At 52.1% G+C, this 57,671-nt stretch carries 47 protein-coding genes; 24 read left to right on the top strand and 23 right to left on the bottom strand.

The window, feature by feature from the left end; genetic code table 11:
* Positions 1 to 305 precede the first annotated feature (305 nt).
* A complete protein-coding gene (gene malI / locus DRI82_RS18640) occupies positions 306 to 1,337 on the bottom strand; it encodes a Mal regulon transcriptional regulator MalI (protein WP_114195415.1) in 1,032 nt (343 codons plus the stop codon).
* 225 nt (positions 1,338 to 1,562) lie between these two features.
* On the opposite strand from malI, the gene malX reads away from it, so the two are divergent.
* The 3 genes from malX to add all read left to right on the top strand — a co-directional run bounded on the left by malX (position 1,563) and on the right by add (position 5,613).
* The gene (malX, locus tag DRI82_RS18645) at positions 1,563 to 3,170 is read left to right on the top strand and encodes a maltose/glucose-specific PTS transporter subunit IIBC (protein ID WP_114195416.1); all 1,608 of its coding nucleotides are present in this window, start codon (positions 1,563 to 1,565) and stop codon (positions 3,168 to 3,170) included.
* A gap of 86 nt (positions 3,171 to 3,256) precedes the next feature.
* Entirely contained in the window at positions 3,257 to 4,459 is a 1,203-nt protein-coding gene (locus DRI82_RS18650) for a MalY/PatB family protein (RefSeq protein ID WP_114195417.1), read from the top strand.
* A 155-nt stretch (positions 4,460 to 4,614) separates the two neighbouring features.
* Positions 4,615 to 5,613, top strand: a complete 999-nt coding sequence (gene add, locus DRI82_RS18655; RefSeq protein ID WP_114195418.1) for an adenosine deaminase — start codon at positions 4,615 to 4,617, stop codon at positions 5,611 to 5,613.
* 101 nt (positions 5,614 to 5,714) lie between these two features.
* On the opposite strand, the gene DRI82_RS18660 is transcribed toward add, so the two are convergent.
* The 6 genes from DRI82_RS18660 to DRI82_RS18685 all read right to left on the bottom strand — a co-directional run bounded on the left by DRI82_RS18660 (position 5,715) and on the right by DRI82_RS18685 (position 12,606).
* The gene (locus tag DRI82_RS18660) at positions 5,715 to 6,722 is read right to left on the bottom strand and encodes a bile acid:sodium symporter family protein (protein WP_114195419.1); all 1,008 of its coding nucleotides are present in this window, start codon (positions 6,720 to 6,722) and stop codon (positions 5,715 to 5,717) included.
* A 56-nt stretch (positions 6,723 to 6,778) separates the two neighbouring features.
* Positions 6,779 to 7,819, bottom strand: a complete 1,041-nt coding sequence (locus tag DRI82_RS18665) for an oxidoreductase (RefSeq protein WP_114195420.1) — start codon at positions 7,817 to 7,819, stop codon at positions 6,779 to 6,781.
* Between the two features lie 93 nt (positions 7,820 to 7,912).
* Positions 7,913 to 8,845, bottom strand: a complete 933-nt coding sequence (gene araC, locus DRI82_RS18670) for an arabinose operon transcriptional regulator AraC (RefSeq protein ID WP_114195421.1) — start codon at positions 8,843 to 8,845, stop codon at positions 7,913 to 7,915.
* Between the two features lie 147 nt (positions 8,846 to 8,992).
* Positions 8,993 to 9,997, bottom strand: coding sequence for an L-arabinose ABC transporter permease AraH (araH, locus tag DRI82_RS18675; RefSeq protein WP_114195422.1), 1,005 nt, complete (start codon positions 9,995 to 9,997; stop codon positions 8,993 to 8,995).
* A gap of 15 nt (positions 9,998 to 10,012) precedes the next feature.
* Positions 10,013 to 11,536 (bottom strand): L-arabinose ABC transporter ATP-binding protein AraG, encoded by a 1,524-nt coding sequence (araG, locus tag DRI82_RS18680; protein WP_114195423.1) that lies wholly within the window; start codon positions 11,534 to 11,536, stop codon positions 10,013 to 10,015.
* A gap of 86 nt (positions 11,537 to 11,622) precedes the next feature.
* Complete coding sequence (locus tag DRI82_RS18685; protein WP_114195424.1) at positions 11,623 to 12,606, bottom strand: arabinose ABC transporter substrate-binding protein; 984 nt, start codon at positions 12,604 to 12,606, stop codon at positions 11,623 to 11,625.
* Between the two features lie 375 nt (positions 12,607 to 12,981).
* Here DRI82_RS18685 and DRI82_RS18690 point away from each other — a divergent pair, with 375 nt between their 5' ends.
* The 10 genes from DRI82_RS18690 (at position 12,982) to nth (ending at position 23,358) form a co-directional block, all read left to right on the top strand.
* A complete protein-coding gene (locus DRI82_RS18690) occupies positions 12,982 to 14,694 on the top strand; it encodes a ribulokinase (protein ID WP_114195425.1) in 1,713 nt (570 codons plus the stop codon).
* A gap of 68 nt (positions 14,695 to 14,762) precedes the next feature.
* Positions 14,763 to 16,268, top strand: coding sequence for an L-arabinose isomerase (araA, locus tag DRI82_RS18695; protein WP_114195426.1), 1,506 nt, complete (start codon positions 14,763 to 14,765; stop codon positions 16,266 to 16,268).
* A 237-nt stretch (positions 16,269 to 16,505) separates the two neighbouring features.
* On the top strand, positions 16,506 to 16,946 hold the full coding sequence (locus tag DRI82_RS18700) for a DUF2569 domain-containing protein (protein WP_114195427.1): 441 nt from the start codon (positions 16,506 to 16,508) through the stop codon (positions 16,944 to 16,946).
* Positions 16,947 to 17,109: 163 nt separating this feature from the next.
* Positions 17,110 to 17,691, top strand: a complete 582-nt coding sequence (gene rsxA, locus DRI82_RS18705; protein WP_114195428.1) for an electron transport complex subunit RsxA — start codon at positions 17,110 to 17,112, stop codon at positions 17,689 to 17,691.
* Positions 17,691 to 18,266 carry an electron transport complex subunit RsxB gene (gene rsxB, locus DRI82_RS18710; RefSeq protein ID WP_114195429.1) on the top strand — a complete coding sequence of 192 codons (576 nt, stop codon included), beginning with the start codon at positions 17,691 to 17,693 and terminating at the stop codon, positions 18,264 to 18,266. The genes rsxA and rsxB overlap by 1 nt, the downstream gene beginning before the upstream one ends.
* On the top strand, positions 18,259 to 20,340 hold the full coding sequence (rsxC, locus tag DRI82_RS18715) for an electron transport complex subunit RsxC (RefSeq protein WP_114195430.1): 2,082 nt from the start codon (positions 18,259 to 18,261) through the stop codon (positions 20,338 to 20,340). The genes rsxB and rsxC overlap by 8 nt, the downstream gene beginning before the upstream one ends.
* Positions 20,341 to 21,393, top strand: coding sequence for an electron transport complex subunit RsxD (rsxD, locus tag DRI82_RS18720; protein WP_114195431.1), 1,053 nt, complete (start codon positions 20,341 to 20,343; stop codon positions 21,391 to 21,393).
* 9 nt (positions 21,394 to 21,402) lie between these two features.
* Complete coding sequence (gene rsxG, locus DRI82_RS18725; RefSeq protein ID WP_114195432.1) at positions 21,403 to 22,035, top strand: electron transport complex subunit RsxG; 633 nt, start codon at positions 21,403 to 21,405, stop codon at positions 22,033 to 22,035.
* Positions 22,028 to 22,729: an electron transport complex subunit E gene (locus DRI82_RS18730; protein ID WP_114195433.1), complete on the top strand. Its 702-nt coding sequence runs from the start codon at positions 22,028 to 22,030 to the stop codon at positions 22,727 to 22,729. Before rsxG ends, DRI82_RS18730 begins: the two co-directional genes overlap by 8 nt.
* Positions 22,726 to 23,358: an endonuclease III gene (gene nth, locus DRI82_RS18735; protein ID WP_114195434.1), complete on the top strand. Its 633-nt coding sequence runs from the start codon at positions 22,726 to 22,728 to the stop codon at positions 23,356 to 23,358. The genes DRI82_RS18730 and nth overlap by 4 nt, the downstream gene beginning before the upstream one ends.
* A gap of 47 nt (positions 23,359 to 23,405) precedes the next feature.
* Here nth and DRI82_RS18740 read toward each other — a convergent pair whose 3' ends face one another.
* The 3 genes from DRI82_RS18740 to DRI82_RS18750 all read right to left on the bottom strand — a co-directional run bounded on the left by DRI82_RS18740 (position 23,406) and on the right by DRI82_RS18750 (position 27,102).
* Positions 23,406 to 23,894, bottom strand: coding sequence for a YjjA family protein (locus tag DRI82_RS18740; RefSeq protein WP_114195435.1), 489 nt, complete (start codon positions 23,892 to 23,894; stop codon positions 23,406 to 23,408).
* 1,513 nt (positions 23,895 to 25,407) lie between these two features.
* Positions 25,408 to 26,511, bottom strand: coding sequence for an iron-containing alcohol dehydrogenase family protein (locus tag DRI82_RS18745; RefSeq protein WP_114195436.1), 1,104 nt, complete (start codon positions 26,509 to 26,511; stop codon positions 25,408 to 25,410).
* Positions 26,512 to 26,760: 249 nt separating this feature from the next.
* On the bottom strand, positions 26,761 to 27,102 hold the full coding sequence (locus DRI82_RS18750; RefSeq protein WP_157968098.1) for a winged helix-turn-helix domain-containing protein: 342 nt from the start codon (positions 27,100 to 27,102) through the stop codon (positions 26,761 to 26,763).
* Positions 27,103 to 27,675: 573 nt separating this feature from the next.
* Between DRI82_RS18750 and codA the strand changes: the two genes are divergently transcribed.
* The 4 genes from codA (at position 27,676) to DRI82_RS18770 (ending at position 31,150) form a co-directional block, all read left to right on the top strand.
* Positions 27,676 to 28,917: a cytosine deaminase gene (codA, locus tag DRI82_RS18755; RefSeq protein WP_114195438.1), complete on the top strand. Its 1,242-nt coding sequence runs from the start codon at positions 27,676 to 27,678 to the stop codon at positions 28,915 to 28,917.
* 144 nt (positions 28,918 to 29,061) lie between these two features.
* Positions 29,062 to 29,721, top strand: a complete 660-nt coding sequence (gene fetA / locus DRI82_RS18760) for an iron efflux ABC transporter ATP-binding subunit FetA (RefSeq protein ID WP_114195439.1) — start codon at positions 29,062 to 29,064, stop codon at positions 29,719 to 29,721.
* Positions 29,718 to 30,485 (top strand): iron efflux ABC transporter permease subunit FetB, encoded by a 768-nt coding sequence (gene fetB, locus DRI82_RS18765; RefSeq protein WP_114195440.1) that lies wholly within the window; start codon positions 29,718 to 29,720, stop codon positions 30,483 to 30,485. Before fetA ends, fetB begins: the two co-directional genes overlap by 4 nt.
* A 107-nt stretch (positions 30,486 to 30,592) precedes the next feature.
* Positions 30,593 to 31,150, top strand: coding sequence for a GNAT family N-acetyltransferase (locus DRI82_RS18770; protein WP_114195441.1), 558 nt, complete (start codon positions 30,593 to 30,595; stop codon positions 31,148 to 31,150).
* A gap of 115 nt (positions 31,151 to 31,265) precedes the next feature.
* On the opposite strand, the gene DRI82_RS18775 is transcribed toward DRI82_RS18770, so the two are convergent.
* Positions 31,266 to 31,730, bottom strand: coding sequence for a GyrI-like domain-containing protein (locus DRI82_RS18775; protein WP_114195442.1), 465 nt, complete (start codon positions 31,728 to 31,730; stop codon positions 31,266 to 31,268).
* A gap of 721 nt (positions 31,731 to 32,451) precedes the next feature.
* Here DRI82_RS18775 and DRI82_RS18780 point away from each other — a divergent pair.
* Positions 32,452 to 33,333, top strand: a complete 882-nt coding sequence (locus tag DRI82_RS18780; protein ID WP_114195443.1) for a helix-turn-helix domain-containing protein — start codon at positions 32,452 to 32,454, stop codon at positions 33,331 to 33,333.
* A 91-nt stretch (positions 33,334 to 33,424) separates the two neighbouring features.
* Here DRI82_RS18780 and DRI82_RS18785 read toward each other — a convergent pair whose 3' ends face one another.
* Together DRI82_RS18785 and DRI82_RS18790 are read right to left on the bottom strand one after the other, a co-directional pair.
* Positions 33,425 to 33,607, bottom strand: coding sequence for a DUF2158 domain-containing protein (locus DRI82_RS18785; protein WP_114195444.1), 183 nt, complete (start codon positions 33,605 to 33,607; stop codon positions 33,425 to 33,427).
* Between the two features lie 53 nt (positions 33,608 to 33,660).
* Positions 33,661 to 34,053, bottom strand: a complete 393-nt coding sequence (locus DRI82_RS18790) for a VOC family protein (RefSeq protein WP_114195445.1) — start codon at positions 34,051 to 34,053, stop codon at positions 33,661 to 33,663.
* A 181-nt stretch (positions 34,054 to 34,234) separates the two neighbouring features.
* On the opposite strand from DRI82_RS18790, the gene DRI82_RS18795 reads away from it, so the two are divergent.
* Positions 34,235 to 34,726, top strand: a complete 492-nt coding sequence (locus DRI82_RS18795) for a 2-thiouracil desulfurase family protein (RefSeq protein ID WP_114195446.1) — start codon at positions 34,235 to 34,237, stop codon at positions 34,724 to 34,726.
* A 55-nt stretch (positions 34,727 to 34,781) separates the two neighbouring features.
* Here the strand turns inward: DRI82_RS18795 and DRI82_RS18800 are convergent, their stop codons facing one another.
* The 5 genes from DRI82_RS18800 to DRI82_RS18820 all read right to left on the bottom strand — a co-directional run bounded on the left by DRI82_RS18800 (position 34,782) and on the right by DRI82_RS18820 (position 41,701).
* A complete protein-coding gene (locus DRI82_RS18800; protein ID WP_157968099.1) occupies positions 34,782 to 35,987 on the bottom strand; it encodes a hypothetical protein in 1,206 nt (401 codons plus the stop codon).
* Positions 35,988 to 36,179: 192 nt separating this feature from the next.
* Positions 36,180 to 37,874 (bottom strand): urocanate hydratase, encoded by a 1,695-nt coding sequence (gene hutU, locus DRI82_RS18805; RefSeq protein WP_114195448.1) that lies wholly within the window; start codon positions 37,872 to 37,874, stop codon positions 36,180 to 36,182.
* Between the two features lie 48 nt (positions 37,875 to 37,922).
* Entirely contained in the window at positions 37,923 to 39,473 is a 1,551-nt protein-coding gene (gene hutH / locus DRI82_RS18810; RefSeq protein ID WP_114195449.1) for a histidine ammonia-lyase, read from the bottom strand.
* A 282-nt stretch (positions 39,474 to 39,755) separates the two neighbouring features.
* A complete protein-coding gene (locus tag DRI82_RS18815) occupies positions 39,756 to 40,331 on the bottom strand; it encodes a HutD/Ves family protein (RefSeq protein WP_114195450.1) in 576 nt (191 codons plus the stop codon).
* Positions 40,331 to 41,701, bottom strand: coding sequence for a formimidoylglutamate deiminase (locus DRI82_RS18820; protein ID WP_114195451.1), 1,371 nt, complete (start codon positions 41,699 to 41,701; stop codon positions 40,331 to 40,333). The genes DRI82_RS18815 and DRI82_RS18820 overlap by 1 nt, the downstream gene beginning before the upstream one ends.
* 196 nt (positions 41,702 to 41,897) lie before the next feature.
* On the opposite strand from DRI82_RS18820, the gene hutC reads away from it, so the two are divergent.
* The 5 genes from hutC (at position 41,898) to DRI82_RS18845 (ending at position 50,940) form a co-directional block, all read left to right on the top strand.
* Complete coding sequence (hutC, locus tag DRI82_RS18825) at positions 41,898 to 42,668, top strand: histidine utilization transcriptional repressor HutC (protein WP_114195452.1); 771 nt, start codon at positions 41,898 to 41,900, stop codon at positions 42,666 to 42,668.
* A gap of 11 nt (positions 42,669 to 42,679) precedes the next feature.
* On the top strand, positions 42,680 to 43,900 hold the full coding sequence (gene hutI, locus DRI82_RS18830; protein ID WP_114195453.1) for an imidazolonepropionase: 1,221 nt from the start codon (positions 42,680 to 42,682) through the stop codon (positions 43,898 to 43,900).
* Complete coding sequence (gene hutG, locus DRI82_RS18835; protein ID WP_114195454.1) at positions 43,897 to 44,709, top strand: N-formylglutamate deformylase; 813 nt, start codon at positions 43,897 to 43,899, stop codon at positions 44,707 to 44,709. Before hutI ends, hutG begins: the two co-directional genes overlap by 4 nt.
* A gap of 244 nt (positions 44,710 to 44,953) precedes the next feature.
* Entirely contained in the window at positions 44,954 to 45,955 is a 1,002-nt protein-coding gene (locus tag DRI82_RS18840; RefSeq protein ID WP_114195455.1) for a hypothetical protein, read from the top strand.
* A gap of 23 nt (positions 45,956 to 45,978) precedes the next feature.
* A complete protein-coding gene (locus DRI82_RS18845) occupies positions 45,979 to 50,940 on the top strand; it encodes an RHS repeat-associated core domain-containing protein (RefSeq protein WP_114195456.1) in 4,962 nt (1,653 codons plus the stop codon).
* Between the two features lie 79 nt (positions 50,941 to 51,019).
* Here DRI82_RS18845 and astE read toward each other — a convergent pair whose 3' ends face one another.
* From astE to DRI82_RS18870, 5 genes are read right to left on the bottom strand one after another with little or no spacing between them, the layout of a single operon-like run.
* Positions 51,020 to 52,030 carry a succinylglutamate desuccinylase gene (gene astE / locus DRI82_RS18850; RefSeq protein WP_114195457.1) on the bottom strand — a complete coding sequence of 337 codons (1,011 nt, stop codon included), beginning with the start codon at positions 52,028 to 52,030 and terminating at the stop codon, positions 51,020 to 51,022.
* A gap of 23 nt (positions 52,031 to 52,053) precedes the next feature.
* Positions 52,054 to 53,394 carry an N-succinylarginine dihydrolase gene (astB, locus tag DRI82_RS18855; RefSeq protein ID WP_114195458.1) on the bottom strand — a complete coding sequence of 447 codons (1,341 nt, stop codon included), beginning with the start codon at positions 53,392 to 53,394 and terminating at the stop codon, positions 52,054 to 52,056.
* A 13-nt stretch (positions 53,395 to 53,407) separates the two neighbouring features.
* A complete protein-coding gene (gene astD / locus DRI82_RS18860; RefSeq protein WP_114195459.1) occupies positions 53,408 to 54,889 on the bottom strand; it encodes a succinylglutamate-semialdehyde dehydrogenase in 1,482 nt (493 codons plus the stop codon).
* Positions 54,886 to 55,917, bottom strand: coding sequence for an arginine N-succinyltransferase (astA, locus tag DRI82_RS18865; RefSeq protein ID WP_114195460.1), 1,032 nt, complete (start codon positions 55,915 to 55,917; stop codon positions 54,886 to 54,888). The genes astD and astA overlap by 4 nt, the downstream gene beginning before the upstream one ends.
* A gap of 46 nt (positions 55,918 to 55,963) precedes the next feature.
* Complete coding sequence (locus tag DRI82_RS18870; protein WP_114195461.1) at positions 55,964 to 57,172, bottom strand: aspartate aminotransferase family protein; 1,209 nt, start codon at positions 57,170 to 57,172, stop codon at positions 55,964 to 55,966.
* Between the last annotated feature and the right edge of the window lie 499 nt (positions 57,173 to 57,671).

Genomic DNA, 57,671 nt, shown 5'->3' on the forward strand with positions numbered 1-57,671 from the left:
GGTAAAATAGGGATTTGCGCGGCAATGAGGAAACTCTTGCAATTGGCCTATGGAGTATTGAAGTCAGGAATGAAATTCAATGCAGAAATCCGTCTTGCCAACTAAGGTGACAAGACGGTATCTTGAATGCCTGCTTCACAGCAGAAGAAAGAAAACCAAGCTGAAGCATTCAACCAGCAAAGCTATCTTTTGACCTTCACAAACATCAATCTAATATTCTGCTCCGAATTTGTTTTTAAAACGGGTGCAGGGCCGCGCTTACGGCCATATTACATTAACTCCCCCCACTCCGTGGGCAATCCCCCTCATGCTGATCCTCGCTCGATCAAACGCGGTGTCAGAATAATGTTCTGCTGTTGCAAACTCACCCCACCAATGCGTTGCAGCAATCTGCCCGCCGCACTGTGACCCACTTCCCGCGCCGAACTTGATATCAGCGTCAGCGGAGGCTCCGTAAGTTCCGCTCCGGGCGCATCCCCAAAACCAATCAGCGCGACCTGTTGCTCCAGAAAAGTATCGACACCTTTGCTGCCGATAGTCCTGCCCGAGCGCAAAACGCCAAAATAGGCCCCGATAGCCACCGAGGCGTTATGGCAAATAATGGCGCTGATATTGGGTTGATGGCTGAGTAACGTCTCCGTGGCATCCGCCACCACGCGTTGCTGATAATCGCACTCGATCACCCAGTCGCTGCGAAAAGGTAAGCCGTACTGCAGCAAGATGGCGCAAAAACCGCCCAACCTCTCGGCACGGGTCAGGGAACTGCTGTGTCCGCCAAGATAGGCAATTTGGCGGTGCCCGCGCTTGACCAGATATTCCGTCGCCATTTTCGCCGCCAGCATATTGTCGGGGCTGATCAAATCAACCCCCTCCAACCCAATAGAACGTGCGGCACACACCAGCGGAATCCCCTGCTCATCTGCCTTTTCTTTCAGACCGAGAAGCGAGTCTGCTCCACCAGCCAATACCACGCCCTCAACACCTTGCGCCAGCAACGAATCAAAGCAGCGCTGCATCCCTTTTCCATCGCGTCCGCTTTGGGTTAGAAATAGAATCTTGCCCTGCGCCTCAAACGCCTCGCTCAAGCCAGCGGTCATTTCTGCATAAAAAGGATCGCAAATATCATTGACGATCAAGCCGATGACACCCGAACTTCCCCCGCGGAGCGTCGCCGCCTGACGATTTGGCACGTACCCCAACTCATCAATCGTCTGATGTACCCGTTCGGCCGTTGCCGGGGAAATGCGCCCTTTGCCACTCAGAACCAGAGAGACCGTAGTGACGGAAACGCCAGCCTGCAAAGCGACATCGGTAATGGTGATTTTTTTCTGTGTCATTGCAGCAACATATTCATTAGGGACCCATGCGAGAAATTTGGCATCATTTATCAAAGGCTAGCAGTCGGTAGATAAATACAGTAAAACGTTTTACCTGACACGCAACCCTTACCGCATCTGTGTCGTCAGAAGTGTGATTCTGCGCGCATATTAATTTGGTAAAACGTTTTATCTTATTTTACCTAAAATTCTTATTACTATTTCATATCTTTGCCAGGAGATGTCATGCCCGCCAGCCATAAGCAAAAAATCACGCTTTGGGAATTTTTTCAAAGCCTGGGTAAAACCTTCATGTTACCTGTCGCCTTGCTCTCTTTCTGCGGCATTATGCTGGGCATCGGCAGTTCGCTGAGCAGTCGGGATGTGATCACCCTTTTGCCGGTACTTGATCATCCCGTTTTTCAATTGACCTTTACCTGGATGAGCAAAGTTGGCTCTTTCGCCTTCAGTTTTCTGCCGGTGATGTTCGCCATTGCCATCCCGCTGGGCATGGCGCGCGAAAATAAAGGCGTTGCGGCATTCTCGGGTTTTGTTGGTTTTGCCGTACTGAATCTGGCGACCAATTTTTACCTCACAACACACGGGATCCTGCCGACGACTGATCCACTGGTGTTGAAAGCCAACAATATCCAGAACATCCTGGGCATTCAATCCATCGATACGGGGATTTTGGGCGCGGTTATCGTCGGGATTATCGTTTACCTGCTGCATGAGCGTTTCAATACCATTCGCCTGCCGGATGCATTGGCATTCTTCGGCGGCACCCGCTTTGTTCCCATTATCACCACGGTGGTTCTGGGGATCGTTGGGTTGGTCATCCCGCTGATCTGGCCGTGGTTTGCGGCAGGAATCAACGGCCTTGGACGCATCATCAATGGCGCGGGTATCTTTGGCCCGATGATATTTGGTACCGGGGAACGTCTGCTGCTGCCGTTTGGCTTGCACCACATTCTGGTGGCGCTGATCCGATTTACCGAAGCAGGTGGCACCCTGGATGTCTGCGGCCAGCAGGTCAATGGCGCGCTGACTATTTTCCAGGCACAGCTCTCATGCCCAACCACCCACGGTTTTTCTGAAAGTGCCACCCGCTTCCTCTCGCAGGGTAAAATGCCGGCATTCCTGGGTGGTCTGCCCGGCGCGGCACTGGCGATGTACCATTGTGCCAAGCCAGAAAATCGCCATAAGATTAAGGGATTATTGATTTCCGGCGTGGTTGCTTGCGTGGTTGGTGGCACGACAGAACCGATCGAATTCCTGTTCCTGTTCGTCGCCCCCATCCTCTATTTTATCCACGCCATTCTTACCGGTCTGGGCTTCACCATTATGTCAGTACTTGGCGTTACCATCGGCAATACCGACGGTAACATCATCGATTTCGTGGTATTTGGTATTCTGCATGGCACCGCGACCAAGTGGTATCTGGTTCCTGTGGTCGCAGCGATTTGGTTTACCGCTTACTATGCTATCTTCCGTTTCTCGATTATGCGTTTCAATATCAAGACGCCCGGACGGGAATCAGACAGCGTGACCACCCAACCGATCAGCACCCAGCACGGTAAATCAGGCTACAGTGCCCCAGGCATTTTGCTTGCCCTCGGCGGCGCAGAGAATATCATTTCTCTCGACAACTGCATTACCCGCTTGCGTTTGTCCGTACGGGATATGAGTCTGGTTGACGATGCAGCCCTCAAAGCGCATCGGGCGATTGGTGTGGTTCACCTGAACGCCCACAACGTACAAGTTGTCATCGGCCCACAGGTGCAGTCGGTGAAAGACGAATTGGATGCACTGATTGCCCAGCGCCCTGACACTGCGGTGCAAGCCAATGCCTGATGAGGAATAAGACGACAGAACGCGTCTTAACCGGGAGTTACGGGCAGAGAAATCTGCCCACTTACCTTACATGAGTGAATAGGTTTATGTTCGATTTCTCTACGCCCGTTGATCGCCACGGAACCTGGTGTACCCAGTGGGATTATATCGCTGACCGTTTTGGTTCCGATGACCTGCTGCCCTTCACTATTTCCGACATGGATTTCCCTACCGCGCCCTGCGTTCTTGATGCATTGAGCCAACGCATTCAGCATGGCGTTTTGGGTTACAGTCGCTGGCAGCATCAGGATTTTCTCAGCGCTATTGAACATTGGTATGTGCAGCGTTTTTCGTGTCAGATCGACAGCCAGATGGCCGTGTATGGACCGTCGGTCATTTATATGGTCGCAGAACTGATTCGATTATGGTCTGAACCGGGCGATTATGTGGTTACCCATACACCGGCATACGACGCGTTTTATAAAACAATTGACGGCAATCAGCGGCAGTTGCTCGCTTGCCCTCTGCAAAAACGCGGTAATGACTGGTATTGCGATATGGTTCACTTGGAATCGCTACTGGCGCAGCCAAAATGCAAAGTCCTGCTATTGTGCAGCCCACAGAATCCAACGGGGAAAGTATGGCAGGCGGATGAATTGACTGAAATGGCCACGCTGTGCGCGCAATATGATGTGAAGGTTATCAGCGATGAAATTCATATGGATATGACCTGGGGTGAACGGCACACTCCCTGGAGCCAGGTTGCGCGGTCTCCTTGGGCGCTACTGACATCGGCGTCAAAATCTTTCAATATTCCTGCACTTACCGGAGCCTATGGCTTCATTAGTGACCCTGTCACGCGTGAGAGCTACACCCGACACCTGAAAGCGCGGGATGGCCTTTCCTCTCCGGCGGTGTTGGCCATTGTGGCGCATATTGCCGCATACCGTCAGGGTGAACCCTGGTTTGATGCGCTGCGGGAATACCTGCACGCCAATCTGCTCTACGTTGCTGACAGCCTGAATGCCGCATTTCCGCAATTGAATTGGCAACCCCCGCAAGCGACCTACCTCGCATGGATTGATTTGCGTCCGCTGGGCGTTGACGATCGTCAATTACAACAAGAACTGATTGAAACCCAGAAAGTCGCCATCATGCCAGGCTACACCTATGGCGAAGAAGGCCGCGGATTTTTGCGGCTCAACGTTGGCTGCCCGCGTAGTAAAATCGAAAGTGGCGTCGCGAAATTGATTGCTGGCTTGCGTAATATTGTTGATCCGCTTACACAAAATCCGGGCGAAAAGAGCTGAATTTGCGCAACTGTACGCAACGGAATGATTTTCGTTGCGTACACACATAATTAAATTGTGAGATTTCTCGCTTTTTTATGCAACAAGATGGATGTTTTCATCGTTTTGTTTTTATACTGTTCTGCACTTTACTTTAACAATAACGAGTGCACCCCATGATTGATAACAGCCTTCCCCTTACAGATATCCATCGTCACCTTGACGGCAATATTCGCGCTCAAACCATTTTGGATCTCGGACGCCAGTTCAACATGACGCTGCCTGCGCAAGAGTTGGAAGCGCTACGTCCACACGTACAAGTCACTCATACTGAAGCGGATTTGGTCAGTTTCCTGCAAAAACTTGATTGGGGCGTGGCCGTTTTAGGCTCACTGGATGCCTGCCGCCGCGTTGCCTATGAGAATATTCAGGATGCCGCCAATGCAGGGTTACATTATGTCGAACTGCGCTTCTCCCCTTATTACATGGCAATGAAACACCAATTACCGATAGCGGGTGTGGTTGAGGCCATTATCGAGGGTGTTCGCAACGGATGCCGTGACTTTGGCATTGAAGCGCGTCTGATAGGGATTCTTAGTCGTACCTTTGGTGAGGAAGCCTGCCTGCTGGAGCTTGAAGGTCTGCTTGCGCATCGTGACGGTATCACTGCCCTGGATCTGGCCGGTGATGAACTGGGCTTTCCTGGCAGTCAATTCCTCAGCCATTTCAATCGTGCGCGTGATGCCGGACTGCGCATCACTATCCATGCCGGTGAAGCGGCGGGTGCAGACAGTATCTGGCAGGCGATTCGGGAATTGGGCGCAGAACGTATTGGTCATGGGGTGAATGCCATTCAGGATCCTGAATTGATGGACTTTCTTGCCATACACCAGATTGGTATCGAGTCCTGCCTGACATCCAATATTCAAACCAGCACGGTGGCGTCGCTGGACGTACACCCACTGGCGACATTCTTGCGCCACGGTATTCTGGCGTCCATCAACACGGACGATCCTGCGGTACAGGGGATTGAAATCGGGCATGAATACCGTGTGGCCGCCCCACAGGCTGGTCTGACCCAGGAAGAGATCCGTCAGGCGCAGCGCAACGGGTTGACCATGGCTTTTATCAGCGATAACGAGAAACAGGCGTTGCGTGAAAAAGTGCGCGGTTAATTGCAGAATTGAAGCCTAAACAAATGGCCAGCATAAGTAGCGATACACTTAATACTGGCCATTTCACATTTCATTTTACTTGGACGCGTTACCGGATATTTTTACTGCGCTTCTGTCATCCCTTGTGCTTGTTCTGTTTCCCTCTTGATGCGTTTTGAATAACGCTGTGCCAGTACCGCACACACCATTAACTGAATCTGATGGAATATCATCAGCGGCAGCACCATGGCGCCGACGACGGCGGGAGGAAACAGTACGTTGGCCATTGGAATGCCGTTCGCCAGACTCTTCTTGGAACCACAGAAAACAATCGTGATCTCATCCGCCGTATTAAAACCTAACCAGCGCGCTGCGTAGGTATTAATAATCAGCACAATCGTTAAGAGAACGATCGAACAGACAATAATCGCCAAAAATGACCAACCATCAATCTGACTCCAGATCCCCTGCACAACCGCTTCGCTGAATGCGACGTAAACCACCAGCAAAATAGAAGAACGGTCAGTGATACTCACTAACTTCTTATGGCGTTCCACCCATTTGGCAATCAGCGGGCGGGAAAGATGTCCGACAATAAACGGCACCATCAATTGCAGAATAATAGAGCCGATGGCATGTAACACATCCGTATTACCCCCTTGCGTATGCATTAACGCGCCGACCAGGATCGGAGAGAGAAATACCCCCAGAATACTGGAGGCCGATGCGCTGCAAATAGCTGCCGCCACATTCCCGCCTGCCACGGACGTATACGCAATGGCCGATTGAACCGTTGCCGGGAGTGCGCAAAGATACAAAAAGCCCAAATAGACCGTGGGGGTCAGAACGCCCGGCACCAGCACATTCATTCCCAATCCCAGCAAGGGGAACAAGGCGAACGTACTGAGGAAAACCACCACATGCAATTTCCAGTGCCCCATCCCCGCGATTATCGCCTGACGCGACAACTTTGCACCGTGCATGAAGAACAGCAGCGCAATGGCGGCAGTCGTCAAATATTCAAAGAATACTTTCGTCTTGCCCTCGCATGGAAACAACGAGGCAATAATCACCACACACACCAGAATCAGTAAAAACTTATCAATGCGAAGACGTTGTAACCATGACATCTGACTTTTCCTTGCGACTTATCCCATCCGATCAATACGATCTTTTATTAGTGTGCTTAGACTACCGGCAACGCACGTTTCTGTTCGGCAGATGCCAATCCCAACTCAATCAATTCCATTACCACAATCGCCTCAGAGGCCGGTACCGGATTCTCACCCTGTCCACTGATGGCATCACGCACTGCCGCGTAATACGCCGGATAGTTACCGGGTATCGTCAACAGGGTTTTCTCGGCCATCACACCGTCATAATGTAGCGTCAGAATCCCGTCACGCATGTCGTAGCCCCAATCGGTCTGCGGCAAACGTTCCCCGGCCTTAAGGCGGTCTTCCTGCGGATCCACGCCAAATTTCACAAAACTGCCCTGGGTGCCATGAACAATATAGCGTGCCGTTTCCGCAGCGGCATACACGGTGCTATGCAGCACGACACGTTTGTTGCCATAACCCAACACCGCATGGAAATAATCCACCGATTTCGAACCGGGCCGCAGTTTTGCCAAATCCACATCCAGCGTTTCAGGCAAACCAAACAGCTGTAAGACCTGATCGATCAAATGCGGTCCGAGATCGTACCAAATCCCGCTACCTGGCGCGCCATCTTCACGCCAGCGGTCACGCACTTCAGGACGAAAGCGATCAAAATGCGATTCGAAATAGACAATATCCCCTAATGCGCCCTCTTTCAGCAGTGTTTTCAGCGTCAAAAAGTCACTGTCCCAGCGGCGGTTATGGAACACCGACAGCAGCAAGCCACTTTGTTCAGCCAGTTGCTGCAGTTCACGCGCCTCGTCGAGTGTGACGGTGAAAGGCTTGTCGACCACCACATGCTTACCCGCTTCCAGCGCCTGTTTCGCCAGGGGGAAGTGCGTTTCATTGGGGGTAGGAATGATAACTAAATCAATGGAGGGATCGTTGAACAGCGCTTGCGGATTATCAACTACGTTCACTGAGGGCCAATCGGCATGAACTTTTGCTGCATCGCTGCTGGAAACAGCAGCGAGTTCAAGACCCGATGTTCCAACCAGCAACGGAGCATGAAACGTTTTGCTGGCGTAACCGTAGCCCACCAGACCCACACGAATATTATCTGCCATTTGGTTTCCTCTTTTCGGATAAACTGCGTCGATTTGACACCAGGTCGCCGGTTGGAACAAGAGGTAAATTAATTGTTAATCGACTTTCTGGTGTTAGAACTGATACCCCACACCCTCGTTTTCCGGCCAGTTACGCTCGCGGTAGGGTTTCGCCGGATAGTTGATTTCAATGCTGCGACGACGGAAATCACTCGGGCTGACGCCGACGCGCTTACGGAAAACGCGTGAGAAATAGAGCTGATCGTCATAACCCACCACGCGGCCAATGGTTGCAATCGACTCTTGTGTCGTCTGTAACAGCAGTTTGGCGCGAATGACCCGCTGATCCTCACGCCAGCGCAAAATATTGATGCCCACCTGCTCACGGAACAGATGCGCCAGCCTTGATGGTGAGAGACAGACGTGACGCGCAACCTCATCGATACGCAATTCACCCGCCAAATTACCGGTGATAAATTGGCAGGCTTCAATCACCCGCGGATCCATGATTTTCTGTGGACTCTGCGGATCCTCTTCCATCGCGCGCAACAGTAACCGCTCCAGCAGATTCATCCCTAACTCTTCCGAAAACCGACGTCCCGATTTCTGTGTCTGTTCGATATTGGCAAAGAGGCGATCAAATTCGAGCAACAAGGGATTATCCGGCAGGGAAAGACGCCCGACTTCATGGGTTTTGCTGTGCCATTCCAGCCAGTCAGCCCAATAGGCGCGCGGACGGAAATAGACCCAGCGGTGATACCAGCAGTCGCTATTGGGTGAACGGCCATAATAATGTGATGCTTTGGGTGGAAACAGCAGCAGGTCACCGGGATTACAGTAAAAAGTTTTTTCGCCATCAAAGACTTTGCCCTGACCTTTGATGGTCAGATTAAGAATGTAGCCTTTCATGCCGTTGGGACGATCGATAAAAAAATCCAACGGGCCATCGGCCATAATCGGCGTCAGTCCGGCAACCAGATACGCATTGAAGGTATATCCTGGCAGCAGTGGGTTCGGCTGAGGTTCCTGAATCATGCGGTGATACATCATTCCTCCAAATCATCGCGCTAGCTAATAGCTTTTAGTCTATCGGGCAGCGAGAAAGCTGCCCGAACGGCTCGCAGAACTGTGAACAAGACGACCTTTTTGTCCATATATCCCCTTCGTCCCTGAAGTACTTTGGGTAAAGAAAGCTTAAACAGTCCGTTTTGCCGCCTGTTTGTAGCGGTCAAAAATAACCGCCGCCAGGAGGATCAAGCCACGCACGACGTATTGCGAGAACGGTGAGATATTCAGCAGGTTCATCGCGTTCTCAACCGTACCCAGAATCAGAATACCGGCAATCACATACGAGATTTTACCGATACCGCCTTTCAGTGAAACCCCGCCCAGTACGCAGGCAGAGATGACTATCAGCTCATAACCAATCGAGGTCATTGGCTGGCCGCTGGTCATTCGCGACGCCAGAATAATACCGGCAGCGGCAGAGACCAGCCCTGACAAAATGAAAATGATAATCTTGGTGCGAACCACCGGAACCCCTGCCAGACGCGCAGCCTCCTCATTGCCGCCAATCGCCAGCGTATTGCGGCCAAAGGTGGTTTTGTTGAGCAAAAAGCCAAACAGGATCAGGCAGATGACGGTAATCCAGATCGGTGCTGGCAGACCAAACCAGTTGGTGTAGCCCAGCGCAAAGAAACGCTCATCTTCGATACCGACCGCTTTACCGTCAGAAATAATGTACGCCAGCCCGCGGACGATCTGCATCGTCGCAAGCGTGGTGATCAACGCATTGATTTTCAGCCGGGCAATCACAAAACCGTTGACGAGACCAGACAACATGCCGAGCAACAGCCCGGCACCCACGCCCATCCACATGCTTTCGGTCATGTTGATGACCACCGCAGTCGTGACGCCCGCGCAGGCGATGACCGAAGCCACAGACAGATCGAAATCACCGGATGCCAGACAGAAGAGCATCCCGCAGGCCACCATCCCCGACATCGAAATAGCCAGCCCCAGCCCCTTCATATTGATAAAGCTGGCGAAGTTAGGCACAAAAATTGAGCAGCCGATGAAAAGCACCGCAAACACGACCAGCATGCCATAGCTGTCCCAGATGCGGGACAAACCATAACCGCGGCTTTTCTTCACCGGCGTATTTTCCGGCTTGGCTGAATTCGTGGAAACACTGGACATAATTAACTCCTCAACTCAAACACACTCAGGGGCAATATCAGGGGTACGCAGCATCGCCAGCGTCAGCGCTTTTTCTTCCGTGGCTTCGTCGTGGCTCAACTCACCCGAGACGGCCCCTTCGCGCATTACGATGATCCGGTCAGCCAGACCCAGCACTTCCGGCAGATCGCTGGAGGCAAACAGCACGGCAATGCCCTGCTTCGCCAACTCATAGATCACATGGTAAATTTCATGTTTGGCACCCACATCGATGCCGCGCGTTGGCTCATCAAGCAGGATCACTTTCATCTCTTCGGATAACCAACGGCCCAGAATCGCCTTCTGCTGATTGCCACCGGACAGATTCATAATCAATTGCTGGGGTGAAGGGGTTTTGATATTAAGCGAATTAATACGCTTGTCGGCGTTCTCCACTTCCCAGGCGTTATTAATCAAACATCCGGCTTTGATGCTTTTGCGTCGTGCGCTGATGTTGATATTTTCCCGCACCGAGTGAACCGGAATAATGCCATCGGCCTTTCGATCCTCTGGGCAAAGCATGATGCCCTGACGGATCGCCTCGATCGGCGAACGAATGTTCAATGCTTTCCCATCGAGTGAGACAGTGCCTGAGGTGATACGCGTGCCGCCAAACAGACCTTTCATCAGTTCGCTGCGCCCTGCACCCACCAGCCCAAACAGACCCACAATTTCGCCCTGCCGCACCGTGAGGGAGATCGTCGACTTCACGCCATCGGCTTTGACGTTATCAACGCGCAACCGCACCTCGCCATGGGGGCGCGGAGAATATCCATACACGTCGCCGAGGTGACGCCCGACCATCGCCTGCACCAATTTGTCGTGATTGACCTCCGCCATATCCTCAAAGGTGCGGACATAGCACCCATCCTTGAATACGGTAATGGCGTCACTGAGCGCGAAAATTTCTTCCATGCGATGGGAAACATAGATAATGACCCGGCCCTCGGCGCGTAATTCACGGATCACCCTGAACAGTTGCTCAATTTCACGGGCAGACAACGAACTGGTCGGCTCATCGAAGGCAATGACTTTTGCATTGCGTGCCAACGCCTTGGCAATTTCCACCATCTGCCATTGGCCGATAGACAGATATTTGAGCGGCGTATCGGGATCGATATCCAGACCCAAATGTTTGAGTTGCAGACTGGCCTCGTAGCGCAACAGTTTGCGGTTCACCATGCCCGCTTTATGCGGCAGTTGCCCCAGGTAGATATTTTCTGCCACGGTCATTTCAGGTACCAGATGCAGTTCCTGATAGATGATCGCCACGCCCGCATCCAGTGCATCCGTGGTTTTGGTAAAATTGACCGTTTGGCCTTTGATACGGATCTCCCCACTGGTCGGCGTGTAGTTGCCGCTGAGGATCTTGAGCAGTGTGGACTTCCCTGCGCCATTTTCCCCCATCAACGCATGGATCTGTCCGGCATGGCAGGAGAAGCTGATCCCGTCCAGCGCTTTCACGCCGGGGAACTGTTTGCCAATGGAGCAGAATTCCAGATAGGGTGCTTGAGCAGTCATTGTGGCTTCCTCATGGTTCTTAACCTGTCAGTCGCAATACGGAGCATCAACAAAAGCGGACAGGATTTCCCTGCCCGCCAGATCCCTTACAACAACCCTTTCTTCTCCAATTCAACTTTGAAGTTATCGCGGGTGATCAGCACGACATCGGTAACTTCGGTGAATTTTTCTGGTTCAACACCCTTGGTTACCCACTCGTTCAGCATCTGGATGCTCTTGTAACCATGGATATCCGGGCTTGGCAGCAGTGAACCGTAGAATCCGGTAGCTTGTGCTTTGGAAAGTTCACTGACGGCGTCGACGCCGTTGATACCAATACCGATCACGTTCGGCGCTTTAAAGCCCTGGCCTTCGGTAGCACGCACGCCACCCAGTACGGTGTTGTCGTTCATGCCGACAATCAGCCAGTTCTTCACTTCAGGGTGCTGTACCAACAGCGAGTTGGCGGCGTCAAATGCGCCGGGGATATCGTTGGATTTGGTTGGGATTTTGAAGATTTGTTTGTCAGGGAAACCATCCACTTTCAGGGCGTCCATGGAGCCCGAGGTGCGGCGACGCGCGGTATCCAGTTCGTCGGCGGTAATCGCCATTACGCCGGTCTCTGCCACTTTCCAGCCGCGTTTGTTCATCTCTTTCCACAGTTCATTACCCTGACGCTCACCAATTTTGGTGGCGGCCATCATGACCAGCGGAACGGTGTCCATCGGTTTGCCTTTCGCATTGACGAATTGGTCGTCGACGGCAATCACTTTCATGTCGTAACCGCGGGCTTTCGCCATAATCGCTGAACCCAATTTAGGATCCGGGGTACAGATAACAAAGCCTTTCGCGCCGCTGGCAGCGAGACTGTCTATGGCGTTAAGCGTTTTTTCACCGTCGGGAACGGCGATTTTAATCACTTCAAACCCTAAGTCCTTGCCGGCTTTGTCAGCAAATTTCCATTCTGTCTGAAACCAGGGTTCTTCTGGCTGTTTTACCAGAAAACCCAGCTTCATGGTCTCCGCCATAGCCGATTGTGACATAACCGCTGCCAATCCGATTGCTGCAAGCGCCTTAGTGAATTTATGCATGATGTTCTCCGGTCTCTTTTATTGGTGCACGCTGTCGGTGCCAAAAGCGTGAAAACGTTATCATTAGGGTAAATCCAGCGATGATCCTGAGTCAGTGCCTGTTCCTGAGCACTTCCCAAGATCATCGCTGGCAAGACGGATCAAGTTTTAACGGTTATTCATCAGTAGAATGTAGAGCGCTATCACATACACAGATTACAGCAATTATGTACATATATTTAGCAAATTTAGCCAACCATTAACTTTTGACTGACATCACAGAAACGTTGTAGGAAGCAGAAAAGTGCATACTTCCAGCTAATGACTCCTCACGCTTGGGTCAGGAGACTCCTATGGTTATCAACAATAAACAGGTGATCCAAAGGAGTATTGAGAATGACGCAAGGTGCCATCGCTCTTGGCCTTGATTTTGGCAGCGATTCGGTTCGTGCGCTGGCGGTCGACTGTCAGCTCGGTACCGAGATTGAAACTGACGTGGTCTATTACCCGCGCTGGCAGGACGGCCAGTTTTGCAATGCTGCACAGAATCAATTCCGCCACCACCCGCTCGACTATATAGAAGCCATGGAACAGGCGATCCGCAGCGTGGTATCACGCCTGACGGATAACCAGCGGCAGCGTATTGTCGGGATTGGCGTCGACTCCACTGGTTCGACACCGGCTCCGATTGACGAGGAGGGGCGCGTACTGGCGCTTCGACCCGAGTTTTCAAATAATCCGAATGCCATGTTCGTGCTCTGGAAAGATCACACGGCCATTGAAGAAGCGGAAGAGATTAACCGCCTCTGCCGCAGCGGTACCTTCCCCGACTATTCCCGCTATATCGGCGGTGTCTATTCGTCGGAATGGTTTTGGGCCAAAATTCTCCATGTTTCACGCCAGGATGATGAGGTGCGCAAGGCTGCCGTTTCCTGGGTTGAACTCTGTGACTGGGTGCCCGCCCTGCTGTCCGGCACCACCGCCCCGGCTGATTTGAAACGTGGCCGCTGTAGCGCGGGCCATAAAATGCTCTGGCACCCGTCCTGGGGCGGATTGCCACCCAGGGATTTCTTCGCGGCACTCGACCCGCTGCTGGTCAACGATCTGCATTACCCGATGTTTGATGACACCATCACGGCTGAAAAACCGGTGGGCACAATTACGGCTGAATGGGCCGAACGGCTGGGGATCCCGGCGACGGTGGTGCTTTCCGGTGGTGCGTTCGACTGCCACATGGGCGCAGTGGGTGCTGGCGCGCAACCTTATACGCTGGTCAAAGTGATCGGCACCTCAACCTGCGACATCTTGATTGCTGACAAAGAACGCGTTGGCGATCGGGCGATCGCCGGGATTTGCGGGCAGGTGGAAGGCAGCGTCGTGCCTGACATGATCGGTATGGAAGCGGGGCAATCCGCCTTTGGCGATATGTATGCCTGGTTCAGCCGACTGTTGAGTTGGCCTCTGCATCAGGCCGCCACTGCCCATCCCGAATTGAAAACGCAGTTGAAAGAGATCGAAGCCGGTCTTTTGCCCGCCCTGACCGCGACGTGGGCCGCAAACCCGCATCTGGAGACCTTACCGCTGGTGCTCGACTGGTTTAACGGCCGCCGCACACCCAATGCCAACCAACGGCTGAAAGGGGTCATCACCGATCTGAATCTGGGAACCGATGCCGCTGCCCTGTTTGGCGGTTTCATTGCCGCTACCGCCTTCGGTGCGCGCGCCATCATGGAGTGTTTCGAGCAGCAGGATATCCCGGTTGAAAACGTTCTCGCCCTCGGCGGTATTGCCCGTAAATCGCCCGTCATCATGCAGGTTTGCGCCGATGTAATGAATCGTCCGTTGCAAATTGTCGCTTCCGATCAGTGTTGCGCATTAGGTGCCGCGATTTTTGCTGCCGTCGCAGCCGGCGAGTTTGCGGATGTTCCCGCCGCCCAGCAAAAAATGGCTTGCAAAATCGAACGCACGCTGATGCCAGATCCAAAACAGGTCGAACAGTTTCAACGTCTGTATGAACGTTATCAGCAGTGGTGCAGCGTGGCGGAACCGCAGTATGCCGCAAAAGAGCTCGCCAAAAAGGCGGCGCAAGACGACGTGGCGGCAGTCTGAACCCCCTTCTCTTTTCGGGCTGGCAGACTCTGTCAGCCCTGACCCTAAACGTATATCAGGAGCGATAAATGGACGCATTCAAACAACTTGAAGTCTGGTTTGTTATCGGTAGCCAGAATCTGTATGGACCGCAAACCTTACAACAAGTGAAAGAAAATGCTGAGAAAGTGGTTAACGACCTCAATCAGCAGGCAAAGTTACCGGTCAAATTAGTGCTGAAACCCCTTGCGACCTCTCCGGATGAAATTACCACCCTGTGCCGTGAAGCCAACTACAACACCCAGTGTATTGGCCTGCTGACCTGGCTGCACACGTTCTCACCGGCCAAAATGTGGATCGCGGGTTTGAACATCCTGAATAAACCACTGATGCAGTTCCATACCCAGTTCAACGCTGAAATTCCTTGGGAAACCATGGATATGGACTTTATGAACCTGAACCAGACCGCACACGGTGGCCGTGAGTTCGGTTTCATCGGTGCGCGTATGCGTCAGCAGCATAGCGTGGTCGCAGGTCACTGGCAGGATCCGGATGCCCATCAGCGCATTGCCCAATGGATGCGTGTGGCTGCCGCCCGTCAGGAGAGCCAGCATCTGCGCGTGGCGCGCTTCGGTGACAATATGCGCGAAGTGGCGGTGACCGACGGCGATAAAGTGGATGCACAAATCCGGTTTGGTTATTCAGTCAATGCCTACGGTATTGGTGATTTGGTCAGCGTGGTTGACGAAGTCAGTAAAGGTGACGTCGATGCGTTGATTGAAGAATACGAAGCGACGTATGAATTCACCGACGTGGTGAAACTCAACGGCAGCAAACGTGAAAACCTGATCGATGCCGCCCGTATTGAACTGGGGATGAAGCGTTTCCTGGAACAGGGGAATTTCCGCGCTTTTACCACCAACTTTGAAAACCTGTATGGCCTGAAACAATTGCCGGGGCTGGCGGTACAGCGCCTGATGCAGCAGGGTTATGGTTTCGGCGGTGAAGGTGACTGGAAAACGGCCGCGTTGCTGCGCATCATGAAGGTGATGTCTTCCGGTCTCGAAGGCGGTACTTCCTTTATGGAAGACTACACCTACAACTTTAAGCAAGGGAACGATCTGGTCGTTGGCTCGCACATGCTGGAAGTGTGCCCGAGCATTGCCAAAGAACGTAAGCCATTGCTGGACGTGCAATATCTCGGTATCGGTGGCAAGGCCGATCCGGCTCGCCTGATCTTCTCCACCCCCGCCGGGCCAGCGGTCAATGCCAGCGTGATTGACATGGGTGACCGTTTCCGTCTCCTGGTGAATGTGGTCGATACGGTTGAACAGCCGCATCCACTGCCAAAACTGCCTGTGGCACGGGCAATCTGGAAAGCACAGCCGACGCTGGCGACGGCCGCAGAAGCCTGGATCCTCGGTGGCGGCGCGCACCATACCGTATTCAGCAAGGCGCTGAGCGTAGATTATCTGCGCCTGTATGCCGAAATGCACGGTATCGAAATGCTGGTGATTGACAACGATACCACCCTGCCAGCGTTCAAGAATGAGATCCGCTGGAACGAGGTGTATTACAAACTTTGCGCGAAATAAGCGCCTTGTAGAATTCGCTATTTTCGCTACTGTCATCCGGGGCACTCTTCAGCCCCGGATGCCTGTTTACCGGGTTGGGCGAAGGTCACTCCCGATCGCCATATCGCATTGCCACTCCCTTCAAGTTACAATCAGCCAGTAACAAAAACGTAACAACATGTTGATTCGGATGACTGATAAGGCCGTTCAGGTTAAGCTATCGCGCAATTGATGTACCCGCACTGAATAAGGCGTTATATGGCACAGAACTCCGACTATCACCGCATCAACGGCTGGTTATTAGTCCCGCTGGCATACCTGATCCTGTCACTGCTCAGCACTACGCTGCTTTTGGTGTTATATTTCATGGCGGTATTTATGCCGGAATCGCGAGAATATCTGGTGACCAATTCGCAGGCGTTCACCATGCAATGGTATTTCTCTGTGTTAACCGCAATTATTATGTGGATTTTCAGCGGTTGGCTATTGTGGATATTCTGCAAGCGTTCCGTTAAATTACCCAAAATATATATTTTGTGGCTGCTGGTTACCGTGCTGCTGGCGATTAAAGCCTTTGCCTTTTCACCCGTCACTGACGAATTGGCCGTGCGGGCGCTGGCTATGCCACTGCTGGCTGCAGCAATACTGGTACCCTATTTCAAACGTTCAAAGCGGGTTAAAGGAACTTTTACACAATAACCCAAAGTAATTGACGATGCAGGCAGGCAGCAAGTGAGCGAATCCCGATGAGCTGACACCCCTGCATCTTCAAGTACGAAGGGTATAACCCTGCTTTTACTCAGTTGTAGTCTGGCCGTCAATTTTGGATAATAGGCGGCTTTTCTTTTATTCAGGCAATGTAATGAGCGAATACCTACTCCTGTTTGTCGGTACTGTTCTGGTAAACAATTTTGTACTGGTTAAGTTTCTTGGCCTGTGCCCGTTTATGGGCGTGTCCAAGAAACTTGAATCAGCGATCGGCATGGGACTGGCGACCACTTTTGTGATGACGCTGGCGTCTATCAGTGCCTGGGCGATCAACGCCTTTATTCTGCTGCCGCTCGATCTGATCTATTTGCGTACCTTGTCTTTTATATTGGTGATCGCCGTTGTCGTACAGTTCACCGAAATGGTGGTGCGTAAAACCAGCCCATCGCTCTATCGTCTGCTGGGGATCTTCCTGCCGCTGATCACGACCAACTGTGCCGTACTGGGTGTCGCCTTGCTGAACATTAACCAGTCACATAACTTTATGCAGTCCGCGGTGTATGGATTTTCTGCCGCCGCAGGCTTCTCTCTGGTGATGGTGCTGTTTGCCGCCATTCGCGAACGTTTGGCCGTGGCTGACGTTCCGGCACCCTTCCGCGGTTCGTCCATTGCATTGGTGACTGCCGGGCTGATGTCACTCGCCTTTATGGGCTTTGCCGGGCTGGTGAAATTCTAATGATGTCGTTATGGATTGCCGTTGCGGCGCTGAGCGCCCTCGCACTGGTATTTGGACTGGTGCTGGGTTTTGCTGCCCGCCGTTTTGAAGTTGATGAAGATCCGATCGCGAGTCAGGTGGATGAACTGCTGCCGCAAAGCCAATGCGGGCAATGTGGTTATCCGGGCTGTCGCCCCTACGCCGAAGCCGTAGCCAATGGCGAACACATCAACAAATGTGCGCCCGGTGGCGAGCAGACGATGCTGAAACTCGCGGCCCTGTTGAATATCGATCCGCAACCGCTGGATGGTGATGCTGCCGTAGCAAATCCGGTGCGTAAAGTGGCGTATATCGATGAAAGCAACTGTATCGGCTGCACCAAATGTATTCAGGCCTGCCCGGTCGATGCCATCGTGGGTGCCACCCGCGCCGTGCATACCGTGCTCGCCGATCTCTGTACCGGCTGCGATTTGTGCGTTGCCCCTTGTCCGACTGATTGTATTGAGATGCAACCCGTCAAGATCACTACGTCCAACTGGAAATGGGATTTGAATGCCATTCCGGTTCAGGTTATTCACGCGGAGCAACATGTTTAATCTGTTTGCCGCCTTAAAAAAAGACAAAATCTGGGATTTCGCGGGCGGAATTCACCCCCCAGAAATGAAGACACAGTCCAGCCGCGTTCCGTTGCGGATTGCGCCATTAGCGGAAAAATTCATTATTCCACTCCAGCAGCATTTGGGGCCGGAAGGTGAACTGTGCGTCAAAGCCGGTGATCGGGTATTGAAAGGACAGCCGCTGACCATTGGCCGTGGCCGCACCCTGCCAGTTCATGCGCCAACGTCGGGTACCATCGTGGCGATTGCCCCGCATATCACCGCGCATCCATCCGGGTTGCAAGAGCTGTGCGTTCACATTGAGCCAGACGGTGACGATCGCTGGTGCCAGCGCGATCCTGTCGCCGATTACCACCAGATGGAACCCGCAGAATTGAACGAACGCATTCATCTGGCCGGTATTGCTGGTTTGGGTGGCGCGGGGTTCCCAACCGCAAGCAAACTGCAAGGCGGCTTGCAGAGCGTGAAAACGCTGATCCTGAATGCCGCAGAGTGTGAACCCTACATTACGGCGGACGACCGCCTGATGCAGGAGCATGCGGCGGAAATCATCACCGGTACGCGAATTCTTTGTCATCTGCTCAATCCTGAGCGGGTGATTATTGGTATTGAAGATAACAAACCCGAGGCTATCGCTGCGCTGAAACGGGCGTTGCAGCAAGACGGTGAAGCGGGCGTCAAATTCGAGCTGAAAGTGGTGCCAACCAAATACCCGTCTGGCGGTGCCAAGCAACTCACCCGCATTTTGACCGGTCTGGAAGTTCCGCATGGTAAACACTCGTCCTCGATTGGTGTGCTGATGCAGAACGTCGGAACGGTCTACGCCATTACGCGCGCCATTATTCACGGTGAGCCACTGATTGAGCGAGTGGTCACCCTGACGGGGGAATCACTGAAGCAGCCTGGTAATCTGTGGGCGCGGATCGGTACCCCGGTGGAGCATTTGCTGGCCTATGCCGGTTTCCAGCCGTCTGCGGATCACATGGTGGTGATGGGCGGTCCATTGATGGGCTTTACCCTGCCATCGCTGAATGTGCCGATCGTTAAAATCAGCAACTGCATTCTTGCCCCTTCCGCCAGCGAGATGGGCCAACCTGAGCCGGAAGAAGCCTGTATCCGCTGTAGTCAATGCGCCGATGCCTGTCCTGCCGGCCTGTTGCCGCAGCAGTTGTACTGGTTCAGCCGGGGTGAAGAACATGAGAAAGCACGTAATCATAATCTGTTCGATTGCATAGAGTGCGGTGCCTGCGCGTATGTCTGCCCCAGCAACATCCCGCTGGTGCAGTATTACCGTCAGGAAAAAGCCGAAATCAAAGCGATCGATCTGGAAGGACAACGCGCGGCAGAAGCCAAGGCGCGTTTTGAAGCCAGACAGGCGCGATTGGAACGTGAGAAAGTTGCCCGCGAAGAACGTCACAAACAGGCTGCGGTTAAACTCACCGATAGTCAGCATGGACAAGTTCAGGCCGCACTGGCTCGCGTTCGCACCAGGAAAGCCGATGAAGCCATTGAAGTGATCAACGGCCAGCAGCCAGATAACAGCGCCGTGATTGCAGAACGCGAAGCCCGTAAGGCGCAAGCGCGCGATCGACGTGCGGCGCAACCGACAGAGAATGAGAGCGTCTCAGAAGCTCAGGCCGACGCTGAAACGTCTGCGCACCAAGAAGATCCGCGTAAAGCCGCGCTCGCCGCAGCCATCGCACGGGCAAAAGCCAGGAAAGCGACAACCAACGCAGATGCCGCGCCCCCGAAAGATATCGCGCAGGCCGCCAACGATGCCGTGGAGCCTGACATTGCTGTCGATGAGCGTCAGGCCGCTGTTGCCGCGGCAATTGCCAGAGTAAAAGCGCGTAAAGCGGCGCAATCACTGACACCGCAATCCCTGACACAACCAGACTCCGCCAACGATCAGCCGCAAGAAACGGCCATTGCGGCAGGTGCAGAATACTTATCATCACAAGAAAGCGACCCGCGTAAAGCGGCAGTAGCCGCCGCTATTGCCCGTGCAAAAGCGCGCAAGGCCGCTCAGGCAGCAATGTCGGACGAGGATTAAATGGCATTCAGAATTGCAAGTTCCCCTTTTACTCACAACCGACAGAGTACCCGCAGCATTATGCTGTTTGTCATGCTCGCCTGTATCCCCGGCCTGTTGGCGCAAGTTTGGTTCTTTGGTTATGGCACCCTGATTCAGGTGGCACTGGCGATGGTTACCGCAGTGATTGCCGAAGGCGTGACGTTGTCACTACGCAAGCAACCCGTTTTAACCCGGTTAGGTGATAATTCCGCGTTGCTGACGGCGTTATTGCTTGGCGTCAGCCTGCCGCCACTTGCACCGTGGTGGTTGATTGTCATTGGTACCGTTTTCGCCATTATCATCGCCAAGCAGTTGTACGGTGGACTGGGACAGAACCCTTTCAACCCCGCGATGATCGGTTATGTCGTCCTGCTGATCTCTTTCCCGGTTCAGATGACCACCTGGTTACCGCCTGATGCCCTTCAGGCTGAGCCTCTTTCTCTGGTTGATACCTTTCTGAGTATTTTCAGCGGCCACACCAGTGAAGGATTGTCGGCCTATCAATTGCAACTGAATGTGGACGGCGTCAGTCAGGCGACACCGCTGGACGGTTTCAAAACCGGTCTGCGTTCAGGCCACAGCGCTGAACAGTTGATGGCACAACCGCTGTTTTCCGGCGTACTGGCGGGATTGGGCTGGCAGTGGATTAATCTGGGTTTTCTCGCGGGCGGTTTATTCCTGTTGTGGCGCAAAAATATCCATTGGCACATCCCGGTCAGCTTTCTGGTAACGCTGGCCTTTTGCTCGGGTCTGGCCTGGTTAGTGGCACCAGCAACCAATGCGTCGCCCATGATTCACCTGTTCTCCGGCGCAACCATGCTCGGTGCGTTCTTCATTACCACCGATCCCGTCACGGCATCAACCACGCCAAAAGGCCGCCTTATTTTTGGTGCCCTGATTGGTTTACTGGTATGGCTGATTCGTGCCCACGGCGGCTATCCTGATGGTGTTGCTTTCGCGGTTTTGCTGGCGAATATTACCGTTCCGCTGATCGATCACTATACCCAACCCAGAGTCTACGGGCATCGCTGAGGAATTGTTATGCTAAGTACCATGCGACGCCACGGCACCACGTTGGCGCTGTTTGCGGCATTGACCACCGGTTTGACCGCGTTGGTGCATGCACTGACCAAACCGACCATCGAACACCAGGCCGCGCTGCAACAGAAAGCGCTGTTTGATCAGGTATTGCCGCCAGAATTGTACAATAACAATCTACAGAAAGAATGTTACGTTGTCACTGATTCGGCATTGGGCAATGGACTTCCCCACTTTCTTTACCTGGCCCGGAAAGACGGCGTACCTGTCGCGGCAGCCGTTGAAACCACCGCACCGGACGGCTATTCCGGGTCGATCCAGCTGTTGGTTGCTGCGGACTTCCACGGTAACGTATTGGGTACGCGCGTGATCGAACACCATGAAACACCAGGGTTGGGCGACAAAATTGAACTGCGTATCTCAGACTGGATAAAACTTTTTGCCAGACAAACCATTAATGGCCCGGACGATCGCCGCTGGGCGGTAAAAAAAGATGGCGGAATGTTCGATCAGTTTACCGGTGCAACCATCACCCCGCGCGCAGTAGTGAACGCGGTGAAGCGTACCGGTTTGTATCTCGAAACATTACCATCACAAATCGACACTTTACCTGCCTGTGGAGAGAGTAATGAGTGAAGCCAAACGCGTCATCGTTGAAGGGTTGTGGAAAAACAATTCATCGCTGGTACAGCTATTGGGGCTCTGTCCGCTGCTGGCCGTGTCATCAACCGCCACCAATGCGTTGGGTCTGGGACTGGCAACCACATTGGTTCTCGTGTGTACCAATTCGTCCATTTCCCTGATGCGCCGCTGGATCCCCCATGAGATCCGCATTCCTATTTACGTGATGATCATTGCATCGGTCGTAAGCTGCGTGGAAATGCTGATAAATGCTTATGCGTATGGCCTGTATCAATCATTGGGGATATTCATCCCGCTGATTGTGACCAACTGCATCGTCATTGGCCGCCCAGAAGCCTACGCTGCCAAAGCGCCAGTACCTTATGCCGCGCTGGATGGCTTGGCGATCGGTCTCGGCGGCACCTGCGCACTGTTTGTTCTGGGTTGCCTGCGCGAAATTTTGGGGAATGGTACACTGTTTAATGGTGCGGACATGCTCTTGGGCAGTTGGGCGAAAGTGCTGCGTATTCAGGTCGTCCATCTCGACAACCCGTTCCTTCTGGCGATGCTGCCACCGGGCGCATTTATTGGCCTGGGATTGATGCTCGCCGGTAAATACCTGATTGATCAAAAGATGAAAGCCCGTCAAGTGCTGGCAACCGCTGCATCTCTTGACGTTACTCAGCATGGAGCAGAGAAGGCGTTATGAATAAAGAGAAACGCGTCAGCATTCTTACCCGGCTGCGCGATAATAACCCTCATCCTACAACGGAACTGGTTTACACCATGCCTTTTGAGCTGTTGATTTCCGTTCTGCTGTCGGCGCAGGCCACTGATGTGAGCGTCAATAAAGCGACAGCAAAACTCTATCCCATCGCCAATACGCCAGAATCCCTGCTGGAGCTCGGTGTTGATGGCCTAAAACAGCACATCAAGACCATCGGGCTGTTCAACACCAAAGCCGAGAATGTGATCAAAACCTGCCGCATTTTGCTGGAAAAGCACGGTGGTGAAGTTCCGGAAGATCGTGCGGCGCTCGAAGCCCTGCCCGGTGTGGGTCGCAAAACCGCCAACGTCGTATTGAATACGGCATTCGGCTGGCCGACGATTGCGGTTGACACCCATATTTTCCGCGTATGCAACCGCACCCATTTTGCGCCGGGAAAAACGGTGGATCAGGTGGAAGACAAATTGTTGAAAGTGGTGCCCGCCGAATTCAAACTGGATTGTCATCACTGGCTGATTCTGCATGGACGTTACACCTGTATCGCCCGCAAACCACGTTGCGGCTCATGCATCATTGAAGACTTGTGTGAATACGACAGCAAAACTGATTAAGCACGAAGGTGTATGCGGCTGACGAGTTGGCTTCGTCAGCCACTATTTTACAGCAGTGATGTTGACTGTTTCAGAACCACGTCGCAGGCTTTGGTCGTAATCTTCTCTTTGAGTTGATCGGTTGCCGTACCGAGATTGTTCAAATCAAGATTTTTACCCTGTCCGGTATGCAAAATACCACCCAATCCATCCTGATAATCCTGACTTTCCGCCCCGCTCGGGCTGGTAATGCCCAATTTGGTCAATAGCTTATCTTTGACTGCATCCGCATTGCCTGCGGACAGAACATTATTTTTCACGCAGTACTGTAAAATCCCCGCCGCATTGGTGGCGCTTTTCGCTTTAAGCGTGGTGTCACTGCCATTCAGCAAAGCCCCCAGAGACGCCAATGAATTACTGCCGCTACCCGATGATGACTGGTTCAACTGCTCAGTCGCCGCGCTTTTCAATGAGCCCAGTAGATCGGCATGTGCCGCACTTGCCATCAGGGCGCTACTGACCGCCAAAGCCAGCATGACGCGTTGGGTTACCTGCATAATTCACTCCTTTTTTAACTCATTAGACCTAAAAGACTGGGGCAGCTTGCCGCCTAACCATGCCTTAAGCAATGAGGTGTAATCTGACTTTTAAGCATTAAACTTGGCATTCAAGAGGTGTAAGCGCACCCTTGCATCCTTTTTAAAAACGAGTTCGGAGCAGGTTTTGGTTGATATTAGATTGATGTACGTGGAGGTCAAAAGATAGCTTTGTTGGTTGATTGCTTTGGCTTGGTTTTTTTTTCTTTCAATGTGAAGATCGGCAATCAAGCAGGGGACAAAAGCGTGTCCCCTGCACCCGCGCTTTCCGCAGCATTAATTGCCCGCGTTGCGGGTCCCCTCGGTTGTCATTGCGGCGGACGGGTCGGCTTTAGGCTACAGTCCCTGTAGCCGGACGCCTTTCGCCGCCGTCCTGACGGCTCATCCCTGCCTCCATTCCGCCCTCAGCAATTTATGATGCTCGGGGGGAAGGTCAACTTCAAGATGAACTTTGTATTTCAATGTCTGTGAAGGTCAAAAGATAGCTTTGTTGGTTGATTGCTTTGGCTTGGGTTTTTTTTCTTTCAATGTGAAGATCGGCAATCAAGCAGGGGACAAAAGCGTGTCCCCTGCACCCGCGCTTTCCGCAGCATAAATTGCCCGCGTTGCGGGTGCCCTCGGTTGTCATTCCGGCGGACGGGTCGGCTTTAGGCTACAGTCCCTGTAGCCGGACGCCTTTCGCCGCCGTCCTGACGGCTCATCCCTGCCTCCATTCCGCCCTCAGCAATTTATGATGCTCGGGGGGAAGGTCAACTTCAAGATGAACTTTGTATTTCAATGTCTGTGAAGGTCAAAAGATAGCTTTGTTGGTTGATTGCTTTGGCTTGGGTTTTTTTTCTTTCAATGTGAAGATCGGCAATCAAGCAGGGGACAAAAGCGTGTCCCCTGCACCCGCGCTTTCCGCAGCATTAATTGCCCGCGTTGCGGGTCCCCTCGGTTGTCATTCCGGCGGACGGGTCGGCTTTAGGCTACAGTCCCTGTAGCCGGACGCCTTTCGCCGCCGTCCTGGCGGCTCATCCCTGCCTACATTCCGCCCTCAGCAATTCATGATGCTCGGGGGAGGTCAAAGACAAAGACAAAGACAAAAGAAATACATAAATAAAACTAAAATTAAAACATCACGATTTTATCAGTTAATCATTATTTTTTTATCAGTAGCCTTTGACGTTGACCTTCCCAGAGCGTCATGACTCGCTGAGCGAAGGACGCAGGCAGGGGCGAACCGCCAGGATGGCGGTGAGAGGCGTCCGCCCACATGGATGTGGGCTAAAGCCGACCCGTCCGCCGGAGAGATGAGCGAAGGCACCGGCGCAGCCGGCGAGAAATGCCGCGGAAAAGCGCGGTGCAGGGCCGCGCTTACGGCCCTGCTTAGATGCCGATCTTCACACTAACAGAACAACATCATAGCGTAGGCATCTAACCAGCAAAGCTATCTTTTGACGTTCAAGAACATCAATAAACCCGTTTTAAAAAGCTACTCCCTCCCGAAGGGAGCAATTTCCCCCGCTAAAGCGGTGATCCTCGCAATCGCCCCCTCCATCATCTCCTCCGTAACACTGAATGGCATATTCTTCATGTCCGGTGCCACCAATGCCCGGCTGATGATCGCTCGGCGCTCGTCTGGTGTCAGATCATCCGCGACCTCATCTAACGTCAACGGTATCGAACACGCGCGGGCCAGCGCTAACGCGGCCAGTAACTGTTGATCATCACGGCCTTCCAACGCCAGCAAACAGAGATTGCCAAACCCCACTAACAATCCGTGAGGAATTTGCCGTGTTTTGGGGATCGCAGTAAAACCATCATATAAAGCATGTGCGGCAGCCGTATGACCGCCATTACTCATAATGGAGGTCAATCCGGCATACAGAAAAATGGCATCCAGCACCTGCTCCAGCGCAGCATTGGCCTTACCCTGCTCTAACGCCAGGCAGGCATCCGCAGCAAAGTTTTCTATCAGCGTAAAACAGAGTTCGCTATTAGTGCGTACGACACCCGCCAGCCCCTGCAACTTGTTGATATCACTGATCGCCCGGTACTCATACCACTTCGCCAAAGTGTCCCCCAACCCGGCAGAAAAACTGATCAAGGGTGAGCGGGCCAGCAAATCAGCGTCAATGACCGCCGCCGCAGGGCCGCTGGCAAGATGAAACATATCCCGGAAAACACCATCGTCATGATACCGAAATGCAATCGGGGTAATGGCTGAACACGTTGCCGCCACCGTTGGCAGGGTCACCACGGGAATATTACTCACCACCCCAGCGGCTTTGGCGGTATCCAATGCCCTTCCTCCCCCGGTGGCGATAATGACTTCAATCCCCTGGCGTTGAACAATATCTGCCAAACGATAAATATGTTGTTCGCTGCACTCTCCGCCATACCATTCACTTCCGGCATACCACATCATACTTTCGCTGAGTTGTTCGATGACCTGGGGCTCGACAAACGCGATTGCCCGTTTACCGCCTATCAATATGGCGCGTTGCCCTAGCCTGCCACACATCCTTCCCAAGTGAAGAATGGCCCCCCGGCCTCGTAAAACGCTGGCGGGGAAAACTAACCGGTGTGTAAACATACCTCTCCTTATAAATTACCCGTCATACCTCAAGCGGCATGCAGGAAATGAATGTTTTGAGGGGATAGGTTCTAAGTATGGTCAAAAAAAGAGTGCCGCGTGGAGGAATTGTCTATCTGCGGGAAATGGCGGAGCAAAGTGCCAGGGGGAGAATAATACGATTTCACGTAACCATGAAACCGTATTTGGCTTAGGATGAGATGAACTCCCTGCGTCAGTTTAGTGTTACGTCACTAACGCGGCAGTCGCTTATGCAAACGAGTTTTCCCGGTCATGGTCAATGTTGTATTTATAACCTTTATTTCTTATTGTCGTTATTGCATCGGCAAAACCGGCCATTTTAAGTGAACGCCTCAATTTACAGATCAGTTGAATCAGATTTTCATCATGAGTACATTTGTCGCACCCTGGCCAGAGTTGAGTGATTAAAGTATCTCTGTCAATGATCTCACCGGGTTTCGATTTGAGACAAAAGAATAGACGCCGTTCCATTTCCTGAAGAAATAACACATTAAAAGAGAATGCAATATTGTCTTCATCATTAATCTCGTTATCAGTACTGAATGCATGCGGATGGTGTTGTTGTCTCATAGAATTTCCCTTTTTAGAAAGTAAATACAAGGGATTATCATAGATAAATTCTCTGTCAGGCATCATGCATTCAGCGCCGTGCAAATCTGCAAAAAATAAAAACATTAAAATTCATACAGTAAGATAGCACATCTCATAGGAATTGATGAAAAAAAGATATTTTCGAAGCATATAATGATTCTCATGATGAATCTGGGTGATAATTAACCCCTCCTAAAAATCAAGGCAACATAAATAAAAAAATCATCACCAAGACGAAATATTTTAATAAAAAATTAACATTTATAATGCACTTTGTCTTTATTTTTTGGTGAGAAGAGAAAAACTCAGGAAACATAATTTAACGTGAGTTTATAAATGGCGGGTTTTTGACGTTCTTTGACATAAAATAGTCATTTATTTTTGTTAAAAAAACTAAAAGCGGAACCCAATGGGCTGCCGTCATTCAACAGATCGGTATCGCCAACACCTTCCTTCTCGCGACCCCTTTAAGGGCATCATGGCGGTGATACTGCTGTAGGGTTATCCTTTGCTTATCTGGCGCAAGTCACAGGCTTAACATCAGGAGTTGTTATGAAAATTATCAATGCCGTTCTCCGTCAGCAAAACGGAACTTTCACACTGGATATCAAAGATGGTGTGATTGCGGCCATCGAGCAGCAATCATCAAACGCCCTGCAAGTGGAAGGTGCTATTGATGCAGCCGGTCAATTGGTGATTCCTCCTTTGGTCGAGCCGCATATTCACCTGGATGCTACGCTCACCGCCGGTGAACCAGAATGGAATATGAGCGGAACCCTATTTGAAGGGATTGAGCGCTGGAGCCAGCGCAAAGAGACCATTTCTCACGAAGATACCAAAAAACGCGCCCATACAACGATTGGGATGCTGCGGGATCACGGTATTCAGCATGTACGAACCCATGTGGATGTGACCGACCCAACGCTCGCCGCGTTGAAAGCCATGCTGGAAGTGAAGGAAGAGGCGCGATCCCTGATTGATTTACAAATAGTGGCCTTTCCGCAGGAAGGAATCGAGTCCTATCCCAATGGCCGCAAACTGATGGAACAGGCGATCGAAATGGGGGCAGATGTCGTGGGCGGCATTCCTCATTTTGAAAATACCCGCGTTCAGGGCGTCAGTTCAATCAAGTTCCTGATGGATCTTGCTGAACGCACTGGCTGCCTCGTCGATGTACACTGTGACGAAACGGATGATCCGCACTCCCGCTTTCTTGAGGTTCTGGCTGAAGAGGCCCGAGTCCGTGGCATGGGCGCTCGCGTCACTGCGAGCCATACCGTCGCCATGGGATCTTACGATAATGCCTATTGCTCGAAACTGTTCCGCTTGCTGAAACTCTCGGGGATCAGCTTTATCTCCTGTCCGACCGAAAGTATTCATCTGCAAGGTCGATTCGATACCTTCCCCAAACGCCGTGGCGTCACACGCGTGGCCGAACTGGATCGCGCGGGCATGAATGTCTGCTTTGGCCAGGATTCGATCAAGGACCCGTGGTATCCGCTGGGTAATGGCAACATTCTGCGCGTGCTGGATGCCGGATTGCATATCTGCCATATGATGGGTTATCAGGATCTGCAACGCTGTCTTGATCTCGTCACAGATAACAGCGCGAAAGCGATGCATTTGGGTGAGCGTTATGGCATCGCCGTCGGACGCCCTGCCAATCTGGTGATTCTGGATGCAGAAAATGATTATGAGGCAGTACGACGCCAGGCTAAAGCCCACCTGTCTATTCGCCATGGGGAAGTGATCATGCGTCGCCAGCCAGAACGCATTGAACGCTACGGCATGTAATTTGGTCATTTTGACGGTTTTGGCCATATCACGGCGATTCGCAGGAGTCGCCTTTCTCTTATGGCCGAATCGGTTCGAATTCCCCTCACTGCCAAAAAAGCCTATTATTCCAACACCATAATTCGACTGATTTAGGGAGTGATGATGACGACAGAACCCGAAATATTGCGCTTACGCGACGTGAGTTATGAAATTAACGGCACGTCGATCCTGAATGAAGTCTCGCTGAGCCTGAGAAAAGCAGAATTCACCTTAATCACTGGCCCGTCAGGTTGCGGTAAAAGTACCCTGCTCAAAGTGATCTCTTCACTGATCAGCCCCACCAGCGGCAGCATTCTGCTTGATGGCAAAGATATCGATGCGATCGCTCCGGAACACTATCGCCAGCAGGTTTCTTACTGTTTCCAGACACCGGTTCTGTTCGGTGAGACGGTATACGATAACCTGGCGTTGCCTTACCAGATCCGCCACCAGAAGGTAGATGAGACCAAATTGAAAGAGGGTCTGACCCGGCTTCTGCTGCCCCATGAGATTCTCAACAAAAGCATCAATGAGCTTTCCGGTGGGGAGAAACAGCGGATCGCCCTTCTGCGCAACCTGCAGTTTACGCCACGTATTCTCCTGCTCGATGAGATCACCAGTGCTTTGGACGAAGACAACAAAAAGAACGTTAACCAGATGATCCGGGAGTTGGTCGATCACCAGGGTGTCGCAGTGCTTTGGGTCACACACGATCAAAACGAAATCAGTCATGCCGATGAAGTCATTGTCATGAAAAATCATGCGGTGGAGAGCTATTCATGAACCAGCATAACATTACCAACCAGTCTCTCATGCTGGCGCTGGTTCTGGTCGTCATTGCGATACTCATCAGTAAGAGAGAGAAACTCGGTCTCGAAAAAGACATTATCTGGAGCATCGCCCGCGCCATCGTCCAACTCATTATTGTTGGCTATGTCCTGAAGTATATTTTCGATGTCGACAATGGCTTACTGACGATCCTGATGGTGCTGTTTATCTGCTTTAACGCCGCACTGAATGCCCGCAAACGCAGTAAGAATATCGACCATGCTTTTGTGATCTCTTTTATTGCGATTTCGTCAGGTACGGTGCTTACCCTGACCGTGCTGATCCTCAGCGGTTCGATCGAGTTTACCCCGATGCAGGTAATTCCCATCTCCGGCATGATCGCCGGTAATGCCATGATCGCGGTGGGTCTGTGCTACAACAATCTCAATCAGCGTTTTAAAGACCAGCAGCAGAAAATACTCGAAATGCTCAGCCTGGGTGCCTCGGTGAAATATGCCTCACGCGGGATCATTCGTGACAGCATACGTTCATCGTTGATTCCTACCGTCGACTCAGCAAAAACAGTAGGACTGGTGAGCTTGCCGGGGATGATGTCCGGGTTGATATTTGCCGGCATTGATCCGGTAAAAGCCATCAAGTACCAAATAATGGTCACCTTTATGCTGCTTTCAACCGCCAGTTTATCAACGATAATCGCCTGCTATCTTGCCTATCGCCGGTTTTACAACAAACGACAGCAATTACTGATGAAACCCTGACAGGTAAATCGTGTGTAATACGCTACCCGCGCGTCAACGCGCAGAGAAGAGTAATAACCGTTTTTTACGAAAACCAGTGATCCTACCCCATAAACAATAGGAAAATCATGCTGACTCGTGCTCCAGTTCTGCAAACCAACCGCCTGAGATTGCAAGCCCATACCGCACAGGACATCGACCACGTCGCGGCCCTGTGGGCAAATCCGGATGTGGTAAAATACATCGGTGGTACCCCGTCAAGTTATGAGGCGAGTTGGAGCCGTTTGCTGCGTTATGCCGGACATTGGCAACTATTGGGTTTTGGTTACTGGGCCATCTTTGAGTCTGGCAGTGGCGCTTTTATCGGTGAAATCGGACTGGCGGATTACCGCCGCGAAATTACACCTTCACTGGCGGGCATGCCTGAAATGGGCTGGGCTTTATCACCTGAGTTTCATGGCAAAGGTTACGCCTACGAAGCGGCAAAGGCGGTTCTGAACTGGGCCGACGAGCAGAACATCACCACCACCTGCTGTATCATTTCGCCAGAACATACATCGTCGCTGAAGCTGGCGGCGAAATGTGGCTTTCGCGTCACTGCCGAGAGTGTTTATCATCAGGAGGCGATTCTTCAACTTCAACGCACTGCATCGAATCCCCCCTTTCTGCCGGGTAAGCGTTTTTAACTTTATAGCGTTTAAACGCTATTGTGTTTTCACGCTATCGTATTTTCACTCACTAGCGTTGATGGCGTTATTACGCCATCAACTCGCACCAAAAAGTGGCTATTTCTGGTCGCGCTTATTTCGGCTCGACGGACTGATAGATTTCAATTTCATGTTCACCTGATGATCCATCATTCAGGTAACGTTCATAACATGCGCCCATCGTCGGTTGATACTCACTCGCAGCCAATTCCTGGTAAAAGTCATGCCAGGTCTGGGTGAACTGATCGGTTTTAATTTTGGCGTAATACACCGCATATAACCCACCGGGGATCGTCTGCTCACTGACCAGCACTTTTTGGTCAACCGGCATCTCAAATCCTTCGGCGACACCAAACACGACATCGGCACGCAACTCTTGTGGTGGCACCTGTGAGGGATCGTCCCAATACAGGGCCAGCCAGTCACCCGGCACAACCTGATGACGTGAACGCCACGCATAGAGTTGTTCAAAACCCTGAGGAATTGTCTGTGGATATGGGCCGACAACGCGCACGCCAACGACATTGATGGGATCTTTTTCAACAATTTTTATAGCCATAGTGTGTTCCATGTGTCTGATGATTTGAGAGATCAGTGTGATTGATGCCTTACCGGCGCCAACCGCACAACACGCCGACCGTGTTTTGCCTGAGGCTGTTTTTTTGCAAAAGAACCTTCTGCATAAATACCCTTTTACTCAAGTAGTTTTTTAATCAAGAAAAAGCACGTCGGACTGCACCGCCATAACAACTGTTTATTTATACAGTAAATAATATTATAAAGGCAATACTTTTTTAAGCATTTAGCGGCCACTCACAAGTATTAGCGCGATCCCCTTTTTCCGCCAGAATCGTCACTGTCATACAATATCTGGTTGCAAAAGCCACTCTGCGCTGTCGTTCCAGACATCCAAATAGGGATTGACGCCCGGTTGATGGCGACATGCGATTGAAAGGCAATCCAGTACCTGCCCGATTCAACGGGTATTATCGGTCAGCCATGGGATAGGGCCTATTCACCTTAATTATTCAACAGGCATAAAGCCCTGGTCGATCAGATGTTGCTGACCGGAGGGCTAAAAGCGGCTTTTCATTCATTTGTGAAAGGTATCGACTGTTACTATTCCCCGTTTGCTGTCAAGGGACATTCTTTCTTCCTGAGGCAATAAGCACATTTTATTAACGATCATTAATAAAAGTTTGACACGGGTCGGTCAGATGAATAGATTACGGACGTGAACTATTCATCCTGCATTCATCTGCGAATTGAGAGCGCCTGATATGACGGAATATAATAAAGACCACGATTTGATTGATGAATTGGTCAATTGGATCGAGGTACATCTGGACACGGCACCGCGTATCGACATGGTGTCGCTGAAATCAGGTTACTCCAAGTGGCACCTGCAACGTAAATTCCGCGACATGACCGGGATAAATATCGCGACTTATATGCGCAACCGCCGCCTGGCCAAGTGTGCAATCGCACTGAAAACCAGCCATGAATCCATTATTGATATCGCGACGCAATACAGTTTTGATTCTCAGCAGACGTTTACCCGCGCCTTTAAAAAGCGCTTTGCCACCACGCCACTCCAGTATCGCCTCTCACCCGACTGGCAGTTTGATCTCTTGACGCCGCGTTTCAGTTTTAACGATAGTTTTAATCTGGATGTTGAGTGCGTCAACTTGCCAGAGATGCATCTGAAGCGCCTGCGTAATGATGTGACGCTGGTGGATAAAAGTATCGAAGGTAACAGTCGCCCCAATTATCAGGCCATCCGCGACCAAATGATGTGCGAAGTATTTTCTAAAACCGATGTGCGCAAAAGCCCGATCATCACCGTAATGACCGGTGACACGCAAAACGGCGAGCAAAATAGCCTGCGCTATATGTTGGCGGAGAATGCGAGTACCGGACTGCATGACAGCGGCCAGCATTTATCAGTAGCCGGTGGGGAATTTGTCTCGATCCGTTTTAGCGGCACGGTGAATGAAAGCCATAAGTTAACCCGCTATCTTTTTGATGAAGTATTGCCTGAATTACGCAAAAAGATTACCGCCAGCCAGGAAATTGAGCAGATCAATTTCGATGATGAAATATTCACCTCCCGCTGGGCGCAATCGAAGATCAATTACCACTATCTGTTGTCAGTAAATTAAAAGCCTATTGTCGGTAAATTAAAGGGCTTGGCGTTTGGTGCGGCCTGAGCACTCCTGCCGTCGGCCCTTCCGGCGGCAGCGTTTCAACCGATCAGCATACACCGAAATCATCATCCTCTTTGTACAGTGCGAGCTCGCTGCTGTTGAATGTGCGCGTCTGTTCCTGATCCAGATTGGTCCACTGGCACTCCACCGTATCGCCTTCTACGCTGACCACCCGCATACGTTGCCCACCGATCACCGGCTGGACGGAATCACCGACATTGAATGACATGATGTTCTCCTTAATACATTGGAATTCGAGTCTGCATTTAAAGCGTAGCACCCTCAACCATAATGCATGCCTTCCAGCTTCAATCCATCGGGATCAAGGAAAAAAACAGCGTAATAGTCAGGGTAGTATTCGTCGGCAGGATCGACGACCCTGACATGATTCTGAATAAGGAAGGTCTGGAGTTCATCGACATCCTTTCGGTCATTCAGCGAGAAAGCATAATGATGGAAACCGATGTCACCCAAGCGGTAAGGATGTTTTATCCCTTCATCATCAGCGGCATAGATCCAAAAGCGGGTAGAACCGTTACTCCAGCCTTTTGCTCCCTCGAACTCATCCATGACCTTGAAACCGAGAAAGTCAAAAAATGCGCTGTAGAACGCGTTTGATGCAGTGAAATCACTGACGGTGATAACGAGATGGTCGACGGCCTGGACGCGGGACATGATCTGTCTCCTTCAACCCTAGCAATCCTTTCAGTATAGCGTGGCAGGAAAAAGGAAGCGGGCCGGATCGATTTCCGCCTTACGCTTTTCCTGTAGTGGCAAATGCATGTCTTCGTGCCTTTTTGAAATCTGCGCGCGATAGCGTATGCTGCGGATTCGTCTTTATAAATCAGCTCGTTTCATGTCAAAAATACTCATCAGTGCCTGCCTGTCCGGCTTCCCTGTCCGCTATAACGGATCAGAGAAAATCCTTATCGATCAAACGTTGCAGCAATGGCGCGAGCAAAATCGTCTGGTGATCTGCTGCCCGGAACTTGCCGCAGGCTTCGCAACACCGCGTCCACCGGCAGAAATTGCTGTCAGATCTTCCGGTCGCTCTGTTTTGACCGAGGGCGCACGCGTGATGGAATCCAGCGGTCAGGATGTCACTGAACGCTATATTCTGGGCGCTTATCTGGCACTGGAAATGGCAGAGAAAAATGGTTGCCGCTATGCCTTGCTGACGGATAGCAGTCCCTCATGTGGTAGTGAGACGATCTATGATGGTTCTTTTGGCGGGAAAATACTGAAAGGTTACGGTGTCACGACTGAGCTACTGCGTCAGCACGGTATTGAGGTTTTTTCCCATCGGCAGATATTGCAGTTGATTGAACGGGTGATGAATCAAGCGTGAGTTTCGCTTTGCCCTGCATCGGTTGATGCAGGGCAAAGGATCAGATGACTCTCAGTCAGGGTAAAAACACGGGTGCCGCGCTCTCAATGGTCCAGGTGTATTTATCGTCGCCGCCACCATCCAGATTAATGACGAAATCAATCACAGTGCCAAAATTATCCAACACCCGAATGCCCGGTATATAATCTCCGGTATGCGCATAATCTACGGGAATGTCATTTTGAATATACTGGAAGACAGACGCTGGATTGGTTTCTGACCCATTGGGATCGATAAATCCTTTTTTATATTGGGTGGCAATAGGAATACCGGAAATGGACTTGGGATCCCAATCGAAATTCTCCAGTTCGTATCCCTGAGGATATTGTGAAGAGGTAAGCGCCTTATTACTCAGTAGGAAGGTATATTCCTGGTTACAGGCATATTCTTCCTCATTCAACGCGGCCAAATCATAGGTCGGCGTAAGTTTATCCAACACAAATACCGAGCGTTGTGACAACGTGGTATCCGTTGGCGCATTGTAGATAAGGAAAATATTTCGCCCAGACCCACCTTTGGCGGCATCAAAAGGCAGGTAAGCGGTATTAATCCATGTTGATGTCGATGGGATGATGTTATTGGTTTTAATTAAAGAATAATTCTGGCTTTCAGAGATATAATAATCACTCCAACGCAATTCCCGCAATACGCAGCCATTGGAACCGCCATTGTCTACGATGGTGGAAAAGGCAAATGAGTCACTGTTGTGTTGCCATACCTGACCAGCCAGTTGCGTGCTTTGGTTGCCTGTTGCCATTGTACTCGCGGTACCGTCAGTGAGTTTACAGTAGATCGGGCTGGTATTGGCATATCCGAGCACGGGGAGAATATAAAAAGGAATTATTCCCGACAAATTCACCAATGAAACTTCTGGTGATTCAGCCGCAGGCCCTGTCTGTTGAACAATATCATGTGCATAACCGTTATCAGTCACACCGACAGTCCAACCGGCATCGGCCAGCGATCCTTTATCGCCACTTTTATCACCAAAGCGCCAGTCGATATTCCCTGCCGTCTTAAGATAACTTACTACCTGATCTGCCGTCGTCGTGTCAGTCGAATCAGGGTTATAATAGGTCCAGCCCAGATAAAATACGCCGGTCATCACGCCGTTTGAATAAACACTTCTTACACCACCAAGTTGGGTGGCATTACCATCCAAATATAGACCACTAAAACCTATTTGTGCTGGCACTAATGTCAGTTCATTATTATTTAACATAAAAAACACCTCATAGTATATTTGCAACGGACGCTGCATGAACAATATATATCATGAGGAGAACACCCACTCTGGCAAAAAATACGATTGGGAAGATCCATTTTTGCCAGATTAGGATAATTATGCCCGAAAATTAATGTTATCGGTAATAGATGCTTAGAGTCCCCTCGTATTAACGAGGGAGACGCTGTTTTATTTGTTATGCGGGAGCATGGGCAGATTCAGATTGTGTTCTGTTGCACACGCCGCGGCTGATTCATAGCCGGCATCAGCATGACGCATAACACCGGTTGCCGGATCGTTCCACAATACCCGCGCCAGTCGCTGATCCGCCTGCTCGCTGCCATCGCAAACAATCACAACACCCGCATGTTGCGAGAACCCCATTCCAACGCCGCCACCGTGGTGGATACTCACCCAAGTCGCGCCGCCAGCGGTATTAAGCAACGCATTCAGCAATGGCCAGTCAGAAACCGCATCGGAACCGTCTTTCATGGCTTCAGTCTCGCGGTTGGGTGACGCCACCGAACCGCAATCCAGATGGTCGCGGCCAATAACAATCGGCGCTTTCAACTCACCGTTGCGCACCATTTCGTTAAACGCCAATCCGGCAATATGCCGTTCCCCCAGACCCAGCCAGCAGATACGTGCCGGAAGTCCCTGAAAGGCGATACGCTCTTGCGCCATATTCAGCCAGTTATTCAACGGTGCATTATCCGGGAACAACTCTCTCAGTTTGGCGTCGGTTTTATAGATATCGTCCGGATCGCCGGACAGCGCCACCCAGCGGAACGGGCCTTTGCCCTCGCAGAACAGCGGACGGATGTATGCGGGTACAAAACCGGGGAAATCAAAGGCATTTTTCACCCCTTCGTCCAGCGCCATCTGACGGATATTGTTGCCGTAATCCACCGTCGGAATGCCCATTGCATGAAAATCCAGCATGGCCTGAACGTGAATCGCCATCGACTCCCTGGCAGCCCGATCCACGGCGGCAGGATCACTTTTACGCGTGTTTTCCCAGCGATCCAGATCCCAACCAAGAGGAAGATAACCGTTGATTGGATCGTGGGCAGAGGTCTGATCGGTTACGATATCCGGTCGCAGGCCGCCTTCTTTGGCCCGTTCCACCAACAAAGGCAGGATTTCGGCGGCATTGCCCACCAGCCCCACAGAGATAGCCTGTTTTTCAGCGCAGGCTTTCTCGATCATGGTCAGGGCTTCGTCAATGTCATGGGCTTTATAATCCAGATAACGGGTACGCAAACGGAAATCAATGCGTGACTCCTGGCACTCAATGGCCAGTACGCAGGCACCGGCCAGCACGCCAGCCAAAGGCTGCGCACCGCCCATGCCGCCCAAACCGGCAGTGAGGATCCATTTGCCACGCAGATTGCCGTTATAGTGCTGCCTGCCCGCCTCAACGAAGGTTTCATAGGTACCTTGCACGATGCCCTGAGCGCCGATGTAAATCCAGGAACCGGCCGTCATCTGCCCATACATCATCAACCCGGCCTTATCCAACGCATGGAAATGTTCCCAGTTGGCCCAATGGGGTACCAGATTGGAGTTGGCGATCAATACACGCGGTGCATCCAGATGAGTGCGGAAAATCCCCACTGGTTTTCCGGACTGAACCAGTAGGGTTTCATCTTCTTTCAGGCTGCGCAGGCTGGATAAAATGGCCTCGAAACAGTCCCAATTCCGCGCCGCCTTGCCAATCCCGCCGTAAACCACCAGATCCTGCGGGCGCTCTGCCACGTCAGGATCGAGGTTATTCTGGATCATCCGATACGCAGCCTCGATCAGCCAGTTCTGGCAGTGCAATTCTGTTCCGGTAGGGGCGCGAACCTCGCGGGCTACGGCATTTTTCAACACGGAATTCATTATTAGTTTCCTTTGCGTTCAGGAGGAAAAATCATGAAAAACAGTCCATTACAAACCAAGCTTCTGGCTCGGCAACATCGCGAGTATGGCCTGCGGCCACTCCTCACGGCTGGCCCACAGGCGCATGTTCTCAATATCACCGGACATCAGGCGGTCTTGTGCCAGAAAAGCAACTTTCTCGCGCACCCGCGTCATTTCCTGTTCCAGCAGTTCCGAGCTGCGCAGCGGGCGGATAAAATCCACCCCCTGTGCCGCAGCCATGGCTTCAATACCCACCACCACCGCCGTGTTGAAGCACATATCACCGAGGCGACGTGCAGCAAATGTCGCCATGGACACATGATCTTCCTGATTGGCTGACGTGGGCAAACTGTCGACACTGGCCGGATGCGCCAGGGATTTATTCTCAGACGCCAACGCGGCCGCGGTGACCTGGGCAATCATAAAGCCGGAGTTCACCCCGCCGTCATTGACTAAAAACGGCGGCAAGCCTGAAAGTCCGGCGTCCAGCAGCAGCGCCAGGCGACGCTCTGAAATCGCCCCAATTTCCGCCACGGCGAGCGCGATGATATCCGCAGCAAACGCCACCGGTTCAGCATGGAAATTGCCACCGGAGATCACCTCTCCGCTGTCTGTAAATACCAGCGGATTATCTGACGCCGCATTGGCTTCAATTTGCAGCACCCGCGCGGCGTAATGCAGGTTATCCAGACAGGCGCCCATCACTTGCGGGACGCAGCGTATGGAATACGGGTCTTGCACCCGGCTACAGCCTTGATGAGAAGTGACAATGTCACTACCCTCCAGTAACGCGCGTACTGCTTGCGCGACGGCAATCTGCCCGCGTTGACCACGTGCCTGATGGATGCGATCGTCGAAAGGTTTGACTGAGCCTTTGATCGCCTCCAGCGACAGTGTCCCCGCCACAATAGCGGCGGCAAACACATTCTCTGCCTCAAACAATCCTTTCAGGGCCAGCGATGTTGACACCTGCGTGCCATTCAGCAGCGCCAATCCCTCTTTTGGCCCCAACTCGATAGGCTGTAATCCGGCCACGGCTAACCCTTCGGTCGCTGCCAGTCGCTGCCCGTTGACGGTGACATCCCCTTCGCCAATCAGCATCAGCGACAAATGGGCCAACGGTGCCAAATCGCCTGACGCACCGACGGATCCTTTTTCTGGTATACAGGGCATTACGCCCGCATTGAACAGCGCGATTAACGCCTCAATCACCTGCAAACGGATCCCGGAATGGCCGCGAGCCAGGCTGATAATTTTCGTTGCCACCACCAGACGGACAACGTTATCCGCCAGATCCTTGCCAACCCCGACGCTGTGCGACAGCACCAGATTGCGCTGCAATTCCGCCAGTCTTTCCGCCGGAATACGCGTTTGCGCCAGCTTGCCAAAACCGGTATTGATGCCGTAAACCACATTCCCTTGCTTCACGATATTTGCCACGGTTTCCTGTGCAGCAATAATGGCCTCGCGGGCGGACGCCACCAATTCCAAACGCACACCGCCACGGTAGATATCGCGCAGCGTCGCCAGTTCAACGTGGCCGGGATGGAGGCGGCAGAGAGTCAGGTCTGTCGACATGATATATTCCTGTATAGACAAGTTAAGTCATAGATAAACCCGGGCGAAAATCTTCCGGGTTGGAAAATTCGAATCGATTTCAGGCGGTTTTTTCAGCTGGATTCCTGTCGCGATCTGCAATTTTGCGCCCGTTGCCAGCGGCGCTCTATGTCTAACATATAGTTGTGAGCTAAATGAATGTCCATAATCCATTCAATCTGAATCGGGGGGAAATTTTAAGAATCACGTGTCGGTCACATTCTGTATATGCCTGTATATACAAGCACGGTGCTCTGACATGGCTTATCGCGCCTTGATATCTGCCCCAAGCTTGATATCTGCCCAAAGAATCAGGCTATCGCGTCGCTGGGGCGTAAGCACACGTGGCGCGGATAACGCTGACCACCAGCATCCTTCGCCTTCACGTAGAATTTCATCCTCCAGCAAGCCTTCACCGCGGATGACCAGAACCACACCGCTGTGCCCAATGGGCAGTGTTTGTGACTGCACCACGGAATTTACCTGCGCAATCAGTGAGGTACGGCGGGTCATAATGTTGAAGTCCTGACTCGGGCCGTGGCCGATGGTGGCGTGTAGCGCCAATTCTCCGGCGAATGCCAACGGTTTTCCTGTCGTCAGGATAAAATCTTCCCCGCCCTCGCCCCATAGCCGCACACTGTCCCCAGCGATCAAGGTGATGGAACGATCAATTCCCGCAAAGGCAGAAAACGGCCCATCCTGCGCGATGGTTGCGATGCTTGCACGCCAGTCAAACTGAGCAGCACCTTGCGGCCAACTGACGATCTCCCTTGTTTCGCCGCCGCCATTGCGCCAACGGCTGACGGGCAGCGAATCAATGGCAAAACGAACCGGTAGCATCAGAAGGTCTCCTGCAGGGTTTTCAATAACTGGAAGAAATCATTGGCGGCGTCTTGCTGTTGCGCATGCTGTCCGGCGACGATTACAGCCTTGCCAGCAACATAAACGTCTTTAATCTGCTGGGGACCACCGGCAAACAGCCAGCGGTTGAGCAACTGGTCGGTACTGGCTGCCGCCAGATAGGGATCATTGCCATCAAGAACCAGCCAATCGGCACGATACCCCACACGCAGGCTACCTATCTGCGCGCCACACGCCTGCGCCCCACCGGCCAATGCCTGGCGATAAAGTACTTCACCGACCGCGGGCTGTTGCGCGGTAACCATCCTGTTGCGACGCCGATCGCGCAACCGCTGCGTGTATTCCAGCCAGCGCAACTCTTCAACCACATTCAGCGAAACGTGGCTGTCAGAACCGATCCCCCAGCGCCCCTGTTGCGCAATGTATTCCACCGCGGGGAAAATCCCATCGCCAAGATTGGCCTCGGTGGTTGGGCATAATCCGGCGACCGCACCGCTGGCGGCCAGTCGATCCCGCTCACTGTCATCCAGATGCGTGGCATGGACCAGACACCAACGCGCATCCACATCGACATGGTTCAGCAACCAACCCACTGGCCGCTCACCACACCAGGCAAGGCTGTCACTCACCTCTTTTTGCTGCTCGGCAATATGGATATGCACGGGCAGATTGGCCGAACTGGCAGACAATACCTGCTCGATCTGTTGCAGATTGACTGCGCGCAGCGAATGGAAACACAGCCCTTGATTTTGCAGCGGTGACGCCGCAATTTGCCCGGCGATAATCTGCTGCTGCAAAAGATAGCTGTCGCTATCCTGAATGAATCGTTTCTGCCCGGCGAGTGCAGGCTGGCTGCCAAAACCGCTATAGCTGTAGAGCACAGGCAGCATCGTCAAACCAATACCGGCCTGTTGCGCCGCATGACTGATATGCGCGGTCATCTCCCCACGATCTTGATAAGGCTGACCGTCTGCCTGATGGTGGAGATAGTGGAACTCTGCCACCTGGGTATAGCCCCCTTTCAGCATTTCGATATACAACTGCCGGGCAATCACCCCCACCTGCGGCGGCGTCAGGCGCTGCACCAACCGATACATCAGATCGCGCCAGGTCCAGAAACTGTCCTGCGGATCGCCGGCCACTTCTGCCAGCCCGGCCATCAACCGCTGGAAAGCGTGTGAATGCAGATTGGGCATTCCAGGCACCACGGCCCCCTGCAACACGATGCAGCCCTCAGCGGACTCACCGGAGGTTACGGCAATCAGTATTCCCTGCTGATCCACGTCCAGCCTGACATTTTCAGCCCATCCCTGCGGCAGTAACGCGCGTTTGGCAAAATACGCTGGCATAAACCCTTTCCTGAACAGTGTGTGTGAATGATGGACAATATAATTCTGCGGGGCTGGTATTTCTGCGCCTCAGCTTGTATATACATATACATACGCCGAATAGAACAGTAAATGTCAAAGGCTGTTTTTTCAGCTCAAAATTTTATGCTGCGCGGCTTATCCCGTTCGGCACCTATCGTCTTCTGAGGGGGATCCTGTGGCTGAACAACAGGTGCTGTCACAATTGGCGGCGGCGATGAGTGACTCGCCCGCACCAATTTATCAAAGGGTTAAACAGGCCATCGTCAACCAGATTCGTTCCGGCATGTGGCAGCCACATCAGCGGGTGCCGTCGGAAAGCGAACTGGTGAATGAATTGGGCGTCAGTCGCATGACCATCAATCGCGCACTGCGGGAACTGACCAGTGAAGGCTTTCTGCTGCGTATGCAAGGCGTTGGCACGTTTGTGGCGGAGGCAAAAGCCTATACCGCGATGCTGGAAGTGCATAACATCGCCGAAGAGATTGCAGAGCGCGGTCATCGCCACAGCAGCAAAGTGTTGCGCATGATCTCCCGTGCGGCAGACAGCGAACAGGCATTGGCGTTGGGCATCCAACCCGGGCAGACGGTGTTTTATTCACAGATTGTGCATTATGAAAACGATATTCCGGTGCAACTTGAGGATCGTTTTGTCAATCCGCAGGCTGCGCCTGATTATCTGCAACAGGATTTCACCCTGCTAACCCCGCATCACTATCTGAGTCAGGCGGCACCGCTTACCGCAGGCGAACACGTGGTCGAAGCGGTGAGCCCTACCGACGAACAGCGGGAATTACTGGCATTGGCCGCGCATGAGCCCTGCCTGTTGATCCGCCGTCGCACCTGGCACGGTACGCGGGTGGTGACCTCTGCGCGATTACTCTATCCCGGTTCGCGCTATCAACTCTTTGGCCGTTTCAAAAGTCACGGCGATACACGAAATTCATAAGTGGAGTCATGATGGCAGCAGAACAGCAATGCGATAGCCTGTGGTATGGCGCGGATCTGGTCACCATGCGTGGCGGCCACTACCACTTGATTGAAGACGGGGCGATCGCCGTTAAAGACGGCAAGATTGTCTGGATAGGTGAACGTGGCTTGTGCCCAGAATTCCCGCTGGCAACGCGCACCGATTTTGGTGGCGGCATCATTACCCCCGGATTTATTGACTGCCATACCCATCTGGTTTTTGGCGGCGATCGCAGTGCGGAGTTTGAGCAGCGCCTGAACGGTGTGAGTTATGCAGAAATCGCCGCCAATGGCGGTGGCATCCTCTCAACCGTCAATGCCACCCGTGCAGCGACAGAGGCGCAACTTCTGGCCTCGGCAAAATGTCGCCTGGCACCTTTACTGGCTGAGGGCGTAACCACCGTTGAAATAAAATCCGGTTATGGCCTGACGATCGACAGCGAAATGAAGATGCTGCGGGTTGCACGACAGTTGGGTGAAGAATTGCCCGTCACTGTGAAAACCACCTGTCTGGCGGCACATGCCCTGCCGCCCGAATTCAAAGGTCGCGCGGATGACTATATTGCTGTGATCTGTGATTCATTGCTGCCTCAGGTAGCCTCGGCTGGCCTGGCCGACGCTGTGGACGCATTTTGTGAACATCTGGCTTTTTCCCCGCAACAGGTGGAAAAAGTCTTCGATGCCGCGCATCGGCTTGGACTGCCCGTCAAACTGCATGCCGAACAACTTTCATCCCTCGGCGGCAGCAAATTGGCCGCGCAACATCAGGCGCTCTCTGCTGATCATCTGGAATATGCCGGCGAAAGCGATGTTATCGAGATGGCACGACAGGGTACGATTGCCGTCCTGCTGCCCGGTGCGTATTACCTGCTGCGTGAAACCCAGGCTCCCCCGGTTGATCTGTTTCGACAGCATAACGTGCCGATGGCCATTGCCAGCGATGCCAATCCAGGTACCTCGCCCGCGTTATCCCTGCGCTTGATGCTAAATATGGCGTGTACACTTTTTCGTCTGACGCCTGAAGAGGCCCTGGCAGGAATTACCCATCACGCCGCCCGCGCACTGGGGATTGAGAAGACTCACGGCACGCTGGAAATCGGCAAAACTGCGGATTTTGTTCATTGGCCGCTGGCACGCCCGGCGGAACTGGTTTACTGGTTGGGCGGTCAACTGCCCTGCACAGTCATCTATCTCGGAGAAGTTCGCTTATGACGCTGCCTGAACCTTTCAGTTTTGTCAGTGGCACGCTGCCGCTGTTGATCAGTATTCCCCATGCGGGCGTGACGCTGACGCCCGAAGTTGAAAATGCATTGACGCCAGAAGCCGCCGTGCTCTCTGATACCGATTGGCATATCCCGCGTTTGTATGATTTTGCGCGCAAAATGGGCGCAAGTATGTTGAAGGGCAATTATTCACGCCTGGTTATCGATCTCAACCGCCCTGCTGACGATCAACCATTATATACCACGGCAACGACTGGCCTGTTCCCAGAGACATTATTTGATGGCCGACCGGTATTTAAAACAGGCCAGACACCGACACCGCAACAACGGCAGCAATATTTGCGGGAAATATGGCATCCGTACCATCAGCAATTACAACGTGAACTGGATCGACTGCGGGCGGAGTTTGGTTATGTCCTGCTGTTTGACGCGCATTCCATTGCCTCGCTGATTCCAAGATTATTCGACGGGCGTTTACCCGATCTCAATATCGGTACAAATGGCGGGACAAGTTGCGATCCCCAATTGGAAGCTCAAATTATCGCATCCTGTGCAGCGCAAAATACCTTCAGCTATGTCGTCAACGGGCGTTTCAAAGGTGGCTACATCACCCGTGAATATGGCAAACCGACATTGGAACAACACGCCATCCAGCTTGAGCTGGCACAGAAAAATTATATGCAGGAAGAAATTCCTTTTGATTACCAGCCAGATAACGCCGCGCAACTGCAAGGTATTCTGCAACCGTTAATCACTGCGTTACTGGAATGGGGAAGCCAGCAGAAAACCCTCTCCTGAAACAATATCTATTCAGTCGCCGTAATAGTTTTTATTGCGGCGGTCATAACCGCCAAAGCTCGATAAGAAATAAAGAGAACTGCACCAACTCCAGCCAATAAAAACCAACCCTTATAATAACAATTAACATTAAACCCTTTTATCCCCTGTAATTGCGGGTGTATATTTCGTCACGTCGAGAAAGTTCGACGGAAAATAGTCACTCAATTTACTTTGTCACCCTACAATACAATAAGGAATTCCCATGTCTTATTTGTCTGAATTTTCATTTAAACCACAAAATAATAAACTCCTTTACAGCAATGGTAAACAACAACTTCCTTTTGTATTAACCGTAAAAAAATATAACGATCAATTCCAGCCTGTACCTTTGTCCAAGGCAGAATTGGATTCCGTCGTCATTTATGATATCAGCAGCGATATTAATGCGGCTCCTGTAGGTTGCATATTGACACAAGTCAAAGACAATAAGTATGAGCAAGGCAAATGGTCCGGCGATAATCGCTACCAAACACTCATGGAGAACGTTGCGGATGAAACACAACTTGGCACTGACTCAAACTATTATACTTTCTATTTAACCAGTACCCAGGCATCACCAGGGTTGCAACTCGCGGCAAAAATACGTCTCGATGAAAGCGATCCTGAAGGAGGCCATCCTGATAATACGTATCGTACCACTGAGGCAGAAATCTCCACCGAAGGATTTCAAACTGTAGAAATACAATGCGTTACCCCTTATGTCGTTGATGTGGCGATGATGAGTAATAACACTTCCACCCCAGAGGAAGGCGATAAAGAAGAGACCTGGCGTAAAGAGGGCGCGGGTAATTCCTATGCTGAAGTCGAGACCTATTACTGGCGTTTTCCTGAGGATTTGCATATTATCGATACCCCGGTCATGAAAAAAACTGACGGTTATAGCGAGAACGAATACGGCATTATTTATCTTGATTCACAATATGGCAGTTACACTTTCACTTATATCAAAAGTTCGATAACACAAGCTGAGGTTGAGGGTTTATTTACGCTCCCTATCAGCATTGGCGAAACGCTTACCTTCCGTCAGGGAACAAATACGCCGGATTGGATAAGAATTACCCGCGCAACAACGGACATATTTTCAAAATCTGGTCAAATTTATGGCAGCACCACCTATGCCTTTAACGATAATTATGGCTGCACGCATGAGTATGTACTCACCCATAGTGATGATTTTGTTGCGGCACAACTTCGTAACGCGTAATTAAATACAATGAAGGGAATATTATGAATGATATTTATTCCAACGCGTTTAATTTTTCCTCTTCATTGACTGGCAGTATGGATATAAGAACTGGGCAGTATAATGCCCAGATTCATTTAGCCACCCTGAACCCGGTCTCTGAGACGTCATTAAAACGCGATATTCTGCTCTCCTTTTCCATGTTGAATAAAACCAATAGTGGATTCGGCATGGGATGGTCGATTAGCGGTTGCTGTCAGTTGGATACCCTGGCCTCGCCGGATACTCTGACGCTTGCCGACGGCACACGTTATCAGTCAGCAACAGACCGCTATTTACCGGGGGGTATTGTCTCGTTCAGCGATCAGAAAATTAAGAACGTGGTCGTTAAATGCATCGATGCCACGACGCTGAAGATTTACAGTATTAATGGCACCACTGAAACCCTCTATCGGCCAAATACGGATGTCCCCTATCAAACCCAAACTTACACGCTGGAAAGTGGCGAAAGTTTCACGTTTTCCTATTGGCATGCGCAGAAGTTGAAAAGCATTACCGATAGTCAGGGTGTAGAAGTCTTCAGTATTGATTATGATAGCGCAGGGGTAGCACTTTCCGCCAAAGTCAAAGGTGATCAGGGCAAATACGCCTGCATCAGTTTTACCCAGATAAACGGGTTACTGACCAAAGTCACCCAACCTTATGATTCATTGGGAGCCAAAGAGACACACGGTACGAAATTCGAATATAAATCGCTGTCGCCAAAATCGGCAACGTCGCAGGAGTATTTTGCCATTAGCAAAATAACCTCACCGTTGGGGGGCGTCGAAGAGATCGATTATATTTCCAGTGGCTTTACTCTCGATAGCGATAATAGTATTCCGGTTGTCAGTCTGATTTCAGAGCGTGCGGGTTACCAACAACCCGAAGTCATCAAAAAATACCGTTATTCGGTGAATAACTTTACCGGGTATAACGCGGACACCCGTTATCACTTCGGCCAGGAAAATATCTATTTATCCCAACGCCCCTACGATTACTGGACCTGTGAGGAGATCTACGGCATTGATGAGCCAGATGTTTGTCTAAAAAGTGTGACTTATAATCATAATAAATACCACTTACTGACCAATGTCACTACGCTGTGCGACGACACCTGCCTGCAATATGTCACCCAATATAACGAACAATTTGACCAACAAGGCAACTCACTTCCCTTTGCTCAACAACCCGCCAATTTACAGTTTCCCAGCGTGGTCAAAACAGTGGTCAGTTATCTCTCGCAACCTGAACTCAGCCGTGAGTTTACGGAGATTCATGAAACCAATGAGTATGGCAATCTGTGTTCGCAGACCGGCGTAGACGGCATCACCACGCATTACGACTATTATCCACGCCAGGGTGAAGAGAGGTCTCCCGCTGATCCCAGCGGATTTTTCGAGCGCTACATGCGATCACAAACCCTCAGTGCCGCCGATGGATTGCAGAAAACGCGTGACTATACCTACCAGTCGATACCGGTTGAGCACCCAGACCATAACTACATGGTGGTGCCGCAAAGTGAAACCACCACCGATTGCGTAGCTTATGACAATGAAATGATTACCACGCAAATTCGCGTGGACTATTGTCCGGATAGTGAAAACGCACTTCCTTGTCTGCGCGGTAAATTGAAGGAAAAAATCAGTTCTGTCACAAAAACCTCCACTCTGGCAACCGATTCAGTCACTCACACTACCCGTGAAATCTATGACTATCTTATTGCAGACGGCGTATTGGTGACCGATCAAACCCTGATAGGCTTTGATCAATGTCAGTTGAAGACCTCAGAGAGTCAATCGGTCTACACCGGGCTGACCGTGTCACAGACCAACCGCCTGGGCGTGTGTGATCAGACTGATTACGATGCATTGGGACGCAAAATAGCCTTTCGCAGTGCAGTCGGTTCGGCGTATATGCAAACCGAATCTTACCAGTATCTCTTGCCTCCTGAAGTTGACGCCCCGCGTATGGCGTTAACCGACAGTCACGGGGTGATGTCGCATTTCATCTATGACGGTAAAGGGCGGATATTGCAGGGTGAGGAACAAGCGGAAAACCAACTTTTCTATCAAACCCGGGCATGCCATTACAACATTCTTGGGCAACTTACTGATGATATCCGCTACGACTATCATTCAGACGGAACGCTGTTTGCCACAAAAAGTCAGGCATTTATCTATGACGGTTGGGGAGCGCGTTGCGAAACCCACCACTCTGACGGAATAATCGATATCCAGAAACTGGATCCCCTTAATTTACAATTGACGCAGCAGAAAATACGTCGTGATGACAGCGAAAATCCGCTTCAGGTCACTGCACAACTCTCGGCCAAACGCACTACCTTGAATCTGTTCAAACAGCCGGAGCGCGTTGAGGATTTGACGATTGACGGGCTAACTTATGCTACTCACGCCTACAAATTTGACGGGTTTGGTCGTAAAACAAAGATAGTCTCGCCGCTGAATCGCACCCTTTCCGTTCACTGTTATGACACGTTTGATCGCGCTATTTTCATGACCGATGCGGGCAACAACAACTTTCAGATCGATTATGCCCCATTCACTGCTTCGCCCCTGATGACCGCTATCACTCTGTTGGGAACGACACCCACTGTGTTGGGCAGCCAGATCTTTGACGGACTGGGGAGGATAGTCGCTAGCACCACCGATTCCATAACGGTGCAATACTCATATGCTGGGGGTGGTGTACGCCCCACCACGCTGAGCAAAAACGACGGCAGCCTGATTGAATTCAGCTATCTCGCCGAATTGGATGAAAAACCGCTGAAGGTGACCGCGTATCAGGGCGGTGATCGTACGACTGGTGAACTGCTTTCCGCCTTTACCTATGCAAAACAGCAGGACGCGGGATGCGCGATCGGCACCTTGTTGCAGGCAACAAACAACAATGCGACCTATGATTATCAATACCATGCTGATGGAAAAATTAAACATATAAATCAAAATGTTGCAGGATTTCCGTCCGCACAGACGCAGTTGACGCAGCAAACGTTGGCTGGCGTGCCAATCAGCGCGGACATGATGCTGGCTACAGGGGAAATGAGCACACGCAACCTTGCCTACGACGCAGAGGGACGACTGCTCAGTAGCGCCCAGCAGGGGATCAAGGCCAACACCGAGTACGACCCATTCGGCAGACCGATGTGTGAAACCATCAGCGAAGGTGACAATGTCCATCAGATCACCACATTTGCCTATGATGAATTCAGCCGTGAAATCTCTCGATGTATCACCCATGCAAATGAAACGGTGACGTTGTCAAATGTCTATGATGTGGAAAACCGGATCATTGAAAAAACCACTGTGCACGGAGGAGTGGGAACGCTAATAGAGAGTTTTCACTACGATCAGCAAGGGCGTCTTGAAGTCTATTACACCCACGTAGGTGCTCCCCAAGAGATGCTGTCACGCAACGAGCAAAATCTTCCGCTCGTTCAACAGACCTTCTCGTATGATGAGCTCAGTAATATCCGCTGCTGTACCTCCGTTTTTGCCGATGGCCGTGAAGATACCGCAACCTATACTTACCATGGCAGGCAACTGACCACCATTTCGCATACGATGACGTCGGGAGATCGAGCCTATCCGGCACAGGTTTCTGTGACCTACAACGCCAATGGCGAGATAAAAACCATTACCAGCGGTGATAAGACCCGTGAACTTGACTACTCAGCGACGGGGCGTTTGCGACAGTGTGGTGACAGCCATTATGCTTATGACCCGTATGAACGTTGGGTGATTGGGGATGAAAAAGCGCGTTATTACAGTGGTGATAGCGTCCTTTTCGACCATGATGGCAAAACAATCTACCGCTATTTGCGCCATGCCGGAAAATCCTACGCCGAACAATCCGAGGAGCAGATGCTTATCCTCGGCTGCAACTACAGCGGCGCTGTCACCACCAGTTTCCCGGTGGGTTCACCAACGCTCAGTTGTTCCGCCTATTCACCCTACGGTGAAAGTAGCGGTATCAGTCGCTCGGGTTTCAACGGTGAACTTCGCGATCCCCAGACGGGCGGTTATTTTTTGGGGAACGGTGCCAGGGTCTATCTGCCAGAGTTGGGGCTGTTTCTGTCTGCCGATATCCGCTCCCCCTTTAGCGGTGGCGGCATAAATCCTTATCTCTACTGCCAGGGCGATCCGGTGAATTTACTTGATCCCAGTGGTTTTGTATCAATGGAGAAACTTACCCGCGATTATAACGGCGTGATTAGCAGTGCGATGGGGTTGTTTCTGGTGTTCTTTAAACCGGTTGGGCCAATAATCAAACTGATCAGTATTGGGTTGGCGGTAATAAGTCTGATTGGCGCGGTGATGGCACTGGCAGGTGACAGTAAAGGGGACTCCAAGATGAATACTATCGGCTCCTGGCTCTCGTCGGTGGCGGGTTTAAGCAATGTCTTGCTCGGCCTGGGTACCCTTGCCTACGGGAAACTGAGACCCGCGAAGGGTAGTGGTAGTTCTGCTTCATCGAGAAGAACGTCGGCGTTACCCGATGAGGAGATAGATGAGGCCGTCCCGGAAAATACGGGAAATCGACGCAGGAGCCGCTCACACTCTGATTCCGACAGTGATCAGCAGCGGCGCGCGACAGAAACGCAACGGGTGCGGCAACGACGCGCAGATGACATTGATATCACTCAGGACAGCAGTTTCGGCACTCAGGAATCGGTGACCGCTTCAAATAGACTCTTCACCGGTAGACAAGGCCCGGGTGGATCGTCATTGAGACGGGCAACGTCACTGCCATCGGTATTGCCCGCCAGCGATCCAATGAGCTCAGGGCGCAATGTCTCGATCAATAACGTGCTCTCCGGGCATAACCGAGAGCAATTACCCACTCTTGCGGGCAATGCGCCGGGAGCCGCATCACCTGAGACGGGAACAAGCGCACACAGCAACGTCTTATTACGAATGGGAATTCCACCCTCTTCATCCGATTAATTAACCCAGAGGAAACAGACTGCCGGTTACCATAGGCAGTCTGCTGGCATCCCATTACCTGTTAGCATCCAATTAACTGTTAGCATCCAATTAACCCCCTGGCTTCCCGATCACTCTCTTCCACCAGCATCAGTCCGGCGCGCAATCCATTGGCCACCTTCGCATTGGGAAACAGCAGCCATTCCCGCTCGTGCTCCACCACATAGCGTTGCCCGCTCTCCTCTGCCAGCAAATCACCGTACCCGAAGGAGGTAAAATTCAAGGCATCCTCGGCGACATTCAACCTGAAATCGTTGTGGTGTTTAATCAAATCCCGCACCACGCGGAAACGCTTGATGGCCGGAAGTGAACGCTCAGGAAGCGTCCCACCGCTAATCAGTGCCCGTAATGCCTGTTCCGCCGCAAGGAATTGGCTGAGATCATTGCTGCCAAACGGCAGTGCTTTGCCCAGCTCAAGCGTACAGCTCGCCGCATGGAAAACTTCACCACTGAAATGGGTAAAAGTGCCTCCCGGTGACTGGTGAAAGACCAATGCTTCCAGCCCCGCACTTTCCAGCCAGGCCAGCATTGACGGCGTGCGTGACTCGGGCAGGCTGGGGAGCAAACCAAAACGCAGATAGTGTGAACCCCGGATGGCGGTGTGCAGATCAAAGTGGAATCGGGAGGTTGCTCCCACTGCCGTTGCCCGCTGGAAAAAGGCGGCCATGTGCTGTTCGAGATGCCACGCGCGCTCGGTTTCACCGCTGGCGATAAACAATCCATGGCGACCGCCAAACATGCGGTTCATGTCGCTGTGCAGGTAGCGCGTGTTAGTGCGCATGGCGGGGGGATTACCGAGGATCACCAGCAACCGAACGGCCAGCACCGACCCTTCGCTCAATAATTCGCTCACCAGCCGGTTGAGGATTTCGATCGGTGCGGTTTCATTACCGTGGATACCCGCCGATAATACCACCGCCCGCTCGCAAGATCGGCGCGGTGACAGTTCCAATACGCCGTCATCAAGCCATTGCCATTCAAGATGCGCAATCTGGCCGTGAGGTTCTGCGGGCGGCGTACCGCCCAACGTCAAAGATAAAAAATCAAACATGGGCAGGGCATCCTCTCCTGGTATCAACGCTGAAAGGGATAAATACTGCCAAGCGCCAGGATCTGCGTCAGTTCATCCAACGCACTTCGCCCCTCAAGCAAAAGTTGCGGATCACCCAGATCTTGCAGCGTCAAACGGTCGCGATAATGTTTATCGACCCACTCATTCAGCGTCGCAAAGAGGGAATCATTCATCATCACTTGTGGATTGACCGCCGCCAGTTCACGTTCGGTCAATGCCACACGCAACCGCAGGCACGCCGGCCCCCCGCCGTTGCGCATACTTTCCCGCAAATCAAAGACTTTGATGCGATTAATGGGACCGCCACTCTCCACCAGTTCATTCAGATAACCCCAGACACCCCGATGCTGGCGGGCTTCTTCCGGAACCACGATGGTCATTTTACCATTGCTGCGCGTCAGTAACTGACTGTTGAACAGATAGGTCCGTACCGCATCAGCCACAGAAACCCGATTGTCCGGCACTTCAATGGCGATGAATTCTGTCCCCAAAACGGCCAGTTTGCGGCGCAGTTCATCCATCACCTTTGGAGAATTCAGAAAGGCATGCTGATGGTGAAACAGGACATTGCCATTGCTCACCGCAATAACATCATTATGAAAAACGCCCTGATCGATCACCGCCGGATTTTGTTGTACGAAGACCGTGCGCTCCGCATACAATTTATGCAGGCGCGCCACCGCCTGGCTGGCTTCCAGAGTTTGTCGGGCCGGATAACGCGCGGGTTGCGGCGCATCATTCAGCCCCTGCCTGCCATAAACAAAAACCTGCACGCCCGGCCCACCATGCTCCGCCGCCAGACGATTGTGGTTTGCCGCCCCCTCATCACCAAAAAGCGCCACCTGTGGCAGCGCCTGATGGTGGGTGAAGTACTGCGCATCCGCAAAGGTGGCCTGCAAGGCCAAACCGGTCGTTTCCGGTTCGATGGCCCGGTGGAATTTATTGTTGAGATTGGCAACCGTGAAGTGCACGCGGCCATCGGCGCTGTCAGCGGAAGGCGATACCGTTGCCGCGTTCGCGACCCACATCGCCGAGGCGGAACTCAGCGAAGATAACAGCCGCGGAGTCGTCCGTGCCGCCTGTTCCAGTATCTGCGCATCATTTCCGGAGAATCCGAGTTGCCGCAGCGTGGGTAAATGCGGACGCTCATGGGGAGGCAGCACGCCCTGCATAAACCCCAGATCGGCCAACGCCTTCATCTTCAGCAACCCCTGCTTTGCCGCCAGCTTGGGGTTCGAGACGCTGTTTTTGTGCTGTGTCGAGGCTTCATTGCCGAATGACAATCCGGCGTAATGGTGGGTCAAACCGACCAGCCCGTCAAAATTCACTTCACATCCAGACATGGTTAACTCCGGTTCAATGGGGGCTCGCGGTAAAATGGAGGCCCGGTGATAACGTTTCCGGCAGCGTCAGTTGATCGCTTTCCAGCGATGCCATCGGCCACGCGCAATAATCCGCTGCGTAATAGGCACTGGCGCGATGGTTGCCTGACGCCCCCACACCACCAAACGGTGCGGCGCTGGATGCCCCGGTCAACGGCTTATTCCAGTTCACAATCCCGGCTCTCGCTTGCAAAAGCAATTGGTCAAACTGCGCCCGATCAGGGGAAAGCAAGCCGCAGGCCAGCCCAAAGCGGGTGTTGTTGGCGATGGCGATGGCCTCAGCGAAATCGTCATAGCGAATCACGCTCAACAGCGGGCCGAAATACTCTTCGTCAGGGATGTCAATGCCGCTGACATCCACGATCCCCGGCGTCAGCAGCGTCGAGCGTTCATCCGGACGGCTCATGGTCAACAGCAGCGTGGCACCCAATGACAGCAGATGTTGCTGCGCATCCAGCATCAGTTGCGCGGCGCGATCGGAGATCACCCCGCCCATAAATGGCTGCGGCTCATCATCCCACTTGCCGATTCGCAACGTGGCGGCGACTGCCACCAGACGCGCAATAAACGCATCACCTTTGGCACCGCGTTTGACCAGCAACCGCCGCGCACAGGTGCAACGCTGTCCCGCAGAAATAAACGCCGACTGGATGGCCAGATTTACCGCGGCATCCACCTCATCCACGGGCTCAACGATCAGCGCATTGTTGCCACCCATTTCCAACGCCAGAATCTTTTCAGGCTGCCCCGCCAATTGCCGATGCAATTGATATCCGGTTCCGGCACTGCCGGTAAACAGCAGCCCGTCGATCTGTTTTGCCAAGGCCAACGCCTCACCGGTTTCACGTCCGCCTTGAACCAGATTCAGCACCCCGGCAGGCAAACCCGCCTGCTGCCACAACTTAACCGTTTCTTCCGCCGTCCACGGCGTCAGTTCACTGGGTTTGAACACCAGAGTATTACCGGCCAAAAGGGCCGGAACGATATGACCATTTGGCAGATGTCCCGGAAAATTATACGGGCCAAACACTGCCAGCACGCCATGGGGACGGTGGCGCAATACCGCTTGCCCGTCGGGCATCGCCGTCTGTTTGGTTCCGGTGCGGGTTTGATATGCCTCTAGCGAAATCGCCACTTTCCCGATCATCGCTTGCACTTCGGTCAGTGTCTCCCAGCGCGGTTTGCTGGTTTCACGGCTGATCACCTCAGCCAGACGGGTTTTATTTTCCGTCAGCAGATCGGCGAAGCGCTGCACAATCACCAGACGCTGATCCAGCGACTGACGCGCCCAGTCAGGAAAGGCATCCCGCGCTGCCTGACAGGCATTTGCCACATCCTGGGAATTGGCGTCGGTACCCTGCCAAATCAGCTCTGCGCTGACCGGATCGTGCTTCAGTCGCTGTGCGCCCTGTCCAATTAGCCATTGTCCCTGAATAAAAAGTGCGCGATGGGTCATGATGCATGCTCCTGTTGGAAAAGAGTGATAGCGCGAACGGTGTCGCCTGCCGCCACACCCAGCGCCTCGGCGCTGTGGCGATCCAGTGTTAAACTGCCTTCGGTTACGCCGCCGTGAACCAGCAACGCCCGATAGTTGACGTAATTTTCATTGGCTACCAGATAGCACGGGGCATCGGATGCCGATTCACCAATGACAACTTTTAGGCGGCGACTCTGTTTCACCGCACGGATGTCATCGATATCTGCCTCAAGCGTTGGACCCGCATCAAAAATGTCGACGTAGCCTTGATAATGCAGTCCTTCCGATTCCAGTACCGCTCTGGCCGGTGCGGTTTGCGGATGGACAGTGCCGATCACCGCACGCGCTTCCGGCGTCAGAAAGTCGACATATAAAGGGTGCTTTGGCATCAGTTCTGCAATAAAGGATTTCTGCCCGGTCCCGGTCAGAAAATCAGCCTGGGCAAAATCCATGCCGAAGAAGTGCCGCCCTACGCCTTCCCAGAACGGGGAAAGCCCGTTTTCATCCGAGACGCCGCGCATTTCGGCAATCACTTTCCTGGCAAAATATTGCCTGAAGGTGGCGATAAACAGAAAGCGGACTTTCGACAGTAACTGACCATTTTTGTTGTGCCGATAATCCTGATCGAGGAACAGCGTACACAACTCGCTGTAACCCGTATGATCGTTACTCAGATAGAGCGTCGGCACGGGCTTGTAGACGTTCAATGCCTTTGAGGCATGAACCAGTGTACCGACACGAAAGTTATACCAGGGCTCGCTCAACCCAACGGCCACTTCAATCGCACTGACGCCCACAACCTTTTGCTGCTCGCTGTCTTCCAACACAAACAGATAGCCTTGTTCCCCGCGTTCAAGATGACCTTCCCACGTAGCAATAGCCCGCTCGATACGGGCGGCCAGGTGTTTTTCATCCTTCGGCAATGACGTCATACCGATGCCGGTTTTACCGGCAAGCACCAGAATATCCGCGAGATCTTTATGTTGTACCGGGCGTATTAACATCATGGTGCATTACCTCTACATCTTGTGCTGCTTTGGTTGGCCCGGTAAATCAGGCACATAAACGTGAGACTGCGCGCTCAAATCGGGCCAGCCCTTCTTCGACATCGGCTCGATCAATGATCAGCGCCGGGGCAAAGCGCACAACGTCGGGACCGGCTATCAGGGCGATCAACCCCTCTTCTGCGGCCAGATTGGTCAACTGTTTAGCTTTACCGGCGTAATTGGCGCTCAATTCGACCCCAATCAGCAGCCCTTTACCGCGAATTTCCGCGAACAGCGGATAACGTTCGTTAATCCGCGTCAGACCGTCGATAAACCACTGGTGGCGCTCGCCAACGCCTTGCAACACAGTCGGGGTATTAATGAGCGAAAACACTTTCCCGGCCACCGCCGTCGCCAGTGGATTTCCGCCATAGGTCGTGCCATGGGTTCCCGGTTGCATCGTTTTCGCGTATTTATCCAGCGTCAGCATTGCACCGATCGGGAAACCACCTCCCAACGCTTTGGCGGTGGTCAATACATCAGGCACCACACCATAATCTTGATAGGCATAGAGGTGTCCCGTGCGGCCAACGCCAGTCTGCACTTCATCGAATATCAACAGTGCCTGATAGCGATCGCACAATTCACGCAAGCCTTGCAAAAATGCCCGGTCGGCAGGCACAACGCCACCCTCACCTTGAATCGGCTCGACGATAACCGCACACGTCTGCTCACTGATAAACGCCTCGGCAGCGGCCAAATCGTTGAACGGCACGTGGTGGATACCGGCGGGCAGCGGAGCAAAATCCTGGGAATATTTAGGTTGCCCGCCTGCGCTGACGGTAAACAATGTGCGACCATGAAATGCGTTGTTGAATGCCAGAATCTGGTTCTTGCTTTCACCCGCGCTATCGCGCGCCACTTTGCGCGCCAATTTCAACGCGGCTTCATTGGCTTCAGCCCCTGAATTGCAGAAAAAGACTTTCTGCGCAAACGTTGCGTCAATCAGTTGCTTCGCCAACCGCAGAACTGGCTCGTTGGTATAGCCGTTGCCGACATGCCAGAGTTTGCCCGCCTGCTCAATCAGCGTCTTTTTGACCTCCGGATGGGCGTGGCCAAGCGCATTGACCGCGATTCCACCCGCGAAATCCAGATACTCTTTCCCCTGTTGGTCCCATAAGCGCGAACCTTCGCCACGAACCGGAATAAAACTTGCCGGGGAGTACACGGGGACCATCCAATCGTCAAAAGAGTGACGGGTTACTTGTTGTTCCATATCGACCTCAAAATTGGTAGCAACGTTTTAGCTCTGTCAGGCGGTGACCCGTCGTTTTGCTGCGCATTAAAGGAACCATTTTCCTCTTCATGAGTGACACAGAACGACCGCCGGAATTAGGTTAAAATTGTTGTATAAGTGTTAAATAATTGATACTCACCCAGATGATACTAGATTGCACGCTTCATGCCAGCCAGTAGAAAAAGTGAATAAAACGATCCTCCTCATGAAAAAACAATGACTTAAAACCTGTCGTTATTCACTTTAATTGCATAAAAACTGAATAATTGTCTGAGCAGCCCTTTAGGCAGGCACCTCATGCGGAATGGCTATGCAGCGGAAAAATATTTCATCGATTGTCAGAATTGTGAGATGAGAGGTCTTTTTGCCCGACGAAAAGGTCGGGAATCGCCCCTTTTTGGTGCGGAAAAGCATTAATCTGGTGCACCAGCACGCCCTGTTTTGGCGCGCTGCATGCAAATTCTCCACCACGGATTGC

The sequence above is a fragment of the Edaphovirga cremea genome (genome assembly GCF_003332275.1).
Lineage (GTDB): Bacteria > Pseudomonadota > Gammaproteobacteria > Enterobacterales > Enterobacteriaceae > Edaphovirga > Edaphovirga cremea.

Bases quoted from the DNA above. Each gene is read 5' to 3' on its own strand.
- DRI82_RS18740 (WP_114195435.1), bottom strand. From the start codon at position 23,894: ATGCAGGTAACCCAACGCGTCATGCTGGCTTTGGCGGTCAGTAGCGCC.
- DRI82_RS18800 (WP_157968099.1), bottom strand. From the start codon at position 35,987: ATGTTAAATAATAATGAACTGACATTAGTGCCAGCACAAATAGGTTTT.
- astD (WP_114195459.1), bottom strand. From the start codon at position 54,889: ATGACCCATCGCGCACTTTTTATTCAGGGACAATGGCTAATTGGACAG.
- DRI82_RS18730 (WP_114195433.1), top strand. From the start codon at position 22,028: ATGAGTGAAGCCAAACGCGTCATCGTTGAAGGGTTGTGGAAAAACAAT.
- DRI82_RS18820 (WP_114195451.1), bottom strand. From the start codon at position 41,701: ATGCCAGCGTATTTTGCCAAACGCGCGTTACTGCCGCAGGGATGGGCT.
- DRI82_RS18770 (WP_114195441.1), top strand. From the start codon at position 30,593: ATGCTGACTCGTGCTCCAGTTCTGCAAACCAACCGCCTGAGATTGCAA.
- DRI82_RS18815 (WP_114195450.1), bottom strand. From the start codon at position 40,331: ATGCTACCGGTTCGTTTTGCCATTGATTCGCTGCCCGTCAGCCGTTGG.
- rsxD (WP_114195431.1), top strand. From the start codon at position 20,341: ATGGCATTCAGAATTGCAAGTTCCCCTTTTACTCACAACCGACAGAGT.
- hutG (WP_114195454.1), top strand. From the start codon at position 43,897: ATGACGCTGCCTGAACCTTTCAGTTTTGTCAGTGGCACGCTGCCGCTG.
- DRI82_RS18700 (WP_114195427.1), top strand. From the start codon at position 16,506: ATGGCACAGAACTCCGACTATCACCGCATCAACGGCTGGTTATTAGTC.
- DRI82_RS18650 (WP_114195417.1), top strand. From the start codon at position 3,257: ATGTTCGATTTCTCTACGCCCGTTGATCGCCACGGAACCTGGTGTACC.
- DRI82_RS18790 (WP_114195445.1), bottom strand. From the start codon at position 34,053: ATGTCCCGCGTCCAGGCCGTCGACCATCTCGTTATCACCGTCAGTGAT.
- DRI82_RS18750 (WP_157968098.1), bottom strand. From the start codon at position 27,102: ATGAGACAACAACACCATCCGCATGCATTCAGTACTGATAACGAGATT.
- rsxG (WP_114195432.1), top strand. From the start codon at position 21,403: ATGCTAAGTACCATGCGACGCCACGGCACCACGTTGGCGCTGTTTGCG.
- DRI82_RS18685 (WP_114195424.1), bottom strand. From the start codon at position 12,606: ATGCATAAATTCACTAAGGCGCTTGCAGCAATCGGATTGGCAGCGGTT.
- nth (WP_114195434.1), top strand. From the start codon at position 22,726: ATGAATAAAGAGAAACGCGTCAGCATTCTTACCCGGCTGCGCGATAAT.
- rsxB (WP_114195429.1), top strand. From the start codon at position 17,691: ATGATGTCGTTATGGATTGCCGTTGCGGCGCTGAGCGCCCTCGCACTG.
- hutH (WP_114195449.1), bottom strand. From the start codon at position 39,473: ATGTCGACAGACCTGACTCTCTGCCGCCTCCATCCCGGCCACGTTGAA.
- DRI82_RS18785 (WP_114195444.1), bottom strand. From the start codon at position 33,607: ATGTCATTCAATGTCGGTGATTCCGTCCAGCCGGTGATCGGTGGGCAA.
- astB (WP_114195458.1), bottom strand. From the start codon at position 53,394: ATGTCTGGATGTGAAGTGAATTTTGACGGGCTGGTCGGTTTGACCCAC.
- DRI82_RS18690 (WP_114195425.1), top strand. From the start codon at position 12,982: ATGACGCAAGGTGCCATCGCTCTTGGCCTTGATTTTGGCAGCGATTCG.
- araG (WP_114195423.1), bottom strand. From the start codon at position 11,536: ATGACTGCTCAAGCACCCTATCTGGAATTCTGCTCCATTGGCAAACAG.
- araA (WP_114195426.1), top strand. From the start codon at position 14,763: ATGGACGCATTCAAACAACTTGAAGTCTGGTTTGTTATCGGTAGCCAG.
- DRI82_RS18795 (WP_114195446.1), top strand. From the start codon at position 34,235: ATGTCAAAAATACTCATCAGTGCCTGCCTGTCCGGCTTCCCTGTCCGC.
- rsxC (WP_114195430.1), top strand. From the start codon at position 18,259: ATGTTTAATCTGTTTGCCGCCTTAAAAAAAGACAAAATCTGGGATTTC.
- DRI82_RS18775 (WP_114195442.1), bottom strand. From the start codon at position 31,730: ATGGCTATAAAAATTGTTGAAAAAGATCCCATCAATGTCGTTGGCGTG.
- astE (WP_114195457.1), bottom strand. From the start codon at position 52,030: ATGTTTGATTTTTTATCTTTGACGTTGGGCGGTACGCCGCCCGCAGAA.
- fetA (WP_114195439.1), top strand. From the start codon at position 29,062: ATGACGACAGAACCCGAAATATTGCGCTTACGCGACGTGAGTTATGAA.
- araC (WP_114195421.1), bottom strand. From the start codon at position 8,845: ATGTATCACCGCATGATTCAGGAACCTCAGCCGAACCCACTGCTGCCA.
- codA (WP_114195438.1), top strand. From the start codon at position 27,676: ATGAAAATTATCAATGCCGTTCTCCGTCAGCAAAACGGAACTTTCACA.
- malX (WP_114195416.1), top strand. From the start codon at position 1,563: ATGCCCGCCAGCCATAAGCAAAAAATCACGCTTTGGGAATTTTTTCAA.
- DRI82_RS18870 (WP_114195461.1), bottom strand. From the start codon at position 57,172: ATGGAACAACAAGTAACCCGTCACTCTTTTGACGATTGGATGGTCCCC.
- rsxA (WP_114195428.1), top strand. From the start codon at position 17,110: ATGAGCGAATACCTACTCCTGTTTGTCGGTACTGTTCTGGTAAACAAT.
- fetB (WP_114195440.1), top strand. From the start codon at position 29,718: ATGAACCAGCATAACATTACCAACCAGTCTCTCATGCTGGCGCTGGTT.
- DRI82_RS18780 (WP_114195443.1), top strand. From the start codon at position 32,452: ATGACGGAATATAATAAAGACCACGATTTGATTGATGAATTGGTCAAT.
- add (WP_114195418.1), top strand. From the start codon at position 4,615: ATGATTGATAACAGCCTTCCCCTTACAGATATCCATCGTCACCTTGAC.
- astA (WP_114195460.1), bottom strand. From the start codon at position 55,917: ATGATGTTAATACGCCCGGTACAACATAAAGATCTCGCGGATATTCTG.
- hutU (WP_114195448.1), bottom strand. From the start codon at position 37,874: ATGAATTCCGTGTTGAAAAATGCCGTAGCCCGCGAGGTTCGCGCCCCT.
- DRI82_RS18845 (WP_114195456.1), top strand. From the start codon at position 45,979: ATGAATGATATTTATTCCAACGCGTTTAATTTTTCCTCTTCATTGACT.
- malI (WP_114195415.1), bottom strand. From the start codon at position 1,337: ATGACACAGAAAAAAATCACCATTACCGATGTCGCTTTGCAGGCTGGC.
- DRI82_RS18840 (WP_114195455.1), top strand. From the start codon at position 44,954: ATGTCTTATTTGTCTGAATTTTCATTTAAACCACAAAATAATAAACTC.
- hutI (WP_114195453.1), top strand. From the start codon at position 42,680: ATGGCAGCAGAACAGCAATGCGATAGCCTGTGGTATGGCGCGGATCTG.
- araH (WP_114195422.1), bottom strand. From the start codon at position 9,997: ATGTCCAGTGTTTCCACGAATTCAGCCAAGCCGGAAAATACGCCGGTG.
- DRI82_RS18745 (WP_114195436.1), bottom strand. From the start codon at position 26,511: ATGTTTACACACCGGTTAGTTTTCCCCGCCAGCGTTTTACGAGGCCGG.
- DRI82_RS18665 (WP_114195420.1), bottom strand. From the start codon at position 7,819: ATGGCAGATAATATTCGTGTGGGTCTGGTGGGCTACGGTTACGCCAGC.
- DRI82_RS18660 (WP_114195419.1), bottom strand. From the start codon at position 6,722: ATGTCATGGTTACAACGTCTTCGCATTGATAAGTTTTTACTGATTCTG.